The 57,206-nt window shown below is 46.9% G+C and carries 63 protein-coding genes (2 of these 63 cut by a window edge); 31 read left to right on the top strand and 32 right to left on the bottom strand.

From position 1 onward, the window contains the following. The 19 genes from HQQ92_RS20175 to hemC all read right to left on the bottom strand — a co-directional run. A protein-coding gene (locus HQQ92_RS20175; protein WP_105250446.1) for a type I secretion system permease/ATPase crosses the window boundary here: on the bottom strand, positions 1–1,199 show its 5' portion. The gene continues 979 nt to the left of window position 1, outside the view; only the first 1,199 of its 2,178 coding nucleotides appear in the window; it begins with the start codon at positions 1,197–1,199; the stop codon falls past the left edge of the window. 116 nt (positions 1,200–1,315) lie between these two features. Further along, entirely contained in the window at positions 1,316–5,416 is a 4,101-nt protein-coding gene (locus HQQ92_RS20170; RefSeq protein WP_173247973.1) for an Ig-like domain-containing protein, read from the bottom strand. After that, positions 5,407–5,781: an Ig-like domain-containing protein gene (locus HQQ92_RS20165; RefSeq protein ID WP_173247965.1), complete on the bottom strand. Its 375-nt coding sequence runs from the start codon at positions 5,779–5,781 to the stop codon at positions 5,407–5,409. Before HQQ92_RS20165 ends, HQQ92_RS20170 begins: the two co-directional genes overlap by 10 nt. Continuing rightward, on the bottom strand, positions 5,778–6,107 hold the full coding sequence (locus HQQ92_RS20160) for a cadherin-like domain-containing protein (RefSeq protein WP_173247971.1): 330 nt from the start codon (positions 6,105–6,107) through the stop codon (positions 5,778–5,780). The genes HQQ92_RS20165 and HQQ92_RS20160 overlap by 4 nt, the downstream gene beginning before the upstream one ends. Next, positions 6,058–6,756, bottom strand: a complete 699-nt coding sequence (locus tag HQQ92_RS20155) for a cadherin-like domain-containing protein (protein WP_173247963.1) — start codon at positions 6,754–6,756, stop codon at positions 6,058–6,060. The genes HQQ92_RS20160 and HQQ92_RS20155 overlap by 50 nt, the downstream gene beginning before the upstream one ends. Further along, a complete protein-coding gene (locus HQQ92_RS20150; protein WP_173247965.1) occupies positions 6,707–7,081 on the bottom strand; it encodes an Ig-like domain-containing protein in 375 nt (124 codons plus the stop codon). Before HQQ92_RS20150 ends, HQQ92_RS20155 begins: the two co-directional genes overlap by 50 nt. Beyond that, complete coding sequence (locus tag HQQ92_RS20145; protein WP_173247968.1) at positions 7,032–8,054, bottom strand: cadherin-like domain-containing protein; 1,023 nt, start codon at positions 8,052–8,054, stop codon at positions 7,032–7,034. Before HQQ92_RS20145 ends, HQQ92_RS20150 begins: the two co-directional genes overlap by 50 nt. Then, positions 8,005–8,379, bottom strand: coding sequence for an Ig-like domain-containing protein (locus tag HQQ92_RS20140; protein WP_173247965.1), 375 nt, complete (start codon positions 8,377–8,379; stop codon positions 8,005–8,007). The genes HQQ92_RS20145 and HQQ92_RS20140 overlap by 50 nt, the downstream gene beginning before the upstream one ends. Then, positions 8,330–8,704, bottom strand: a complete 375-nt coding sequence (locus HQQ92_RS20135; protein WP_173247965.1) for an Ig-like domain-containing protein — start codon at positions 8,702–8,704, stop codon at positions 8,330–8,332. The genes HQQ92_RS20140 and HQQ92_RS20135 overlap by 50 nt, the downstream gene beginning before the upstream one ends. Continuing rightward, positions 8,655–9,029: an Ig-like domain-containing protein gene (locus HQQ92_RS20130; RefSeq protein WP_173247966.1), complete on the bottom strand. Its 375-nt coding sequence runs from the start codon at positions 9,027–9,029 to the stop codon at positions 8,655–8,657. The genes HQQ92_RS20135 and HQQ92_RS20130 overlap by 50 nt, the downstream gene beginning before the upstream one ends. After that, a complete protein-coding gene (locus HQQ92_RS20125; RefSeq protein WP_173247965.1) occupies positions 8,980–9,354 on the bottom strand; it encodes an Ig-like domain-containing protein in 375 nt (124 codons plus the stop codon). Before HQQ92_RS20125 ends, HQQ92_RS20130 begins: the two co-directional genes overlap by 50 nt. Further along, positions 9,305–10,003: a cadherin-like domain-containing protein gene (locus HQQ92_RS20120; protein ID WP_173247963.1), complete on the bottom strand. Its 699-nt coding sequence runs from the start codon at positions 10,001–10,003 to the stop codon at positions 9,305–9,307. Before HQQ92_RS20120 ends, HQQ92_RS20125 begins: the two co-directional genes overlap by 50 nt. Then, positions 9,954–10,652 carry a cadherin-like domain-containing protein gene (locus tag HQQ92_RS20115; protein ID WP_173247963.1) on the bottom strand — a complete coding sequence of 233 codons (699 nt, stop codon included), beginning with the start codon at positions 10,650–10,652 and terminating at the stop codon, positions 9,954–9,956. The genes HQQ92_RS20120 and HQQ92_RS20115 overlap by 50 nt, the downstream gene beginning before the upstream one ends. Continuing rightward, positions 10,603–11,301: a cadherin-like domain-containing protein gene (locus HQQ92_RS20110; RefSeq protein ID WP_173247963.1), complete on the bottom strand. Its 699-nt coding sequence runs from the start codon at positions 11,299–11,301 to the stop codon at positions 10,603–10,605. Before HQQ92_RS20110 ends, HQQ92_RS20115 begins: the two co-directional genes overlap by 50 nt. After that, positions 11,252–13,000, bottom strand: coding sequence for a retention module-containing protein (locus tag HQQ92_RS20105; protein WP_173247961.1), 1,749 nt, complete (start codon positions 12,998–13,000; stop codon positions 11,252–11,254). Before HQQ92_RS20105 ends, HQQ92_RS20110 begins: the two co-directional genes overlap by 50 nt. A gap of 433 nt (positions 13,001–13,433) precedes the next feature. After that, complete coding sequence (locus tag HQQ92_RS20100; protein ID WP_173247958.1) at positions 13,434–14,600, bottom strand: heme biosynthesis HemY N-terminal domain-containing protein; 1,167 nt, start codon at positions 14,598–14,600, stop codon at positions 13,434–13,436. Next, positions 14,597–15,778 (bottom strand): uroporphyrinogen-III C-methyltransferase, encoded by a 1,182-nt coding sequence (locus HQQ92_RS20095; RefSeq protein ID WP_173247955.1) that lies wholly within the window; start codon positions 15,776–15,778, stop codon positions 14,597–14,599. Before HQQ92_RS20095 ends, HQQ92_RS20100 begins: the two co-directional genes overlap by 4 nt. A gap of 60 nt (positions 15,779–15,838) precedes the next feature. After that, positions 15,839–16,579: a uroporphyrinogen-III synthase gene (locus tag HQQ92_RS20090; protein WP_173247952.1), complete on the bottom strand. Its 741-nt coding sequence runs from the start codon at positions 16,577–16,579 to the stop codon at positions 15,839–15,841. A 4-nt stretch (positions 16,580–16,583) separates the two neighbouring features. Next, positions 16,584–17,516 (bottom strand): hydroxymethylbilane synthase, encoded by a 933-nt coding sequence (gene hemC / locus HQQ92_RS20085; RefSeq protein ID WP_113940849.1) that lies wholly within the window; start codon positions 17,514–17,516, stop codon positions 16,584–16,586. 202 nt (positions 17,517–17,718) lie between these two features. Here hemC and HQQ92_RS20080 point away from each other — a divergent pair, with 202 nt between their 5' ends. Beyond that, positions 17,719–20,130: a class I adenylate cyclase gene (locus HQQ92_RS20080; protein ID WP_105250440.1), complete on the top strand. Its 2,412-nt coding sequence runs from the start codon at positions 17,719–17,721 to the stop codon at positions 20,128–20,130. A gap of 83 nt (positions 20,131–20,213) precedes the next feature. On the opposite strand, the gene cyaY is transcribed toward HQQ92_RS20080, so the two are convergent. Next, positions 20,214–20,543, bottom strand: coding sequence for an iron donor protein CyaY (gene cyaY / locus HQQ92_RS20075; RefSeq protein ID WP_105250439.1), 330 nt, complete (start codon positions 20,541–20,543; stop codon positions 20,214–20,216). A 79-nt stretch (positions 20,544–20,622) separates the two neighbouring features. On the opposite strand from cyaY, the gene HQQ92_RS20070 reads away from it, so the two are divergent. The 7 genes from HQQ92_RS20070 to HQQ92_RS20040 all read left to right on the top strand — a co-directional run bounded on the left by HQQ92_RS20070 (position 20,623) and on the right by HQQ92_RS20040 (position 26,047). After that, on the top strand, positions 20,623–20,814 hold the full coding sequence (locus tag HQQ92_RS20070) for a lipoprotein (RefSeq protein ID WP_168825920.1): 192 nt from the start codon (positions 20,623–20,625) through the stop codon (positions 20,812–20,814). 57 nt (positions 20,815–20,871) lie between these two features. After that, positions 20,872–22,116, top strand: a complete 1,245-nt coding sequence (lysA, locus tag HQQ92_RS20065; protein WP_105250437.1) for a diaminopimelate decarboxylase — start codon at positions 20,872–20,874, stop codon at positions 22,114–22,116. Positions 22,117–22,192: 76 nt separating this feature from the next. After that, entirely contained in the window at positions 22,193–23,020 is an 828-nt protein-coding gene (gene dapF, locus HQQ92_RS20060; RefSeq protein ID WP_105250436.1) for a diaminopimelate epimerase, read from the top strand. Beyond that, on the top strand, positions 23,017–23,646 hold the full coding sequence (locus HQQ92_RS20055) for a DUF484 family protein (RefSeq protein ID WP_173247947.1): 630 nt from the start codon (positions 23,017–23,019) through the stop codon (positions 23,644–23,646). Before dapF ends, HQQ92_RS20055 begins: the two co-directional genes overlap by 4 nt. Before the next feature lie 57 nt (positions 23,647–23,703). Next, positions 23,704–24,624 carry a tyrosine recombinase XerC gene (gene xerC / locus HQQ92_RS20050; RefSeq protein ID WP_131523372.1) on the top strand — a complete coding sequence of 307 codons (921 nt, stop codon included), beginning with the start codon at positions 23,704–23,706 and terminating at the stop codon, positions 24,622–24,624. Next, positions 24,624–25,355: an HAD-IA family hydrolase gene (locus HQQ92_RS20045; RefSeq protein WP_173247944.1), complete on the top strand. Its 732-nt coding sequence runs from the start codon at positions 24,624–24,626 to the stop codon at positions 25,353–25,355. Before xerC ends, HQQ92_RS20045 begins: the two co-directional genes overlap by 1 nt. Before the next feature lie 113 nt (positions 25,356–25,468). After that, entirely contained in the window at positions 25,469–26,047 is a 579-nt protein-coding gene (locus HQQ92_RS20040) for a HupE/UreJ family protein (protein ID WP_105250432.1), read from the top strand. A gap of 29 nt (positions 26,048–26,076) precedes the next feature. Here the strand turns inward: HQQ92_RS20040 and HQQ92_RS20035 are convergent, their stop codons facing one another. The 9 genes from HQQ92_RS20035 to HQQ92_RS19995 all read right to left on the bottom strand — a co-directional run bounded on the left by HQQ92_RS20035 (position 26,077) and on the right by HQQ92_RS19995 (position 34,028). Continuing rightward, positions 26,077–26,580, bottom strand: coding sequence for a helix-turn-helix domain-containing protein (locus HQQ92_RS20035; RefSeq protein ID WP_105250431.1), 504 nt, complete (start codon positions 26,578–26,580; stop codon positions 26,077–26,079). A 132-nt stretch (positions 26,581–26,712) separates the two neighbouring features. Further along, positions 26,713–27,468 (bottom strand): iron-sulfur cluster repair di-iron protein, encoded by a 756-nt coding sequence (gene ric, locus HQQ92_RS20030; protein ID WP_173247940.1) that lies wholly within the window; start codon positions 27,466–27,468, stop codon positions 26,713–26,715. Positions 27,469–27,784: 316 nt separating this feature from the next. Continuing rightward, positions 27,785–29,866 (bottom strand): flagellar biosynthesis protein FlhA, encoded by a 2,082-nt coding sequence (gene flhA, locus HQQ92_RS20025; RefSeq protein WP_113940840.1) that lies wholly within the window; start codon positions 29,864–29,866, stop codon positions 27,785–27,787. A gap of 15 nt (positions 29,867–29,881) precedes the next feature. Beyond that, a complete protein-coding gene (gene flhB / locus HQQ92_RS20020) occupies positions 29,882–31,012 on the bottom strand; it encodes a flagellar biosynthesis protein FlhB (protein ID WP_173247937.1) in 1,131 nt (376 codons plus the stop codon). Next, positions 31,009–31,788, bottom strand: a complete 780-nt coding sequence (gene fliR / locus HQQ92_RS20015; RefSeq protein ID WP_168825895.1) for a flagellar biosynthetic protein FliR — start codon at positions 31,786–31,788, stop codon at positions 31,009–31,011. The genes flhB and fliR overlap by 4 nt, the downstream gene beginning before the upstream one ends. Before the next feature lies 1 nt (position 31,789). Then, positions 31,790–32,059: a flagellar biosynthetic protein FliQ gene (locus HQQ92_RS20010; RefSeq protein WP_006083412.1), complete on the bottom strand. Its 270-nt coding sequence runs from the start codon at positions 32,057–32,059 to the stop codon at positions 31,790–31,792. A 4-nt stretch (positions 32,060–32,063) separates the two neighbouring features. Next, positions 32,064–32,798, bottom strand: coding sequence for a flagellar type III secretion system pore protein FliP (fliP, locus tag HQQ92_RS20005; RefSeq protein ID WP_131523383.1), 735 nt, complete (start codon positions 32,796–32,798; stop codon positions 32,064–32,066). Beyond that, positions 32,795–33,154 (bottom strand): FliM/FliN family flagellar motor switch protein, encoded by a 360-nt coding sequence (locus tag HQQ92_RS20000; protein ID WP_131523384.1) that lies wholly within the window; start codon positions 33,152–33,154, stop codon positions 32,795–32,797. The genes fliP and HQQ92_RS20000 overlap by 4 nt, the downstream gene beginning before the upstream one ends. Further along, positions 33,147–34,028, bottom strand: coding sequence for a FliM/FliN family flagellar motor switch protein (locus tag HQQ92_RS19995; protein ID WP_113940836.1), 882 nt, complete (start codon positions 34,026–34,028; stop codon positions 33,147–33,149). The genes HQQ92_RS20000 and HQQ92_RS19995 overlap by 8 nt, the downstream gene beginning before the upstream one ends. A 1,038-nt stretch (positions 34,029–35,066) precedes the next feature. On the opposite strand from HQQ92_RS19995, the gene HQQ92_RS19990 reads away from it, so the two are divergent. Genes HQQ92_RS19990 through HQQ92_RS19960 form a run of 7 tightly spaced genes read left to right on the top strand, consistent with a single transcriptional unit; the run spans position 35,067 to position 41,876 of the window. After that, positions 35,067–36,377 (top strand): sigma-54 dependent transcriptional regulator, encoded by a 1,311-nt coding sequence (locus HQQ92_RS19990; protein ID WP_173247933.1) that lies wholly within the window; start codon positions 35,067–35,069, stop codon positions 36,375–36,377. Positions 36,378–36,405: 28 nt separating this feature from the next. Continuing rightward, positions 36,406–36,744, top strand: coding sequence for a flagellar hook-basal body complex protein FliE (fliE, locus tag HQQ92_RS19985; RefSeq protein WP_113940834.1), 339 nt, complete (start codon positions 36,406–36,408; stop codon positions 36,742–36,744). A gap of 12 nt (positions 36,745–36,756) precedes the next feature. Beyond that, entirely contained in the window at positions 36,757–38,433 is a 1,677-nt protein-coding gene (fliF, locus tag HQQ92_RS19980) for a flagellar basal-body MS-ring/collar protein FliF (RefSeq protein WP_173247930.1), read from the top strand. 16 nt (positions 38,434–38,449) lie between these two features. Then, positions 38,450–39,436, top strand: coding sequence for a flagellar motor switch protein FliG (locus HQQ92_RS19975; protein ID WP_049821660.1), 987 nt, complete (start codon positions 38,450–38,452; stop codon positions 39,434–39,436). Next, a complete protein-coding gene (gene fliH / locus HQQ92_RS19970) occupies positions 39,436–40,146 on the top strand; it encodes a flagellar assembly protein FliH (RefSeq protein WP_113940832.1) in 711 nt (236 codons plus the stop codon). Before HQQ92_RS19975 ends, fliH begins: the two co-directional genes overlap by 1 nt. Next, positions 40,124–41,473 carry a FliI/YscN family ATPase gene (locus HQQ92_RS19965; RefSeq protein ID WP_113940831.1) on the top strand — a complete coding sequence of 450 codons (1,350 nt, stop codon included), beginning with the start codon at positions 40,124–40,126 and terminating at the stop codon, positions 41,471–41,473. The genes fliH and HQQ92_RS19965 overlap by 23 nt, the downstream gene beginning before the upstream one ends. Further along, the gene (locus tag HQQ92_RS19960) at positions 41,451–41,876 is read left to right on the top strand and encodes a hypothetical protein (protein WP_173247927.1); all 426 of its coding nucleotides are present in this window, start codon (positions 41,451–41,453) and stop codon (positions 41,874–41,876) included. The genes HQQ92_RS19965 and HQQ92_RS19960 overlap by 23 nt, the downstream gene beginning before the upstream one ends. Before the next feature lie 85 nt (positions 41,877–41,961). On the opposite strand, the gene HQQ92_RS19955 is transcribed toward HQQ92_RS19960, so the two are convergent. The 3 genes from HQQ92_RS19955 to flgA form a co-directional block, all read right to left on the bottom strand. After that, complete coding sequence (locus HQQ92_RS19955; RefSeq protein ID WP_173247924.1) at positions 41,962–42,417, bottom strand: flagellar protein FlgN; 456 nt, start codon at positions 42,415–42,417, stop codon at positions 41,962–41,964. Further along, positions 42,410–42,691 (bottom strand): flagellar biosynthesis anti-sigma factor FlgM, encoded by a 282-nt coding sequence (gene flgM / locus HQQ92_RS19950; RefSeq protein ID WP_113940828.1) that lies wholly within the window; start codon positions 42,689–42,691, stop codon positions 42,410–42,412. Before flgM ends, HQQ92_RS19955 begins: the two co-directional genes overlap by 8 nt. 100 nt (positions 42,692–42,791) lie before the next feature. After that, a complete protein-coding gene (gene flgA / locus HQQ92_RS19945) occupies positions 42,792–43,529 on the bottom strand; it encodes a flagellar basal body P-ring formation chaperone FlgA (protein WP_131523391.1) in 738 nt (245 codons plus the stop codon). Between the two features lie 96 nt (positions 43,530–43,625). Between flgA and flgB the strand changes: the two genes are divergently transcribed. From flgB to fliD, 16 genes are all read left to right on the top strand, one after another. After that, positions 43,626–43,976, top strand: a complete 351-nt coding sequence (gene flgB / locus HQQ92_RS19940; RefSeq protein ID WP_113940826.1) for a flagellar basal body rod protein FlgB — start codon at positions 43,626–43,628, stop codon at positions 43,974–43,976. Between the two features lie 8 nt (positions 43,977–43,984). Then, positions 43,985–44,401 carry a flagellar basal body rod protein FlgC gene (gene flgC / locus HQQ92_RS19935; RefSeq protein ID WP_113940825.1) on the top strand — a complete coding sequence of 139 codons (417 nt, stop codon included), beginning with the start codon at positions 43,985–43,987 and terminating at the stop codon, positions 44,399–44,401. A 2-nt stretch (positions 44,402–44,403) separates the two neighbouring features. Then, positions 44,404–45,066, top strand: coding sequence for a flagellar hook assembly protein FlgD (locus HQQ92_RS19930; protein WP_113940824.1), 663 nt, complete (start codon positions 44,404–44,406; stop codon positions 45,064–45,066). Between the two features lie 22 nt (positions 45,067–45,088). Continuing rightward, entirely contained in the window at positions 45,089–46,291 is a 1,203-nt protein-coding gene (gene flgE / locus HQQ92_RS19925) for a flagellar hook protein FlgE (protein WP_113940823.1), read from the top strand. Between the two features lie 14 nt (positions 46,292–46,305). Further along, on the top strand, positions 46,306–47,040 hold the full coding sequence (locus tag HQQ92_RS19920) for a flagellar basal body rod protein FlgF (RefSeq protein WP_173247921.1): 735 nt from the start codon (positions 46,306–46,308) through the stop codon (positions 47,038–47,040). 11 nt (positions 47,041–47,051) lie between these two features. Next, the gene (flgG, locus tag HQQ92_RS19915; protein ID WP_006083393.1) at positions 47,052–47,837 is read left to right on the top strand and encodes a flagellar basal-body rod protein FlgG; all 786 of its coding nucleotides are present in this window, start codon (positions 47,052–47,054) and stop codon (positions 47,835–47,837) included. A gap of 10 nt (positions 47,838–47,847) precedes the next feature. Further along, positions 47,848–48,510: a flagellar basal body L-ring protein FlgH gene (gene flgH / locus HQQ92_RS19910; protein WP_113940821.1), complete on the top strand. Its 663-nt coding sequence runs from the start codon at positions 47,848–47,850 to the stop codon at positions 48,508–48,510. Positions 48,511–48,524: 14 nt separating this feature from the next. After that, entirely contained in the window at positions 48,525–49,637 is a 1,113-nt protein-coding gene (locus tag HQQ92_RS19905; protein WP_113940820.1) for a flagellar basal body P-ring protein FlgI, read from the top strand. Further along, positions 49,637–50,044 (top strand): rod-binding protein, encoded by a 408-nt coding sequence (locus HQQ92_RS19900; RefSeq protein ID WP_113940819.1) that lies wholly within the window; start codon positions 49,637–49,639, stop codon positions 50,042–50,044. The genes HQQ92_RS19905 and HQQ92_RS19900 overlap by 1 nt, the downstream gene beginning before the upstream one ends. Further along, positions 50,041–51,414 carry a flagellar hook-associated protein FlgK gene (flgK, locus tag HQQ92_RS19895; protein WP_113940818.1) on the top strand — a complete coding sequence of 458 codons (1,374 nt, stop codon included), beginning with the start codon at positions 50,041–50,043 and terminating at the stop codon, positions 51,412–51,414. The genes HQQ92_RS19900 and flgK overlap by 4 nt, the downstream gene beginning before the upstream one ends. An 11-nt stretch (positions 51,415–51,425) precedes the next feature. After that, a complete protein-coding gene (gene flgL, locus HQQ92_RS19890) occupies positions 51,426–52,343 on the top strand; it encodes a flagellar hook-associated protein FlgL (protein ID WP_173247918.1) in 918 nt (305 codons plus the stop codon). 12 nt (positions 52,344–52,355) lie between these two features. Beyond that, on the top strand, positions 52,356–53,369 hold the full coding sequence (locus tag HQQ92_RS19885) for a hypothetical protein (protein WP_168825875.1): 1,014 nt from the start codon (positions 52,356–52,358) through the stop codon (positions 53,367–53,369). A gap of 144 nt (positions 53,370–53,513) precedes the next feature. Next, positions 53,514–54,326 carry a flagellin gene (locus HQQ92_RS19880; RefSeq protein ID WP_006083386.1) on the top strand — a complete coding sequence of 271 codons (813 nt, stop codon included), beginning with the start codon at positions 53,514–53,516 and terminating at the stop codon, positions 54,324–54,326. 216 nt (positions 54,327–54,542) lie between these two features. Beyond that, the gene (locus HQQ92_RS19875) at positions 54,543–55,346 is read left to right on the top strand and encodes a flagellin (RefSeq protein ID WP_113940815.1); all 804 of its coding nucleotides are present in this window, start codon (positions 54,543–54,545) and stop codon (positions 55,344–55,346) included. A 220-nt stretch (positions 55,347–55,566) separates the two neighbouring features. Beyond that, positions 55,567–56,385, top strand: coding sequence for a flagellin (locus HQQ92_RS19870; RefSeq protein WP_113940814.1), 819 nt, complete (start codon positions 55,567–55,569; stop codon positions 56,383–56,385). A 302-nt stretch (positions 56,386–56,687) separates the two neighbouring features. Further along, positions 56,688–57,206, top strand: the 5' end (the start) of a protein-coding gene (gene fliD / locus HQQ92_RS19865) for a flagellar filament capping protein FliD (protein ID WP_131523397.1). The gene runs 828 nt beyond the window's last position; only the first 519 of its 1,347 coding nucleotides appear in the window; its start codon is at positions 56,688–56,690; its stop codon lies off the right edge, out of view.

Here is a 57,206-nt window from a genome sequence, read left to right as displayed (position 1 = left end):
TTCGCTACGTTCGATACTGAGTTGGAGAGCTTTTTTGACCTTAATTGCCAGTTTGCACTGTGGCCTATCATCTGTTGCCAGCTTTTTTGCACAATTCCTTCAGCACCATTAGCTTTAATTGACTCTAGCGCTGATAAGCTCTCGATTAAATGCCCATGTTTTAAGCTTGAAAATTTATTGCCTTCTTCGATTGCCGCTTTGAGTTTAGGTTGAATATAAAGCGTGAAGCCAATAATGATTATGCCGCCAATGACTGGAACTATAGCGAGATCACCAGCGACAATAAAAATAATAATTAAGAAAAATATCGCGAAAGGGAGATCGACTAAAGTTGTGATCGTTGCCGAAGTTAAAATTTCACGAATATTATCGAATTCACCTAACTGTTTCGCCATGCCGCCGATACTAGGAGAACGTTTTTCTAGCGGAATACCAATTGCTTTAGCAAATAAGCGTGATGAGACAATAATATCTACTTTTTTTCCTGCAACATCGATGAGGTAACTTCTAAGTTGCCGCATGATAAGATCGAACATATAAGCAATCGCCGCACCAATCGCTAAAACCCAAAGGGATTCAAAGGCGAGGTTTGGGACGACTTTGTCATACACATTCATAATAAATAACGGTGAAACTAAGGCGAATAAATTCACCAATACAGAAGCGATTAATGCATCACGATAAATGGGTGCTGAATCTTTGAGGGTTTGGACTAACCAGTGGGTTTTATTATCGTGTAGATAAACATCGAAGCCCATGTCGCCACGGTATTCTTGTTTGACTAAGAATAAATATCCCACATATAAGGCTTCGAGCGACTCAATTGTCAGTGTTTCTTCACCGCCCGTCTCGGGTAATTGAATAATTGCTTTATCTGATGCAACATCAAGTTCTCGCAATATACAGGCTTTTTTGTCTTTTAATAATAAAATACAGGGGAGCAATATAGGTGATACTTCGTTTAAGCCTTTTCGAGATAGCTTAGCCGCTAGACCCGCTCTTGAAGCCGCCTGAGGCAATAAGTCGGGTGATAACACGGTACCTGACAAGGGTAAACCTGCCGCAAGCGAATCGCTCGAGCACGGATTGCCAAAATGCTCAGTGAGTAACACTAAACAATCCAGCAAAGGATCCACTAACACTCTTTGTGAGGCTGAAATGGTCCATTGATCAATTTTTTCAGAAGCTGCAGCAGACACCTAATTACTTATCCTTTGGATTTTTATATGGTTATGGCAAGTATCGGTCATGATGGCCTATATTTCTATAGGCCATCCAATTAGTTATTAAAACTAAATTGTTCACAATTTTATTTCTAGAATAGTTCTGTAGTTTTCAATGGTTCATGCTTGAGCTCAGGGTCTACAACAATTGGCTGAGTATCAACAATTAACGGGCCATTACCATTGGTACCGAGTAAGCCATTAATAATACCAACATCGCTGGTCACACCATACTCTCTAGATAAATCCACTCCATCAAGAATAATCAACTGGGTTACCGAGTTTGGTCCGTTACCATCTGTATCAATGGTTATTGAAGTTGAGCCGTCATCAAAGCTAAAGCTTAAATAGTCATTTAGGTCGTTACTATTTACACCTTGGAGCAAGTCACTCAGATCCAATTTGTCCTCATTCACGTTAAAGTCTGTAATATGGTCTATACCCGTTTCTGCATAGCGCCATACGAAGGTGTCAGCGCCGCTATCACCACGCAGGACGTCATTACCAAGGCCTCCAATCAGAGTGTCGTTGCCGTCACCGCCGCGTAAGCCATCAATACCTTCGCCGCCAATCAGTAAGTCATCACCGCTACCACCGTAGACAAGTTGACTACCTTGATCACCATAGACTGTATCATCACCGCTACCAAGGTTAACAGTGTCAGTTTTTGGTTGCAGTGGCTGCAGCACATCAGCCATCAATGTACCTGCATCGGTGGTGATATCATCCTGAGCCATAAATTTGCTACTAAGGATCTCTGCCTGAGTGACTACAGGGTTATTTAGGTTTGGCAAAGAACTGCCTGTGTTCACAATATTGTTAGCAGTAGAAACACCAAGGTCGATGTAATCATTACTATTGCCAGCATTAATCAGCAGCTCAGTATCTTTAGCAATGTACTGAGTCTTGGATGATGAAGCGACAGTACCGTATCCTCCTAAATTAACGGCAAATTGAGCTGTATTATTGATCCAATCGGTCATGATGAATGAATCAACACTTTGACCACCGACAACATTGTTGGGGTGCAGAACGGTGACTTGGAAGTCCGCAGTGCTCTGCGCTGTGTCCTGATTACTGGTTTCAGTCGCCGTAGCCACCACAGTGATGGTGAAGTTGCCATGGCTAGTGACTTTAATCTGTAGGCTGGATTTATCCCAGTTGCTGATATCTACAGTGCCATCAACACCTACGGTAGCTTCGTTGCCCGCAGCATCTTTCAGCACTGCGCCTTCAGGTAAGCCTTGCAGCTTAAGATTCAGTGTTTCTGAAGTATCTGTATCTTTGAGCGACGACGAAATATTGCTGAGTTTAATAAACTCACCGCGATAGCCCATATTGTCTACCACTTTAAACGCTAAGTTATCCAACAAGGCACCGTATGAGTCCCCATTATCTCCTTCAAACTGCAAACGATATTTACCTGAGTGATCAATAGGTAAGGTGATCTTTTGATCTCTTAACCAATTAGCATTCGTTGGATCGAAATCGTATAGCGTTATGGCTTGAGCATTTAATGGGTTGCCTTGAGCATCTAGCGGAATAAGCTTAATCGTCAGTCCAGAGGTATTTACGCTACCTGAGCGGGCCGCAATATCAAATCCGAGTTCGTAGAATCGACCAGCATCCGCTTGAATATCGGTATATAAGGTTTTATCGCCACCATTGAACTCAATTTCCATGACTTTATTGCTATTGGAGCCACCAGAGACGTAGACACTTTCATAACCAATCTCAACTTGGCCACCTTTATTGCTGGTATGCCAAGTGCCGATAGTATTTAGGCCCTTAATGTCATTTGCCTTAACACCATCCCAACTGCCAGAGAATTTGGCATCTTCAAAGTTGATAGCAGCAACAGAGGTGTACCCATTAATTGTCAGGTTAGGTACATCTGCTACTGCTTTAACAGTGATATTCAATGTACTTGTGGCACCTGTATTAGTGGTGTAGGTGATTTCAGGCAATGAACCGCTCCAGTGATCTTTTGGATCAAAGCTGTATTCACCATTTGCCTTCAATTGCAGCTTGCCTTCAGGTAATTGATACCAAGCATTACCGGCATTATAGGTTGTGCCATTCACCTGGAAGCTGGTAATGGATAATGTGCTATCAACATCCGTATCATTTTCCAACACGTTACCATTAGCTAAGGCATCCTCAGAAATGGTTTTGCTATCTGCCTGAGTTACCGTTGGATCATCAACAGGCGTTACCTTGATGGTTAGCGTGTTTGTTGCTCCCGTATTGGTGGTGTAGGTAACCACTGGGACTTGACCATTCCAATCAGCGGCAGGTTTGAAGGTATAGCTACCATCTGCATTGAGAGTCAGTTCGCCCTCTGCCAAGGTGATTTTACTACCAGCGGCATGCTGAGCGGCATTGTTAGCAACAGTGAAATGGGTTACTGACGTATTTTTATTGCCATCATTATCCAGCACATTACCGATTACAGTAGTATCTTCAGGACCACTATCTTGATCTTGAGCCGCTTTCAGCGTATTTGCATTAACGGTATTTACATTAAGAGTCAGTAATGCACTGGATTTATCACCATCAGCATCTTGCATGGTGTACGTAAAGGTTTCCGTTGCATTAGCAGGAATCGCAGAGGCGTTGGCTGTTACTGTATAAGTGTAACTACCATTGGCGAAGATGATTAATGTGCCATATTGCCCTGGGATAATGGTTCCTAGGTTGCCAGAGGTACCTGAACCTGTTTGGTTGCCAGCTGCGGCACCAATTACCGTGATATCATCATCAGCACCAGCACTGATTATGTCATTAGCTAACACATTGCCAGTAGTTGAGGGTAATTCATAACCATTACCAGCTACTACACGAACAACTAGTTCATAGCTACTTGCATCATTTTCAGACGTTCTAATTTCAGTCACAACTTGATTAGTAATTGGATCTCTAAAACCAATTACCTGCAGAGTATAAATTGCCCCCTGATATTCAAAGGTTACATTCGTATTGCTGACTTTAATAATATCCTTTGATGCTTCAGGATCGTTGGTGTTAGGCGTTTCATTGTGTTCAAAGTTGACTTTAAGGGTCACTGGTGTGACTACCCCATAGGCATCAGTAACCGAGAAAGTGACATCCATGCTTGCTTTGGTAATTGCTCCTCCTGAAGAGACTGGGAAATTATAGTGGGTAAAAGTACCTAAAATGATATCTTGGTTTAATGAGAACTGACCATTTAATGCACTGTCATTATCAATAAAACCATAGCCAGATTGATAGGTATTAGTTGGATTTCCCCATCTGATCTGATCTAAACCACTGTCATTATCCGTCCCACCACCATTAGGACTAGTTGTACCATCGAACCTGGTTACGCTTGTGCCATTTGTCCATGATGTCCAATTTGCCACAACGCCAGATACGATAAAACTATCCACGATAACATCGACACTGCCTGTATCGTTTTTGGCATTAGGGACATCATCAACAATCTTCACATCAAGGCTGCCATTTGCTTGGCTACCATCCTGATCCACAACGGTTACAGCAAAGCTATCTAAATAACTAGTGTTAGTTGCAGGGGGAGAGTCATTGTCGACATTATTATTTAAGGTGTAGCTGTAGCTGATGGAGCCACCGCTTGCATCGCCTGTGAAACCAGTCAGTGTTAAGACACCATAAGGAGTTGTAATATTTACCGCAGTATTGGGGCTTAGTGCCAGTAATGCCGCCAAATTAAAGCTTTGTCCTTTGATGGTGATAGAGGCTAATCCATCAACAGAGGTAAAACTAAAGTTACCAGTCTGAGTCAGCGCATTGCTATTAGGCGCTGAACCCGTTGAAAGGTTAGCTTCGTTAACTGTTAGCTCACCATCTTGGACGTTGAGACCACCTAAAGAAACTCCGTCATTATCTGGCGTGACCGTGATAGTCAAGGTCGAGGTGTCCGTGCTGACGCCGTCGGTGACGGTGTAGGTGACAACCGGGAAGTTGCCGTTCCAGTTGGCGGCGGGCTCAAAGCTGTAGGTGCCGTTGGCATTGACCGTCAGGGTGCCTTGGCCGGCGATCACGTAGGCGGTGCCCAGGGTGAACGGACCGGTTTGTCCGGCGACGCTGAAGCTCTGAATGCTGAGCGGGCCATCGACACTGGTGGTGCCGGTGAGCAAGGAGCCATTGGTGACGCCACTGTCCTCAGCCACGGTCAGGGGTTTCATCGGCATCGGTGAAGCCATCGGTGACAGGGGTCACACCGATGTTCAAGGTCGAAGTGTCCGTGCTGACGCCGTCGGTGACGGTGTAGGTGACAACCGGGGAAGTTGCCGTTCCAGTTGGCGGCGGGCTCAAAGCTGTAGGTGCCGTTGGCATTGACCGTCAGGGTGCCTTGGCCGGCGATCACGTAGGCGGTGCCCAGGGTGAACGGACCGGTTTGTCCGGCGACGCTGAAGCTCTGAATGCTGAGCGGGCCATCGACACTGGTGGTGCCGGTGAGCAAGGAGCCATTGGTGACGCCACTGTCCTCAGCCACGGTCAGGGTTTCATCGGCATCGGTGAAGCCATCGGTGACAGGGGTCACACCGATGTTCAAGGTCGAAGTGTCCGTGCTGACGCCGTCGGTGACGGTGTAGGTGACAACCCGGGGAAGTTGCCGTTCCAGTTGGCGGCGGGCTCAAAGCTGTAGGTGCCGTTGGCATTGACCGTCAGGGTGCCTTGGCCGGCGATCACGTAGGCGGTGCCCAGGGTGAACGGACCGGTTTGTCCGGCGACGCTGAAGCTCTGAATGCTGAGCGGGCCATCGACACTGGTGGTGCCGGTGAGCAAGGAGCCATTGGTGACGCCACTGTCCTCAGCCACGGTCAGGGTTTCATCGGCATCGGTGAAGCCATCGGTGACAGGGGTCACACCGATGTTCAAGGTCGAAGTGTCCGTGCTGACGCCGTCGGTGACGGTGTAGGTGACAACCGGGGAAGTTGCCGTTCCAGTTGGCGGCGGGCTCAAAGCTGTAGGTGCCGTTGGCATTGACCGTCAGGGTGCCTTGGCCGGCGATCACGTAGGCGGTGCCCAGGGTGAACGGACCGGTTTGTCCGGCGACGCTGAAGCTCTGAATGCTGAGCGGGCCATCGACACTGGTGGTGCCGGTGAGCAAGGAGCCATTGGTGACGCCACTGTCCTCAGCCACGGTCAGGGTTTCATCGGCATCGGTGAAGCCATCGGTGACAGGGGTCACACCGATGTTCAAGGTCGAAGTGTCCGTGCTGACGCCGTCGGTGACGGTGTAGGTGACAACCGGGAAGTTGCCGTTCCAGTTGGCGGCGGGCTCAAAGCTGTAGGTGCCGTTGGCATTGACCGTCAGGGTGCCTTGGCCGGCGATCACGTAGGCGGTGCCCAGGGTGAACGGACCGGTTTGTCCGGCGACGCTGAAGCTCTGAATGCTGAGCGGGCCATCGACACTGGTGGTGCCGGTGAGCAAGGAGCCATTGGTGACGCCACTGTCCTCAGCCACGGTCAGGGTTTCATCGGCATCGGTGAAGCCATCGGTGACAGGGGTCACACCGATGTTCAAGGTCGAAGTGTCCGTGCTGACGCCGTCGGTGACGGTGTAGGTGACAACCGGGGAAGTTGCCGTTCCAGTTGGCGGCGGGCTCAAAGCTGTAGGTGCCGTTGGCATTGACCGTCAGGGTGCCTTGGCCGGCGATCACGTAGGCGGTGCCCAGGGTGAACGGACCGGTTTGTCCGGCGACGCTGAAGCTCTGAATGCTGAGCGGGCCATCGACACTGGTGGTGCCGGTGAGCAAGGAGCCATTGGTGACGCCACTGTCCTCAGCCACGGTCAGGGTTTCATCGGCATCGGTGAAGCCATCGGTGACAGGGGTCACACCGATGTTCAAGGTCGAAGTGTCCGTGCTGACGCCGTCGGTGACGGTGTAGGTGACAACCGGGGAAGTTGCCGTTCCAGTTGGCGGCGGGCTCAAAGCTGTAGGTGCCGCTGGCATTGACCGTCAGGGTGCCTTGGCCGGCGATCACGTAGGCGGTGCCCAGGGTGAACGGACCGGTTTGTCCGGCGACGCTGAAGCTCTGAATGCTGAGCGGGCCATCGACACTGGTGGTGCCGGTGAGCAAGGAGCCATTGGTGACGCCACTGTCTTCAGCCACGGTCAGGGTTTCATCGGCATCGGTGAAGCCATCGGTGACAGGGGTCACACCGATGTTCAAGGTCGAGGTGTCCGTGCTGACGCCGTCGGTGACGGTGTAGGTGACAACCGGGAAGTTGCCGTTCCAGTTGGCGGCGGGCTCAAAGCTGTAGGTGCCGTTGGCATTGACCGTCAGGGTGCCTTGGCCGGCGATCACGTAGGCGGTGCCCAGGGTGAACGGACCGGTTTGTCCGGCGACGCTGAAGCTCTGAATGCTGAGCGGGCCATCGACACTGGTGGTGCCGGTGAGCAAGGAGCCATTGGTGACGCCACTGTCCTCAGCCACGGTCAGGGTTTCATCGGCATCGGTGAAGCCATCGGTGACAGGGGTCACACCGATGTTCAAGGTCGAAGTGTCCGTGCTGACGCCGTCGGTGACGGTGTAGGTGACAACCGGGAAGTTGCCGTTCCAGTTGGCGGCGGGCTCAAAGCTGTAGGTGCCGTTGGCATTGACCGTCAGGGTGCCTTGGCCGGCGATCACGTAGGCGGTGCCTGTGGTGAACGGACCGGTTTGTCCGGCGACGCTGAAGCTCTGAATGCTGAGCGGGCCATCGACACTGGTGGTGCCGGTGAGCAAGGAGCCATTGGTGACGCCACTGTCCTCAGCCACGGTCAGGGTTTCATCGGCATCGGTGAAGCCATCGGTGACAGGGGTCACACCGATGTTCAAGGTCGAAGTGTCCGTGCTGACGCCGTCGGTGACGGTGTAGGTGACAACCGGGGAAGTTGCCGTTCCAGTTGGCGGCGGGCTCAAAGCTGTAGGTGCCGTTGGCATTGACCGTCAGGGTGCCTTGGCCGGCGATCACGTAGGCGGTGCCCAGGGTGAACGGACCGGTTTGTCCGGCGACGCTGAAGCTCTGAATGCTGAGCGGGCCATCGACACTGGTGGTGCCGGTGAGCAAGGAGCCATTGGTGACGCCACTGTCCTCAGCCACGGTCAGGGTTTCATCGGCATCGGTGAAGCCATCGGTGACAGGGGTCACACCGATGTTCAAGGTCGAAGTGTCCGTGCTGACGCCGTCGGTGACGGTGTAGGTGACAACCGGGGAAGTTGCCGTTCCAGTTGGCGGCGGGCTCAAAGCTGTAGGTGCCGTTGGCATTGACCGTCAGGGTGCCTTGGCCGGCGATCACGTAGGCGGTGCCCAGGGTGAACGGACCGGTTTGTCCGGCGACGCTGAAGCTCTGAATGCTGAGCGGGCCATCGACACTGGTGGTGCCGGTGAGCAAGGAGCCATTGGTGACGCCACTGTCTTCAGCCACGGTCAGGGTTTCATCGGCATCGGTGAAGCCATCGGTGACAGGGGTCACACCGATGTTCAAGGTCGAAGTGTCCGTGCTGACGCCGTCGGTGACGGTGTAGGTGACAACCGGGGAAGTTGCCGTTCCAGTTGGCGGCGGGCTCAAAGCTGTAGGTGCCGCTGGCATTGACCGTCAGGGTGCCTTGGCCGGCGATCACGTAGGCGGTGCCCAGGGTGAACGGACCGGTTTGTCCGGCGACGCTGAAGCTCTGAATGCTGAGCGGGCCATCGACACTGGTGGTGCCGGTGAGCAAGGAGCCATTGGTGACGCCACTGTCCTCAGCCACGGTCAGGGTTTCATCGGCATCGGTGAAGCCATCGGTGACAGGGGTCACACCGATGTTCAAGGTCGAAGTGTCCGTGCTGACGCCGTCGGTGACGGTGTAGGTGACAACCGGGGAAGTTGCCGTTCCAGTTGGCGGCGGGCTCAAAGCTGTAGGTGCCGTTGGCATTGACCGTCAGGGTGCCTTGGCCGGCGATCACGTAGGCGGTGCCCAGGGTGAACGGACCGGTTTGTCCGGCGACGCTGAAGCTCTGAATGCTGAGCGGGCCATCGACACTGGTGGTGCCGGTGAGCAAGGAGCCATTGGTGACGCCACTGTCTTCAGCCACGGTCAGGGTTTCATCGGCATCGGTGAAGCCATCGGTGACAGGGGTCACACCGATGTTCAAGGTCGAAGTGTCCGTGCTGACGCCGTCGGTGACGGTGTAGGTGACAACCGGGGAAGTTGCCGTTCCAGTTGGCGGCGGGCTCAAAGCTGTAGGTGCCGTTGGCATTGACCGTCAGGGTGCCTTGGCCGGCGATCACGTAGGCGGTGCCCAGGGTGAACGGACCGGTTTGTCCGGCGACGCTGAAGCTCTGAATGCTGAGCGGGCCATCGACACTGGTGGTGCCGGTGAGCAAGGAGCCATTGGTGACGCCACTGTCCTCAGCCACGGTCAGGGTTTCATCGGCATCGGTGAAGCCATCGGTGACAGGGGTCACACCGATGTTCAAGGTCGAAGTGTCCGTGCTGACGCCGTCGGTGACGGTGTAGGTGACAACCGGGAAGTTGCCGTTCCAGTTGGCGGCGGGCTCAAAGCTGTAGGTGCCGTTGGCATTGACCGTCAGGGTGCCTTGGCCGGCGATCACGTAGGCGGTGCCCAGGGTGAACGGACCGGTTTGTCCGGCGACGCTGAAGCTCTGAATGCTGAGCGGGCCATCGACACTGGTGGTGCCGGTGAGCAAGGAGCCATTGGTGACGCCACTGTCCTCAGCCACGGTCAGGGTTTCATCGGCATCGGTGAAGCCATCGGTGACAGGGGTCACACCGATGTTCAAGGTCGAAGTGTCCGTGCTGACGCCGTCGGTGACGGTGTAGGTGACAACCGGGGAAGTTGCCGTTCCAGTTGGCGGCGGGCTCAAAGCTGTAGGTGCCGTTGGCATTGACCGTCAGGGTGCCTTGGCCGGCGATCACGTAGGCGGTGCCCAGGGTGAACGGACCGGTTTGTCCGGCGACGCTGAAGCTCTGAATGCTGAGCGGGCCATCGACACTGGTGGTGCCGGTGAGCAAGGAGCCATTGGTGACGCCACTGTCCTCAGCCACGGTCAGGGTTTCATCGGCATCGGTGAAGCCATCGGTGACAGGGGTCACACCGATGTTCAAGGTCGAAGTGTCCGTGCTGACGCCGTCGGTGACGGTGTAGGTGACAACCGGGAAGTTGCCGTTCCAGTTGGCGGCGGGCTCAAAGCTGTAGGTGCCGTTGGCATTGACCGTCAGGGTGCCTTGGCCGGCGATCACGTAGGCGGTGCCCAGGGTGAACGGACCGGTTTGTCCGGCGACGCTGAAGCTCTGAATGCTGAGCGGGCCATCGACACTGGTGGTGCCGGTGAGCAAGGAGCCATTGGTGACGCCACTGTCCTCAGCCACGGTCAGGGTTTCATCGGCATCGGTGAAGCCATCGGTGACAGGGGTCACACCGATGTTCAAGGTCGAAGTGTCCGTGCTGACGCCGTCGGTGACGGTGTAGGTGACAACCGGGGAAGTTGCCGTTCCAGTTGGCGGCGGGCTCAAAGCTGTAGGTGCCGTTGGCATTGACCGTCAGGGTGCCTTGGCCGGCGATCACGTAGGCGGTGCCCAGGGTGAACGGACCGGTTTGTCCGGCGACGCTGAAGCTCTGAATGCTGAGCGGGCCATCGACACTGGTGGTGCCGGTGAGCAAGGAGCCATTGGTGACGCCACTGTCTTCAGCCACGGTCAGGGTTTCATCGGCATCGGTGAAGCCATCGGTGACAGGGGTCACACCGATGTTCAAGGTCGAGGTGTCCGTGCTGACGCCGTCGGTGACGGTGTAGGTGACAACCGGGAAGTTGCCGTTCCAGTTGGCGGCGGGCTCAAAGCTGTAGGTGCCGTTGGCATTGACCGTCAGGGTGCCTTGGCCGGCGATCACGTAGGCGGTGCCCAGGGTGAACGGACCGGTTTGTCCGGCGACGCTGAAGCTCTGAATGCTGAGCGGGCCATCGACACTGGTGGTGCCGGTGAGCAAGGAGCCATTGGTGACGCCACTGTCCTCAGCCACGGTCAGGGTTTCATCGGCATCGGTGAAGCCATCGGTGACAGGGGTCACACCGATGTTCAAGGTCGAAGTGTCCGTGCTGACGCCGTCGGTGACGGTGTAGGTGACAACCGGGGAAGTTGCCGTTCCAGTTGGCGGCGGGCTCAAAGCTGTAGGTGCCGTTGGCATTGACCGTCAGGGTGCCTTGGCCGGCGATCACGTAGGCGGTGCCCAGGGTGAACGGACCGGTTTGTCCGGCGACGCTGAAGCTCTGAATGCTGAGCGGGCCATCGACACTGGTGGTGCCGGTGAGCAAGGAGCCATTGGTGACGCCACTGTCCTCAGCCACGGTCAGGGTTTCATCGGCATCGGTGAAGCCATCGGTGACAGGGGTCACACCGATGTTCAAGGTCGAAGTGTCCGTGCTGACGCCGTCGGTGACGGTGTAGGTGACAACCGGGAAGTTGCCGTTCCAGTTGGCGGCGGGCTCAAAGCTGTAGGTGCCGTTGGCATTGACCGTCAGGGTGCCTTGGCCGGCGATCACGTAGGCGGTGCCCAGGGTGAACGGACCGGTTTGTCCGGCGACGCTGAAGCTCTGAATGCTGAGCGGGCCATCGACACTGGTGGTGCCGGTGAGCAAGGAGCCATTGGTGACGCCACTGTCTTCAGCCACGGTCAGGGTTTCATCGGCATCGGTGAAGCCATCGGTGACAGGGGTCACATTAATGGTTAATGTGGCCGTTGAACCAGTGTTAGTGGTGTAGGTAATTACAGGTACTTGGCCATTCCAGTTTGCATTCGGCGTGAAGGTGTAAGAGCCATCGGCATTGATGACTAAGTTGCCGCCTTCTAGGGAAACGGTGGTGCCGGCGGTAACAGTATCGCCGTTCACGGTGAAGCTGACAACGGAAAGGGTGCTGTCGATATCGGAATCATTATCAAGCACATTGCCAGTTGCTGCAGTGTCTTCTTCAACTGTGGCGCTGTCATTTGCAAGGATGGAAGGATCATCGACAGGGCTGATATTAATGGTTAGCGTTGCAGTTGAGCCCGTGTTGGTTGTGTAGGTAATGACAGGTACTTGGCCATTCCAGTTTTCATTCGGCGTGAAGGTGTAAGAACCATCGATATTTAAAATTAAAACACCACCTTCGAGAGTCACTTCTGTGCCTGCTGCGTAGGTGGTGCCGCTGATTTCGAAGCTCACAACACTTAGAGTTGAATCCACATCAATGTCGTTATCGAGCACATTGCCAGTCGCTACAGTATCTTCATTGGAAGTGTTGCTGTCATTAGCAAGTGCTGAAGGTGAGTCTGCTGCAATGGTGAATTGTGGAATATTAACCGTCGTTCCAGTCAGTGCTTGGCCGCTTGTTGAGTAGCCTGAAGCTGCAATGGTTTCTGTGCCGCTACGGGCTAGAGTGACATAGCCCGAGTTACCATCACTGCCTGGTGTGTTACCTGCTGCGGTTTCTGGTAGGTTCTGAGTTGGGTCTTCACCGGATGCAATAAGATCTTGTAATGCTTGAATTTCATCTAGGGCTGCTTCGTTAGCCGTGCCAGAGGCTGCTGCAGTAGTTTCGCTGGGCGCGACTTCATTTGATAGCTTAGTGCCATCATCGAAGGTAATTTCATAGGTTGCGTTTTCGCCAATATGGAGCACAGCACCTTTAGGGAGTTGTTCGCCATCCTTAGCGGGTTGATTTGAACCATCAACTTCGACATTGATTTGCCCTTTTACTAACTTAAGCAAACCTTTCTTTGATGTAATTACCGATCCCATAGTAAGCTCCCAACAGCCAAAGTGTGTTAATCCATAGACGCACAAGTCCAACAAATATGTCGCACTGTGATACAAGTGGTGGAATTTTAGCTAACGAAACGACTTAAGTCAATTTTTTGACGCGCTTGTGTCGCCTGTTCTTATGCGGTTTTACGGATCTTAATACGCAAAAGTGACAATTTTTAGACCTGTAACTAGATGTAGTAGCTATATCTATAAAAAGGGCCGTATTTAGTACTTTTTAACTCTAAGATTAAGCATAGTTATAAGAAATTAATCTGGATTGGGAGAGTGGTTTTTACGGAAAAGAAGCGACACGATCTAGTTTTTAACATTTTTGGCAAGTTAAGTGGGTTTTAATATGCCAGCATTGGCAAGTGCCGTGATCTTTCGTTACTCAAATCACGGCGACTAGGTTGCAGGCATTGTAGAACTACAGATTAACCGCCTGACGATAACTTTGATTTGCGTTACCTTGTTCGCCTAACTGTTCTTGAATCCGCGCAAGCGCCAACCAAGAGGCTTTTGTGGGTTCGAGTCGGCAAACATTTTGCCAGCAGGTTCTGGCTTCTTTCATATCCCGTGTTTGCTGATAAAGTTTAGCTAAGCACATCTGGTAGTCGGCATTATTCTCATGGGTGATTTCATGCTTGAGTAACTGCTTACGGATTTCCGTATCTTGGGCTGTCGTTATTTCTGGAATGACTTCTAAAAGTGCAGATTCAGGAGCAGTGCGTAATTTTTTCGAGAGTAGCTTCAGCGCTTGCTCTTTGCGATTAAAGCGGCATAAACCCACAGCATAAATCGCCAAAAACTCAGACTGATTGCGCTCACTACGAGATAACCACTGCCAGCATTGTTCTAAGGCTTCTTCGCCTTTAATGGTTGCGGCTTTGAGTAAAGCGCAGTGAGTGATTACATTGAGTTCATTTAGCTGGGTGTCATCTTGGATCTGGCGTTTCTTCAAAATAGGTAATAATAGCTTGAGCGCATCCCAATCCTCTTGCGCTCGATATAACTCGAGGGCGAGTTTGAGTACCGGTGCTTTGCTCTTACTTGTGGGGGCTAATTTATCGAGCTCGGCGCGGGCTAAAGCTAACTCTCCTTGTTTTAACAGATATCGAGTACGCGTGGTTGCGACGGCATTCGCGGCCAGCGGTTGTGTTGCTGCACGGTCAAGATATTGATCACGCTCTGCTATTTTCTGTTGGTACTGGGCAGCACGAGCTGCTGCAAGTAAATTAAGTGCAGGGAGTTCGCCATTATCGGCGCCTTTTATCATAGCGCGTTCTGCTGCTGGCCAATCTTCTTCTGCCAGAGCCAGTGCACCCATTAAGGTATGCTTTTTCGCGGAGCGACGGCGCCAGTGGCGAGGAATAAAACGGCTACGCAGCATGAGATTAATGGCGCTAATCACCAACCATTCTAGTACTTGGAACATGGCATAAAATACAATTAAGGCAATGATCCCAAAGACTAAACTGGTCTCAATCTGGTAGTCACCTGCCGCAATGTATACATAACCTGTGTTGCCCACCAACCAAGGGCTAATGCAGAACCCTATTAGTATTATCCCTAAGAAAATTAATATCTTGATCATAATGGCACATCCTCTGATGAGGTCAGCTCACCATAGCTTGTCAGCTGTAATAGCAGAGGTTTTGCGGCAAAGGATTTCAGAGTAATAGGATCAAGTTCTAATGTCGCCAATTTATCGATTTTGGCGATGGCTTCAGCAGTGCTGTGATCTTGAGTATCGAAATAGGTTTGAATCCACTTACGCACCATCATTAATGATTGGTGATAAGCGGCCCTGTCGTAGCGGTATAACGCAAGTTGAGATTGCAGCAGTTTATGACGAATGTTTTCAACCAGATACCACTGTTGCTCAGGAGCGAGTAAAGCGGGTGCATCGGCTGTTCTATGGCGTATGGTGATAAAGTCTTGGGTTAACGCTTTCCACGTCTTCCCTAAGTTGCTCTGCCAGTCATTTAAATCGCCAGTAATGTTTGTATCTTCAGGGGCATCGGTTTCTGCATCGGTGCGATTAAGGGGTAGTTTATCGAGTTGCTCAATTAAGGCATCGAGGGCTAATACACTACCATCAATATCTGTGGTTTTAATACTTGCAGTCGCGGCGATATCTTTTGCCAGAGCCTTACGAATAGGTAGCAAAGCGGGATTGTTCATGGCGGCGATGGTTTCATCCGCCGACTTTAATAGATCGGTGGCGGTGCGGGGATCTTTTTCTAACCAAAGTTTACGGCCCGCCATGTTTACTAGATATTCGGCTTCTGACGCCATCCAATGCGTTGGACTGCGCTGGGCAAGTTTATTGATCCTGTCCTGCAGTTGATTTTGGTCTTCTGCCAATTTTGTTAATTCTTGATAGGTCTTAGCATCATTCAGTTGTTGCTGTTCAAGCTGGCCAATACGTTGGTTGGGTTGTAGCAGGGCTTGCTGTAATTGATCCTGCAGGGCGATATTTTTCGCATCCTGCGCTAGCAGTTGCTGTTGCATCTGTTGGTACAGCATAAAACCACCGCCAAGGGTGCAAGCGGTTAAACCCAGCGCTAATAACACCCCAAAGCGAATCGCCCATGAACTTCTATTGGGTACTGCTGTTTGACTCGAGGTGTTTGAAGGTGTGGCTTTGGCTGTTTGGGATTCAGTTGATGGCGCTGACGTTACGGGCGTGTCATCAGTCGTTATTGATGGTTCAATCATAGAGGTAGCCTGTGATTCAGGGCTCTTTGCGTCGTGCTTGTTGTTATCCATTTAACAGTCCTTGAAAACATGCTACTGCCGAAATTCGAGTTAAATCGGGCTAAATAGCGCTTAGAGTTTAAGGGCGTTTAGCACGGCTTTGCTGTTGGCGGCATTGGCATTGGTGACTTGGGTTATACCAAAGGCGTGAGCTTGAGCTTCTACTCGGTTACTTGGGACTATGATATGACATGAGCGCAGCCATGCAAATAACTCTTTTGGCACTAGATTAAGCAGGTTATCCAGTACTTCACCGCTGGTGACAACAATAGTGTCTATGCCAAACTCTTGCCATTGTTGTGCTAACTGTTGACCATCGAGTGGTGGACAAGCCCGTTGATATACTTCCCAATAGCGCACTGTTGCCCCGCGCTCAGCCAGTTGTTCAGCTAAGGCTTCACGGCCGCCAACGCCACGTATGATCTTAATCTGCTTACCTTTAATATCTTGCAAAGGCGCGAGCGTGAGTAGACCTTCGGTCTGCTGACAATCATCTGGGGCTTCGAGGGCTTCAATGCCGAGTTGATTTAATGCTTCCCAAGTCGCATGACCTACGGCGAAATATTGAGCTTGAGGCCAGCCTTTTATTCGAGAATGAGCGGTTGTTAAGGCATAGTCGGCAAAGCTGACTGCATTGGCGCTGATACAGATAATCATATCGGCGTGTGCCAGTGGGTGCGAGTTATTCGTTGTGATGGGCGGCGTTGCTTCGACACACAGTAGAGGTGTAACCCAATGGCTAATGCCTTGTTGATTCAAGGCATCGATCATGGACTGATTGCGCCCTTCTGGGCGCGTCAGTAAGACTTTCATCGACTTAGGCTTTAGCGTAAACAGCGTCGAGTATGCTTTTTGCGCCTTTGCTCAATAGCTCTTCGGCAAGGGCAACCCCTAATTGCGTGGCGTCGGTTTTTGGACCTGTGATCACGCCTTCGATGATTTCACTACCATCAGGGTTACCGACTAGGCCGCGTAATGTCATCTCATCACCATTGATTTCGGCAAATGCGCCAATCGGCACTTGGCATCCACCTTCTAGGCGCGTGTTCATTGCGCGCTCGGCAATCACACGGTAGCGCGTTTCTAAATGTTCTAATGGTGCCAGTAGAGCCTTAACGCGTGCGTCATTGGTGCGACATTCGATACCTACTGCGCCTTGGCCGTTGGCGGGCAAGGATTCTTCGGCAGAGATAAAGCTAGCAATCCGCTCAGACAATTTCAGGCGAATTAAGCCAGCAGCGGCAAGAATAATGGCATCGTATTCGCCGTTATCAAGTTTAGCTAAACGAGTGCCTACGTTACCGCGTAAATCTTTGATAATAAGGTCAGGGCGTGATGCGCGCAGTTGGCATTGACGACGTAGGCTCGAGGTGCCCACAGTTGCGCCTAATGGTAATTCGCTGATCGTTTTATATAAATTTGATACAAAGGCATCGCGGGGATCTTCGCGCTCGCAAATGACTTCAAGGCCTAAGCCTTCGGGGAAGTCGACGGGTACGTCTTTCATCGAGTGCACCGCGATATCGGCAAGATCGTCTAACATGGCGACTTCAAGCTCTTTGACGAACAAACCTTTACCGCCCACTTTGGCTAGCGGCGTATCTAAGATAACATCGCCCTTAGTGCTCATTGGCAGCAATTCCACCACAATACCGGGGTGAATGCGTTCTAATTCGGCTTTAACAAATTCAGCTTGCCACATGGCCAGCGGACTCTTGCGGGTTGCGATACGTATGCGGTTCTCAGACATGCCTAGTTTCCATCAAAGATCTTAGTTGCGCCAATGCTAACATTGGCAAATCGTTTATGTAAGGAAGCCGTATCGATTCTTTGAAGTTGGCGATGTTCTAGATACCGCGAAAGTGTGACGGGCTTCACGTTTAGTTGCTCGAGTTTGTAAAAGTGTTAACATGAGCACATTTCCCATAAGTGCTTAAGTGTTGTGTTTTTGAATGGATCGGCAAATACAGTTTCCTGATATAGCAGAAAGACTTAATAAGGTACGTATTGCACGCGCCCTAGCTTTGCTATCGCCGTTACAAAAACACTTATTCCATTTGATCCCTTTTTTAATTCACCAGAACGGTGTTCAGTATCCTGGCTATCATGCCGCCAATACGCCCTGTGGAATCAACGAGTATCAGGTTGGTGAGACTGAGTCCCAGGCCTGCGATGTGTTCTCGCTGCCTTTTACTACTCAAGAAGCGGATATCAATGCCTTTGAAGGCGTTTATGCGATGGGGAGTACTGGCAGTTTTGGCCAAAATGCCAAGAGCGATGTTGATGTTTGGTTAGTACATAGGGCTGATCTGTGTGCTGAGGATTTGGCGCTAATCAAGATTAAAGCGACTCGATTGACTGCTTGGTTTGCCGAGTATCAGTTTGAGGTGAATTTTTACTTAGTTCATCCGCAGCAGTTTTGTGGCGGTAAAGCCGTTCGTGGATGTCAATCAGCGATGGCCCATGAACATAGCGGTAGTATGCAACATTGGTTATTACTTGAAGAGTTTTATCGCAGCCAAATTCGTTTGGCGGGTAAAACGATTGCATGGTGGCCTGACGCTAAACTCAATCCTGCGCTCTTGTCCCTAGGCGATGTACATGAATTACCTGCGAGTGAGTACTTTGGTGCTTCGTTATGGCAGCTCTACAAGGGCTTAGAAAAGCCCCATAAGGCACTGATTAAAGTATTGCTACTCGAGGCTTATGCCAGTGATTATCCCCATTCAACTCTGCTTTGTGATCACTTATGGCAGAAAACGCTCGCCGGTGATTTTTCGACTTCGAATGATGCCTATTACTCTATCTATGAGATTATCGAAACCTATTTACTTAAGCAGAATGATACTCGCCGACTAGAGATAGTGCGGCGCTGCTTCTATTTAAAATGTGGCGTGCACTTGAGTCGAACTCAAGAGGGCAAAGATTGGCGTTATCCTAAATTGCAAAAGCTGGTGCAGGATTGGCAATGGCCAGATAGTCTGATTAGCACTTTAGACAATTGTGAACATTGGCATAGTGGCCAGCTCAATTGGTTTAACGAGCAACTGAATGAACTGTTATTAGCGAGCTACCAAACCTTATTACGCTTCGCATCGACACATGAGTTAAATGAAGGCTTGCGGATCGAAGATTTGGGAATGCTGACTCGCAAGTTGCATACCTATTTTAGTCAAGATGAAGACCAAATCGCTAAGCTGAATCTGCTGTGGAGTGCTTCAGTCGCTGAGTCCGAAGTGACTATGGTCTCAAGCTCCCGCGAGCGTCAATATTATCTGTATCGACAAGGGCCTCAGCCACAAAATTTGTTAGGCGAGTCGGCAATATGTAAGGGGAAAACCCCTTCAGCCTTAATGATTTGGGCATGTTTAAATGGGATCTCGACGCCGAGTACTCAATGGCATGAATATGGTCAGAGTAAGGCAAAGTCGAAACGGCTTACCGAAGCTTCAAAGCGGTTACTGAATTTTATCGACCACGATTGGCGTGTATCTAAACGTGACTTATGCCAGCCATGGCATTTTCGTAAGCTGATTTTCGTGCTCAATCTGGATTGCGATCCCACCATTGAATGGCAAGGACAGGAAATGATGGTCGATGTGATGAATGCGAACGTGTTCTCACTCGGGCGTAAAAAAGCCAATATGCTTGGTGCGTTAGATGCGATTTGCTTGAATAGTTGGGGTGAATGGCAGTGTCATCGCTTCGAAGGCGATACCGCGGTATTGCAAGCTTTAGCCTTTGTAACGCCGGGGCTAAGACGGGCCAGTTTACCTGTGGATATGGATGTGATCAGCTGTTCACAGAAGTTACGCCCACAGCTTAAATTAGCAGTGAAAAATCTACTAAAACAAACCATGCGTTTGTGCCAACAAGTGCAGCAATCCAGCACCTTAGTGCAGCCACTGCAGATAAGTCGTACTCGCTATGGGATCTTTTTTAATCCTTTAGGTATGGCTTATCAGGACTTGAGCGATGCCAAGTCATTTTATCAACAGTTATCCCGCAGTCATCTTGTACTATTGCCGCGGCCTGAATTAGGTGACGATCCCTTTTCGAGTATGCCGAAAGTGGTGCAAAACTATGCGGCTAAAGGCGCGATTCAGTATTTTCTACGCCAACGGGTCGATAACTTGGATGTATTTATCCTCGATGAGGAAAATCAACTAAGCCATTACGTGCAGGCGGGATCAAACATGGCCGAGTTGGTAAATAAAGTGAGCCATCACTATGTGTTCGATGAGCATTATGCTTCACGGGCCCGGTTTAATATTCCGCAATTTTTCCATTTAGTGCGGGTAGCCGGAGAGTTAACGGTGGCGCCTTTCGGTATCGATGTTAGCGATCAAGACACTGAGTTTTAGCTGGTTTTTAACATAAATAATGGGAGCCAAGGCTCCCATTATTGTTTTGTACTATTACGGTTTTGCACTACGACAGGCTTAGATTAAAAGCTAAGCTTAATGCCGCCTTGGCGCTCGATAGACTCTTGCACGAATGGCATAAACTCGCCGCCATTTCGTCCGTCCATCCATTTACCTTCAACAAAACCAAAGTGATATCCACCAAAGCGTGTGGCGACCCAAATCTCATGCAAAGGTTCTTGCTTGTTGATCACTATCTTAGAGCCATCAACAAATTCTAATTGCAATACGTTGCCACTGGCATCGATATCAAGATCGGCATCTTGCTCATCAATCGCAGTTTCAATCGCATTTTCTATGGCTTGGAACATGTCATCGGCGAGCTGGTGAAATTCTGTATCTGTCATGGCCATGCATTTCTGTCCTTTGCTTTCGTCAAGATGGGTGCGATTATAAGGCCATTAGTCACCAGATGCACAGATGTTGAGAAAAATGAGACTGTTTTTATTGTTATTGCTTGGTAGCCTATTCATTACTGCGTGCGGCCAGAAGGGCCCCCTCTATCGATCTCCGGCCACAGAGGTGAATCAGCCTAAAAAGGTTGAGGCGTCTAAACCTGAGCCTGAAGTAGAAGAGATTAAAACCGAAATTCGAGCCATCGAAGTACAAAAAACACAACAATAATAGCAGCTATAACTATCATCACTATCGCAGCGATAAAGCGCAGTAAGGAATCAGACATTGGATCACTTTCTCTACCAACAAAATGCCCTGCACGCCGAAGGCTGCCAGGTCGCCGACTTAGCTCAAACCTATGGCACGCCGCTGTATATCTATTCCCGCGCCACGCTAGAGCGCCATTGGCATGCCTTTAATAATGCCGTGGCAGATCATCCACATTTGATTTGCTATGCAGTAAAAGCTAATTCGAACTTGGCCGTACTGAATGTGTTGGCACGTTTAGGCAGTGGTTTTGATATCGTTTCGGGTGGTGAGTTAGCAAGAGTGATTGAAGCGGGCGGCGATCCCGCTAAAGTGGTGTTCTCTGGCGTGGGTAAAACTGCGGCCGAAATGGAACAGGCACTTAATCTGGGCATTTATTGCTTTAACGTCGAGTCGAGCGCCGAGCTTGAGCAGTTAAATTTGGCCGCAGGTCGTTTAGGTAAAGTGGCGCCAGTTTCCTTGCGAATCAATCCCGATGTGGATGCGGGTACTCACCCCTATATTTCGACTGGTCTTAAAGAAAATAAATTCGGTATCGCTATGGATGAGGCCGAAACCGTCTTCGCCCGTGCCCATGCTTTACCACATTTAAAAGTGAAAGGTGTCGATTGTCATATCGGTTCGCAATTGACCGAAATTCAACCTTTCCTTGATGCAATGGATCGTATGCTAGCGTTGATCGATCGTCTGGCTGAACAAGGTATTGTCATTGAGCATTTTGATGTGGGTGGCGGTTTAGGTGTGACCTATGATGCTGAAACTCCGCCGCATCCTGATGTGTATGCCGCCGCCATATTAGCGCGTATGGGCGACCGTCAACTGAAGCTGATCTTCGAACCGGGCCGTGCGATTGCCGCTAATGCGGGGATTTTTGTTACTCAGGTGCTGTATCTGAAAGAAAACAGCGACAAGCGTTTTGCGATTGTCGATGGCGCGATGAATGACTTAATTCGCCCAGCACTTTACAGCGCATGGCAAAATATTATCCCAGTCGTGCCAAGGGACTCTGAGGCCTATGAGTTTGATATTGTTGGTCCAGTGTGCGAAACCGGTGACTTTTTAGGTAAAGATCGCAAGCTGGCTTTAGTGGCTGGGGATTTACTTGCTGTGCGTTCGAGTGGTGCCTATGGTTTTGCGATGGCCTCTAACTACAACACGCGTCCTCGTGCGGCCGAAGTCATGGTCGATGGTGAGCACGCTTTCTTAGTGCGTGAGCGAGAAAAATTGTCTCAGCTCTGGCAAGGTGAGCAACTCCTGCCGTAAACTAGAAAAATTATATTGATTCAGGCGCTTGGTTTCATACTTAATGAGCGGCGCCTCGGCTTAAAGGATAAGTATCTTGATCCAATTCACTAAGATGCACGGACTGGGTAACGATTTTATGGTGGTCGATGGGGTCACGCAGAACGTGTTCTTTTCGCCTGAGCAGATCCGCCGTTTAGCCGACCGTAACTTTGGCATAGGTTTCGATCAATTACTGTTGGTTGAGCCGCCCTATGATCCCGATTTAGATTTTCATTATCGCATCTTCAATGCCGATGGTACTGAAGTCGAACAATGCGGTAATGGCGCCCGCTGTTTTGCCCGCTTTGTACGCAATAAAGGATTGACCAATAAGAGTAAAATCCGTGTTAGCACTTCATCAGGTAAGATGACTCTGCGTTTAGAGCGAGATGGCACCGTTACCGTGAATATGGGCGTGCCTATTCTTGAACCAAGTCTAATCCCCTTTAAAGCCAAGAAAGCCGAAAAAACCTATTTACTGCAAACACCACTGCAAACCTTTTTATGTGGCGCGGCTTCTATGGGCAATCCCCATTGTGTGCTCGACGTTGAAGATGTGGCGAGCGCCGCTGTTGCTGAAATTGGTGCCATGCTCACTAAGCATGAGCGCTTTCCCCGTGGTGTGAATGTGGGATTTATGCAAGTAGTGGATTCGGGCCACATTAAGCTGCGGGTGTATGAACGTGGCGCGGCCGAAACTTTGGCCTGTGGCACTGGCGCGTGTGCGGCCGTGGTTGTAGGCCAAGTGCAAGGGAAGCTCGGCCAGCAAGTGCGGGTGGATTTACCCGGCGGTACTTTAACCATCAACTGGGAAGGCGAGGGGAAACCTTTGTGGATGACGGGTCCAGCGCAGCATGTTTACGATGGACAAATTCAGTTATGACAGAGCCCTTGATGCCGCAGACGAATGTGCCCTTTGATGAGTTGATTATTCGCGAGTATCTGCTTGATAATCCTGATTTTTTCAATCGCTATCCCGAGCTATTGCTGGCAATGCGTCTGCCCCACCTGGAGCGCGGCGCCATCTCTTTGGTGGAACGTCGTCAAGAAATGCTACGCCAGCGAGTCAGCCAGTTGGAAGAAGAGATCACCAGTCTGTTAACGATGGCGGCGCGCAACGAGAAAATTTACCAATTCAATACTGAGTTATCCTTCCAACTACTGAATTGTGCCGATCTAGTGTCACTCAAAGAAATCTTAGCCGACAGTTTAAAATTACAGTTTAATTTCAGTCATGTGCGTTTGATCAGCGTTCTCGATGCCGATATGAAGGCAATATGGGATCAAAGGCTGCATAAAGGTCACTATTTTGGTCGGCTAACGGAACAAGAAGCCAAACGGTTATTTGGTAGCGAAGTGGGCTCGGTGGCACTGACTAAATTGTCGGAAGACAACCCAGTGATTTTTGCCATTGCTAGTCAAGATGTCACCCATTTTCATCCTGATATGGATAACATGCTGCTGGAACAGTTGCGGCGTTTACTGGCGCATATGCTTGCAAAGCTGTAACGGTCGTTGAGCTATAGTGCTCACCCAAAGCTTAGCAAAACCCACGAGGAAACCGATATGAGTACGCAAACAGGCGAAGTGTCGGCATTAAATACTCAATGGTTACAAACCTTTGAACGTTATCTGAGTACCGAGCGACAGTTGTCTGCCCATACAGTACGGAATTACCTTTACGAGCTTAATCGCGGTAGCGATCTCTTGCCCGAAGGCGTGCATTTACTCAATGTGAGCCGCGAGCATTGGCAGCAAGTGTTAGCCAAATTGCACCGCAAAGGTTTAAGCCCGCGATCGCTTTCTCTGTGTTTATCGGCGGTAAAACAATGGGGTGAATTTTTGCTGCGCGAAGGCGTGATTGAGCTTAATCCCGCCAAAGGCTTAAGTGCCCCCAAACAAACCAAGCCTCTGCCGAAGAATATCGATGTCGATGCCATCAGTCATTTGCTGGACATTGAAGGTACAGATCCGCTGAGTCTGCGTGATAAAGCCATGATGGAATTGTTTTATTCCAGTGGGTTACGTTTAGCGGAACTTGCCGCGCTCAATTTATCCAGTGTGCAATACGATTTGAAAGAAGTGCGAGTCTTAGGTAAAGGCAATAAGGAGCGTATCGTCCCTGTCGGTCGTTTAGCGATTACTGCGCTGCAGAATTGGCTCAATTGCCGAAAGCAGATCCCCTGTGAAGATAACGCCTTATTTGTGACTGAAAAAGGCAAGCGACTTTCCCATCGCAGTATTCAGGCGCGCATGGCTAAATGGGGTCAAGAGCAGGCATTATCGGTGCGAGTACATCCTCATAAGCTGCGTCATTCCTTTGCCACTCACATGTTAGAAGCGAGCGCCGATCTGCGGGCGGTGCAAGAATTATTGGGTCATGCGAACCTAGCGACCACGCAAATTTATACCAGTTTGGATTTCCAACACTTAGCTAAGGTGTATGATAACGCCCATCCTAGAGCGAAAAAAACACAGGATAAATAATGCGTTGCTATCTTAGACCTCAACATATTCAAGCGATCAGTTTCGATCTCGACGATACCCTGTACGACAATCTGCCGCATATTTTAAATGCCGAAGCTGAGCTGGCGACGTTTCTGTTGCAGACTTATCCATTGTCGCAGGCGTGGCAACCCCATGATTGGCGCAGGCTAAAGCTGCAACTTTTGCAGCAAAATCGCGAACTTGCCCACGATACTAGCGCAGCCCGTTTGGCAACGCTTCGCCAAGGTCTAATACAATTAGGGTATTCGGCGACTGAAGCCGAACGCGGCGCCGAGCAAGGATTAGCATGCTTTTATTTTTACCGCAGTCATTTCCAAGTGTCTGACGAAGTGCTCTTATTACTCAAGCGCTTATCGCAGCATTTTAGATTAGTCGGGATCACCAATGGCAATGTGGACGCCGAGCGAATTGGTTTAGGGGAAATTTTCGAGTTTGTGTTGCATCCAGGTAATGGCGTGCATATGAAACCCGCTAAAGACATGTTCGAATTGGCCTGCTCGCGATTAAACATTGCACCGCAATATTTACTGCATGTTGGCGACAGTATGAATGCCGACGTTCGTGGTGCTCGATTGGCGGGGTGTCAGTCTGTGTGGCTAAATCCCAGTTTTGGTCGAGTCGATTCCTTACCGATAGCCGCCTTGTTGCCCCATTTAGAAATAGCCTCCCTCGACGCTTTGATAAAAGTATTGGCTATCGACGCAAACTAGCTTAGCGTGCATTTTTAATCTGTATCTTTGGGTGATTGAGATCAAGGTTTGCCAGCCAAATTTGCACTAAAGTTAAGTTTTATATCACTAAAGTCACTGACTAAGGCTATTTTATGGCGCGTATCGGGTTGTTATTACTGCTCACTTTATGTTGGATCGCGCCGGTATCGGCCCATGAGATCCATTCAGGTGGCGGTTTCATGTCGGGTTTTAATCATCCCGTATTGGGCTTCGATCACTTGCTGGCTATGTTGAGTGTGGGCATGTTGAGCACCCAGCTCGGTGGCCGCGCGATTTGGACTGTCCCCTTAGCATTTGTCACCTTTATGTTAGTGGGCGGGATTTTAGGCTTATACGCCATTGCCGTTCCCTTCGTTGAAATTGGTATCGCCCTTTCTGTATTGTTGCTCGGCCTTGCCATCGCTTTTGATCGCCAAATCCCATTGCTATTCGCCATGGCCTTTGTGGGCGTATTCGCGATTTTCCACGGGCATGCCCACGGCGCAGAAATGCCGGAATTGGCTAGCCCAGTCCTGTATGCCCTAGGATTTTTATTTGGTACAGCAGTCATCCATTTAGGCGGAGTAATGATAGGCCTTGGAATGCAGCGGATGACAGGGCAACGCAATTTAATGCGCGTTACTGGCGTAGCGATTGCGGCCATGGGCGGCTATCTATTAGCAGGTTTTTAACGTAATAACAGGATGTTAGATTTACTGGATTAACGTGCCTTGAGTTGCTTCATGCAAAGATGGGCGCGGCGTAGCAGTAGATTGACTTGCCGACGGCTCGCGTGCATGTCGGCATCTCCCACCCTAAAATAACTCCCAGTGTAAGGATCGCTGCCTACGTAGATAGGTTTTAGCTGCTCAGGCGCCAGCGGTACGCGGATACGAATCAGCTTTTTATTCATAATTTCAATAATCTGCACATCTGAAATCGCTAAAAGATTGTGACTAGTGCGACTCGGGTCATCGAGTATTTCCCAAAATTCTTGTAGAACAGGAAGCGGGTTGGGAATGCCTTCAATACTGAAATGGCCACGTTCTTCGCGTACCCCTAGGATGATTTCGCCACCCAAAGTATTGGCAAAAGAGCTATAAGTCGCCCAAATGTCTTCGGGTAATTGACCTTGGCCATCGCGGCCACCTGCGAGTTTAAATTCTACTTGGGCCGATTCGTGCAAATTGGCAATATCATCGAGTGCAAATGATTGAAATGTCATGGCAGCTTATCCGTCAGCGACACATGACTTGTTGTAGCACGTCAACAATTGAAAGGCCAGACTTAGGTCTGGCCTCAAGGTTAAGCGGAAAATCTGTAATTTGGAGCCGCTACGGGATAAACATTTAATCAATTATTGAGTCAGACCCAATGCCTTAGGAAAAAGAATATTGTTTTCTAAGTGAATATGCTGATGTAAGTCCGCCTCAAATTCCGCCAGAGTGGCATAACAAACACGCCATGTAGTGCACGCATATTCAGGTGGTGTGAAGTCGTTAGTGAGCTCGTGTAATTTTTGTAAAATCAAACCGACTTCTTCATGCTCATGTTGCATCGCATTGATGGGGTTGCCAATATGACCAAAGCAAGCCTCAACCTGCTCTCCATGACTCATGGCGCGGATCGCCGGAAACAGTATTTTTTCTTCCTTCATTAAATGCGGCATTAAGTCTTCAACTAAGGCTCGTACCCATCCCGCAAAGGGAACGATTTCGGCATAGTGCTCACCGTGAGCGCGAATCATTTTCTCGGAATACTCGACCAATAAAGGGGCTTGTTCGCGCACGTATTGATGGTGCGTTGATTCTATATATTCGATAAGTTGATCTAAGGGTAATTGATTTAATTCATCTTCTTTGCCACCAGTAAGTGTTGCGGCATTCAGCGCAGCAACCACTTTTGCGGGATCTACATCTGCACGCTCACAGGCGACCGCCAGTGATTTACCCCCGCCACAACAAAAATCGATACCAAATTGACTAAACACATGTGTGCGGCGAAAGTCTTCTGCCACTAGCTCACCAATTTTTCGTTCTAGCCAATGATTGTGTTGAGAATTAAGCCCATGGGGTGGGAGTTGTGCATCTTTTGAGACAGAAGTAGCAGACATGAGTAGCTCCAGAGCAGCAATAAAGTTACATTCATATTATTTGCAGCTTTGGTTTGTGGCAACTAATCCTGACTAAAATACTCAGGATTTGCCGATGATGTCACAGTTAGACGAGCGAAATATCTCTTAAGGAGTAGAAGGGTATTGCTTTGATTGGAAATGAGATTGGAGCTGTGAGTTATCAATATTCTATAGGAGGTATGCAGTTGTGGTTTGCTGAGAGGCTTAGTTTGTTGTGATGAGCGATGCAGTTAAGTTAGAGAGAGGTGTGTTGCACCTCTCTCAGCGGGTCTTGCTAAGCTACTGTGAGTAATGATTACCCGAGTTGTCCCGCAATCATAAGTTCTTTTGTTTCAGGGACTTCATTATAGGATAAAACATGAAGTCCACGGGCGAATGCTAATGCATAACGCGCGAGGAAAGGCCTGAGTTGTGGAGAAACAAGTAGGATAGGGTTATAGCCTTTCTCTTTTGTCTCCGCGAGTAATTGGGGCATTCTTTGTTGTAGCTGCGCCAGTAGATTAGGTTCGATAGGGAAACTATCCAATGCAACTCGGCCCTGTTGCTGCGATTGATTTAACGCTGTCATTAAGGTTTGTTCTAATTCTGCGGTCAGCGTAAGTACATTCAACTGCGGACTGCTGCCTGCGATTTGATGCAAAATACTATTGCGTAAAGCGCAGCGCACATCGGCGGCGAGTAGAACGGGATCTTTGGTTTGCTCGCTGCATTCCAGCAAGGTCGTTGCTATGGTGCGTATGTCTTTTAGCGGCACTTGCTCTTTGAGTAACAAGCGGAAAACTTTGAGTAACTGAATGGGGGTTAAACAGGTACTGAGTGATTCCGCCAGTTTGGGGGCTTGCTTACTGAGCCTGTCAGTTAATTGCATAATATCATCATGTTGCAATAATTCAGGCAGTGATTCGCGCAATAACTTACTGACATGAGTGGCAATGATTGTCGCATTATCGACGACCGAATAACCTAAATTGAGTGCTTTGGCTTTTAGTTCAGGCGTAATCCAAATCGCATCCATTTGGTAAGCGGGTTCCTTAGTTAAAATCCCATCAATTTTGCCGTACACAGGACCACTTTTTATTGCTAACAGTAGATCAGGCTCTAATTCGGCGATAGCCACTTGAGTGCCCATAAAGTTAATTTGGTATGCATGTGGTGCTAAGGCTAGATTGTCGCGCACTCTCACTTCCGATAGCAGAAATCCGATTTGTTCTGAAAGGGTACGTCTGATCCCTGTTAGGCGTTTTTGTAATTCTGCTCCTTTGGTTTTTTCGACGAGATGAACCAGTCTATAGCCTAATCGTACTTCGATGATGTCGGTAAAAGGCAGGGATTCCCAGCTTGGCGCTGAAGGTTCTGTCAGGCTAGTTTCTATGAGTTCTTCAGTTTTCTCTTCAGTAAAGGAGGCCTTATTCTGGTTTTGTTTCCACGCCGCAAAGCCTAGTAATATTGCAAAAGATAAAAATACCAGTGCTGGCATTCCCGGGGTGATACCGAGAATCGCCATCACAATGGCTGCAGTGGCTAAGGTTCTCGGGTTAGCCAGTAACTGTCGACTCAATTGGGTCGGCATTTCTTCTGCGTCGGATACCCTAGTCACAATAATTGCGGCAGCAGTGGCGAGTAGTAATGATGGAATTTGTGCAACTAGGCCATCACCAATGGTTAATAACGCATAGGTTTTAAAGGCTTCTGTTGTACTCAGATCATGCATAAAGATGCCTATGCTGATCCCGCCAATAATGTTGATGGCTAAGATCAAGAGTCCTGCGATGGCATCTCCTCTCACAAATTTTGAGGCTCCATCCATGGAACCATAAAAGTCTGCTTCTCTGGCGACATCTTGGCGACGTAGGCTGGCTTGTTCGTGTGTGAGTGTGCCAGCATTGAGATCGGCATCGATCGCCATCTGTTTACCTGGTAGGGCATCCAATGTGAATCTCGCCGATACCTCAGAGATCCGCTCGCCACCCTTAGTGATTACAACAAAGTTAATAATCATTAGAATTAAGAAGATAACAGCACCGACGACATAGTTTCCGCCAATAACGACTTCACCGAAGGCTTGGATCACTTTACCCGCAGCATCGCCTCCTTCATGACCTTCAATGAGTACTACGCGCGTTGATGCAACGTTTAAGGTCAAACGCATTAAGGTCGCAAGGAGCAATAAGGTTGGGAATACAGAAAACTCTAATGGTCGCCGGATCGAGACGCTCACCAGCAGCACCATGACGGCAAGGACTATGTTAAATGTAAACAAAATGTCCAGTAGCCATGCAGGCAGCGGTAAAATCACCATCGCCAGAATAGCGAGCAGCATGACTGGAATGCCGATATAGCTGTAATTTCCTGAAAAGGTGCGAGAAAGCCAATTCATAGGTTAAGCAATCCTTTAATCGTGACGTAAATTAGGGGGAATAAAAAAATGTGGTAAAGGCTCAGGTTTCTGCTGTAAGCCCTTACGAGATGCTTTTATTTGCATGACATAACTTAATACGTGCGCTATGGCGATAAAAAGGGCACTGGGTATTTGTTGATCGACTTGCGTTGAATGATAAATAGCCCGCGTGAGCGGTGGGATATCAATAATTTCAATATCATGTTTTTTAGCGAGTTCTCGCATATAGAGGGCGAGTTCTTCGGTGCCTTTAGTGATGACGTAAGGCGCATCCGCTAAGTCAGGATTGTATTTTAATGCCACTGCATAGTGAGTAGGATTAACCAAGAGAACATCCGCTTTTGGAATGGTGGTATCTGCCCGAGAGCGAGCCATTCGTTGCTGTATTTGGCGGATTTTAGCTTTAATCTCTGGCTTACCTTCTTGCTGGGTATGCTCGTCTTTGACCTCTTGGCGTGACATACGTAATTCTTTGCTGTTATGCCAATATTGGTAAGGCACATCAATAAAGGCGATCACGAGCAGCCCAGTACCAAGATAAAACATGCCTTGCGACAGTAGATTGATGCCATCACGAACCGCTTTATCAATAGGGCGTTGATTGTAGCTAAGTAGTTCTTGTAAGTGACCATTCAAGAAAACCAACATAATTCCGATCAGTAACACAATTTTTAGGCATGACTTGAGTAACTCAACAAGAGATTGAGCGGAAAATATTCTTCCGACACCGGCAAGAGGATCGATTCGACTGTACTTAAAATTAGCATTTCCAAAATTAAATATCGGCCCCCCAGGTAAGGCTCCTGCAACTGCGGCCAACAGAGCAACCATGATGAATAGTGGGCCTAAGATGCTTAGCATTTCGACTAGGCTGGCGCCAAGATGGCGCATCATGATGTCTGGTTGCTCTAACTCTGCTCGGGTGAGCAGCATATTGTATTTAGCTAATCCACTGACTCTCGTCGCAAACCAATCCGCATTACTGGTCAGCATGGCAGAGCAACCAACGACCAGTGCTGCGGAGGCAAGATCTTTAGATCGTGGAACTTGGCCTTCTTCTCTCGCTTTACGCTTTTTCTGCGGTGTAGCTTTTTCTGTTTTATCTTGTTGGGGTGTTTTACTCATGAGATCCCTCCGATAAATTGGTACATGGCAGTTAATGCGTCTAAGCACAGATCACTGTAACGAGTTGGAATGCCGCTTAACGAAAGGAAGACGCAAATCAAGCCCATCAACAAGGTCATGGGAAACCCGAGCGAGAAGATGTTTAATGACGGCGCAGCGCGGCTTAATACACCAAAAGTGATGTTAACCATTAACATAGCGAGTACTGCGGGTATGGCGAGCATCAGCGATGCAGCAAATAGCCAGCCCATTCGACTAACCAATCCCATTAGCGGTAAGTCAAAAATCCCATTTCCAATTGGCCATAAACGAAAGCTATCAACAATGATGTTGAGCCCGACTAAATGACCGTCAAGAGCCAGAAAAATCAATGTACCAAAGATTTGTAACCATTCACTGAGAATGGGGTTGGTGTCGCCATTAGCAGGATCGTTCATCACCGCCATCGCTAGACCCATCTGCATCGACATAATAGTGCCAAGCATGGTCATCACATGGATTAAAATGGTTAAAAATAGCGCGAGCATGAATCCAATCAGTAGTTGCTCTATGGCTAAAAATAATGATCCAAGCGAGAGCGCATCGACAGCGGGAACGGGTGGCAGCATAGGTGCAATAAGCGCTGCAATACTTAAGGCAAGAAAAATTCTTACTGTTGCAGGCACATAGGAATTACCTAACAAGGGCATTATCATAAATGCCCCCATGATCCGGCAGAATGGCCACCAAAGGCTGCCGATTAACATGCTGAGTTCGGTTGAGGTGAGGGAAAGCATATCAACCGATAATATGAGGAATATTCATAAACAGCCTGTCAAATAAATCACTTAGCTGTTGTATGAGCCAATGGCCTGAAAACAGAACCATAAGTAGAGTAATGATAAGCCTTGGCAGAAAACTCAAGGTTTGTTCATTGACCTGTGTCGCAGCCTGAAATACCGCAACGATTAAGCCTAAAATGAGTCCCGGTGTCACCAACACAGAAACCATGATGATGACGAGAAACATTGAGTCAGCAAAGAGCGAGGTCAGTTCATTGATGTCCATCTAGCTACCCAAAACTTGCGGTTAAGGTGCTTACCGTCATAGCCCAACCATCGACTAATACAAAAACCATCAGTTTAAATGGGAGAGAAATAATTAACGGTGACAACATCATCATCCCCATAGACATGAGGACACTTGCGACAACCAAGTCGATAACTAAGAAAGGTAAGAAAAGTAAGAAGCCAATTTGGAAAGCTGTTTTGAGTTCACTCAGTACAAATGCGGGCATAAGGACAAAAAAGGGGACTTCCTCTGCTGCTTTCATGTGTGTGGGTTCGTTAGCTATTTTCAGCATTTGCTCAAGATCAGTTTCTCTTGTCTGCGCCAGCATAAATCGAGTTAAAGGGATTTTGGCTATTGAGACAGCCTCCATCAATTCGATCTTACCTTGGTCATAGGGCAAATAAGCTTCCTTATAAATTTTGTCTCCCACTGGGCGCATAATAAAGATAGTGAGTACTAATGCTATCCCAACAAGCACTCGGTTAGGGGGACTTTGTTGTAGTCCGAGAGCTTGTCGGAGAATGGCTAATACAATGATAATACGAGTAAAACTGGTTAGCATCATCAGCATGATGGGCAAGAAACTAATGGCCGTCATGAGCGCTAAAATTTCGAGTTTAATGTTAACTGCTTGACTGTCTTGAGCGCTATCCAGTGTGAATAAGGTCAGTCCTTCCGATGCGAGGGCTTGGGGAGCAAACAATAGAATCGCCAGTAACAATACCCGAACTATCATTCGTTACTTGTCCCATCGAGAGTAATGCTCTCTATTTCCAGCAAACGTACGCCATATCTTCCTGCCACTTCTACGACTTCGCCTCTTCCTAATAGTGCACCATTTACTCTGATATCCAGCGGCTCACCTACCATACGGTCGAGTGCGATAACATCACCTTCTCCCATACGATTTAGTTCGCCTAAAGACATTTCAGCACTGGCCAGTTCGAGAGTAACTTGAACAGGAAGTTGTTGAAAAAAATTATTATTTTTCAATTTACGGTTATGGGTGTCCGGCTTTGAAAATGCTCTCTCAGAGAAAATATCGTCCTCTAATAGAAAATCATCATCCGATAAAATAGATTGTTCAGCCAATGTCATGCTCCTCATGCTGATAAATATCTTGGGTCAATTTCGCTACCATCTGTCCTTCATGACTATGCACAGAGGCATGAAATAGCGGTGTGTTTCCGATTGATAACAAGGTTTTTGGATAGAGATTAATAGGTAAAATATCCCCAGTTTTTAATTGGCTGAGTGATTGCACCGGGATGCTATGTTGCCCTAATGTCAGCTGCATTTTTATGGGGAGACTTTTTAGCCAGACGGCTAGTTTTGCGGGTAAATCCGCAGATACTTCAGATTTCTTCGGCTGTTCGGCCAGATGCCCCAGTAAATGCTCAGTTAAGCAAAAGAGCATTGGAGGGGTTAGTGGGCCATTGGTAAAATTGAACGACCATACTGCCGATACTGCGAGTGGCATATGGCCTTTTATGAGCTCAACTTCAAGATTATTGGTTTCGATCGTGCTATTAGGTAGCTCCTCCACTACGGAAAGTAGCAACTTTTTGGCTAACCTAAATTCAGATTGGCTGGGGTTTCTCAAAGGAGAACTTAATGGTGTTGAGGTATTACCGTAATAATTACTCGCCAATTGATCGAGCGTGCAGCGATCAATTCTCCAATAACCGAGGGTATTTTGATGATGTTTTAATACAAACCATGAATAGCAATGTTCTGGAACGACAGGTGTTCTAGGTTCTGTTAACGTTGACCCCGAAACAGCGGGATGACCCTGTCTTAGTAGCGGAGATAGGATATTATTTATGGCATCGATAAGTGGACGATGTAGCTTTTCTAGCTGTTGCAATAATCGCGTTCTCGCTAGCTTTTCTTGAACTAGCATAATAGGTCTAATTATTTCATTGGAATTTGATTTTATAAGCCTAGCTTTCGCCGTCGTCTTCATTGTTCTTCCTATTAAACGTGTTTTTACTACTAGAATGCTGCTTGGCTACCTCCGTGATTCAGTTGGCGCATAAAAAACATACACAAACAGAGTGCCTAAATATTTATTTCTTTATCGTTAAGGATTAATGAATTTCTTAAAACAGTTAAGCGTTGAACTTTAGGTTCGACTCTGTTTTAAACGACGAGGATGATAAGTTAATAAGGCTTAAGTATTCAATAATAATTATAAGAAATGCTGAAATATATGTGAATAGAATTGTAGGGTAAAGTTGGTTGTGAACAAAATGTTTGTTTTGAGATTGTGTAAGAAGATATTAATGCTTTAGATTTTGCATTTTCGCGTCAATAAAAAGGCGGTTAGATATTATTTTGACATTTGTCGATATTTTGGCGGGCAATATTTATGTCAGCATTTACATATTGATTATTAATGATGATATTGTGTTGCAAATCTGTTTGTCTTTGATTTTAATTGTTTTTTGTGCGCTATGGTTTGTGGTTTATTTAATATTAAACATTGGTGGTTAAATTTTGTCACTATTTTAAAAGTATCGATGGTGCATTTTTATCATTGTCATATATTATTTTACAAATATATTTGGTATAAGTCAGTCCTAAGTTATATGCATCACTTTTTTGCGGTTTTTCTTTTAGACCTTTCATGGTTGATAGCAATTGATTCATATAATTCGGTGATACCTTAAACTTTGTTGCTGGTCACATTTCTTATCGATGATTGCACTAGAACACGTTTTAACCTTATTTAGTTGAGGGCATATCCTTAGCCATTGTCAATGTGGATACTCATTGTGTGTAGTTCTCTATCGCTGGCTTTGATATTACATGCGGAAATATATCTTCCGCATTTGGCTTCCGCATTTGTTTTTACTGTTCTTAATGGCTTGAGTTATTTATTGCTCATTCATCTAGATGGATAAGTAAGTAGTAATAGATTTTATATACACTCAAACACAAAGACTTATAGGTCTAAATTAAGGTGTTATTTAATGTACTGTAAACGAAAGGGAGTTAGTGAGTGGGTGGCCTAAGTATACGGATTGAAGGGTTAAACATATCTGCGGAACTTGCATGCAAAATAACACAGGAGGATTTTTATCTGTGGAGTGATGCAATGGAATTACCTTGGCTCACTATCGTTAACTTATCGGATTGTAGTCCTTGTGATGTGAAGTCCTATCTTGCCCGTTTTCCTGGCCGTAATATCGTCGCCTTATTAGCACCAGAGCAAGGTGAGTTGGCAGCCGCAGCAATGCGAGCTGGCGTACAGGATTATCTATTAATTCCCGTAGAAACTGAGCAGTTACTTGCCTCAATTCAACGATTACACCGTTTAGAGTTACCTGATTCTAGTTTGGTTGTCGCGGCTTCTGTTAGTCGACAATTGTTGATGTTGGCCCATCGCGCCGCAACCACTGAGGCCAGTGTTTTATTATTGGGTGAAAGTGGTACTGGTAAAGAACCGCTTGCTCGTTATATTCATCGCCACTCCTCCCGTTCACATAAGCCTTTCGTTGCGATTAACTGCGCTGCCATCCCTGAAAGTATTCTAGAGTCCGTTCTCTTTGGGCATGTCAAAGGTGCCTTCACTGGTGCCATTTGTGATAAGGCAGGAAAATTTGAGCAGGCCAATGGCGGTACTTTATTACTCGATGAAATTGGTGAAATGCCCTTGCCGTTACAGGCGAAGTTACTTCGAGTGCTACAGGAGCGTGAAGTCGAAAGACTTGGTGGCCAGCATGTTATACCACTGGATATCAGAGTCATTGCCTCTACCAATCGCGACTTAAGACAAGCCGTGGAGTTTGGACATTTTAGGGAGGACTTGTTCTATCGATTAGATGTTTTACCTCTGAAAATTAAGCCTTTAAGAGAACGAAAGGCTGACATCCTGCCTCTAGCTGAACATTTCTTAAATTTATATGGCCAATCTGATTGCTCAAGTCGCTGTTATTTCAGTGAGCACGCAAGGCAAGTGCTCGTGACCTATGATTGGCCCGGAAATGTAAGAGAGCTAGAGAATTGTATTCAACGTGCATTAGTGATGCGTAGAGGTCAGGCGATTCAAGTTGCGGAACTCGGGTTAAACATTCAAGAAGAGATGCTTGAGTTGGAGCCTTTAGGCGCCTCAGATGGGCTTAAAGCGTCAAAACAGCAGGCAGAGTTTCAATATATTATTGATGTACTTAAACGTTTTAATGGGCAACGCACATTAAGTGCAGAGGCGCTAGGGATGACGACTAGAGCCTTAAGATATCGCCTCGTCCAAATGCGTGAAGCGGGTATTGATATTGAAATGTTATTAGAGCAAGCGGGTCGAGCAGCTTAGAGCAATCAAAAAGTAATAGGAATGGAATATGTCTAATGGAGCGATTGTTAGCTCAAATATGTTAATGGAAACCTTAAACATTCATCGTGAAGTGGCTAAAGGGGCGATCAACATCACTTCAAACCCTGCCGATAATGGTATGGCTTATGGGTCATTCACTGACTTGATTAAGAGTAAAGTTTCTGCCGTTAACCAAGATCAGAACCAATCCTCTATGGCGATGGCGGCTGTCGATAGTGGAAAAAGCGATGATCTCGTCGGTGCTATGGTGGCTTCGCAAAAAGCCAGTTTGTCATTTGCGACTATGCTCCAAATTCGTAATCGTCTTGTGCAAGCATTTGACGATGTAATGAAGATGCCTATTTAAGGAATTGTGTGAATGTCTACCACTTTTGTTCAATCAGGTCAGGATATTACCGGGACTGAATCTTCGTCAGGATTCATTGCTGGCATGACCCAAAAATGGCATCGTTTTAACCGTGGTGATCGTCAGGTTATCGCCTTAGCTTTACTTGCGGTGGTTGTCGCCAGTGTCATAGTGTTGATGTTATGGACTGCTACTGCAGGGTATCGACCTTTATATGGCAGCCAAGAAAATGTCGATACTTCTCAAGTGTTAAATGTCTTGGATGCAGAAGGCATTGATTATCGCCTCGAGGCTAATACTGGGGCAGTCCTCGTTGCAGAAGAGCAAGTCGGTAATGCGCGTATGCTTTTGGCCGCAAAAGGGGTAAAAGCGAAAGTACCTTCGGGTATGGAGGCACTCGACAATACCGCGCTCGGTACGAGCCAATTTATGGAACAAGCTAAGTATCGCCATAGTTTAGAAGGTGAATTAGCTCGCACTATCATGTCGTTAAAGTCGGTCCGTGCCGCAAGAGTTCATTTGGCGATACCTAAACAAACTTTGTTTATCCGTCAGGAGCCTGAACTGCCGACGGCTTCCGTCATGCTGCAGCTAGACCCGAATACTCGACTCTCTGAAACACAAGTTGAGGCTATTGTTAATTTGGTTGCTGGCAGTGTGACTGGACTAACGGCCAGTAATATCAAAGTTGTCGATCAAGATGGTCGATATTTAAGTGAGAACATTTCAGGCAATCAAGACCTTAGCCAGTCTAGAAACAAGCAGTTACAGTACACGCGTGAACTTGAGAATAGCTTAGTGGCTAATGCCGCCTCTATGCTCGAGCCTGTGCTTGGTCAAGATAATTTCCAAGTGCGGGTGACTGCAAAAGTAAACTTCAATCAGGTGGAAGAAACTAAGGAGTCACTCGATCCGCAAAATGTCGTGACTCAAGAGCGTACGAGTGTCGATGATTCAAGTAATACTATTGCCGCGGGAATTCCCGGAGCTTTAAGTAATAAGCCACCCCAAGCAGGCAAAGAGGCGACGAATGATAAGACCCGTAATTTGAAGCAGGAAGAAAGTCGTCAATATGACGTTGGTCGTTCTGTGCGTCATGTTCGTTATCAACAAATGCAGCTCGAAAACCTCTCAGTTTCAGTGCTTATTAATAGTGCTACGGGTCAAGGAGCATTTAATGAAGAGGCTCAACTGGTTAAGTTTGGCAATATGGTCAAGGATGCCATCGGCTTTTCGGCGGCGAGAGGTGACAGTTTTACCATCAATGCCTTTGAGTTTACCCCAACTGTTACAGCGGAATTTACGCCGTCACCTTGGTGGCAATCAGAAAATTACCAAGCTTATTTACGCTACATCATAGGGGGCATCCTTGGCTTTGGACTTATTTTGTTCGTATTAAGGCCGCTGGTTAAGCACTTGACCCGAACCGCTCAAATTACTGCGCCTAGAATTGAGCCCGTTGCATTAAGTGCCGCTTCCGCTGCAGCACTCGATGGGTATTCCGCCGATACTTTACCAAATCAAGCCCATCAGTTACCGAGTGCTGACTGGCTAGGCAGTCAAGGTTTACCCGAGCCCGGCTCACCTTTGACCGTTAAAATGGAGCATTTAGCCTTGCTCGCAAACAAAGAACCCGCGCGTGTTGCAGAAGTGATAGCTCATTGGATAGGCGATAAAGACGGTGAATAATTCAATCGAAATTAAGATGGACAATTACGCCCAAGCGGCCATGTTATTACTGAGTATGGGAGAAGAAGGTGCTGCCATGGTCATGGCGCATTTGGATCGTAACGATGTGCAACACTTAAGCCATAAAATGGCGCGGTTATCGAGTATTACCCAGCAAGAAGCCGAGGCTGTACTCAGCCGTTTTTTTCAACGCTATAAAGAACAATCGGGTATCGCCAGAGCCTCACGGTCCTATTTACAAAAGACACTCGATATCGCTTTGGGAGACAGAGTCTCTAAAAGTCTTATCGATAGCATTTATGGTGATGAGATTAAAGTGCTCGTTAAGCGTCTCGAATGGGTTGACCCCCAATTACTTGCCCGTGAAATCACCCATGAGCACTGCCAGTTGCAAGCGGTATTGTTGGGATTATTACCACCAGAAAGTGCCGCTAAAATCTTAAAAATGTTGCCTAGTGATAGCCAAGATGAGGTGCTTGTTCGTATTGCGCAACTTGGCGAATTAGACCGCAACGTTGTTGAGGAACTGCGGGAGCTGGTTGAGCGCTGTATGTTGATGGCAATGGAGAAAAGTCACACGCAAGTGGCGGGTGTCAAACAGGTTGCCGATATCCTCAATCGCTTCGAAGGTGACAGAGAACAGCTGATGGAAATGATCAAACTCCATGATAAGCAGATGGCGATTGATGTCACCGATAACATGTTTGACTTCATTATTCTTGGGCGACAAAAGCAAGAAACGTTGCAGACCTTATTAGGACAAGTACCTTCTGAAACCTTATCGTTAGCATTAAAAGGCATTGATTTTGAATTAAAAGATGCCTTGCTCAATGCCTTGCCTAAACGTATGTCGTCAGCGATTGAAACACAAATAGAAGCGTTAGGTGGTGTACCTGTTAGCCGAGCGAGTGGGGCGCGTAAAGAGATAATGGAACTGGCGAAGCAATTAATGCAAGAAGGTGAAATTGAATTGCAGCTATTTGAAGAACAGGTCGTTGTTTAATGGAAAACAAGCATTCTCGTTGGCGTCTAAATACCAATCTCGCTCGTCGTTATCGTTTTCCTGCATTACACGATGCGGTTGAATCAAATTCCGATGCGGGCAGTGATTTTCAAAGTTACCAACAAGCATTCGATGAGGGTTATGACGAAGGTGTTATTCAAGGTAAGAGTGCGGGTTATGAGGCTGGCATAGAAGAAGGACGCATTGCTGGACATGCAGCTGGTTTCCATCAAGGTCGGTTAGATGGGCAGTCAGCGGGTAGAGCATCCATCGATGAGCAGCTCAACAGTTTACTTGTACCGCTAGGTGCCTTGAGAGAACTACTCGAAGACGGTCATGCAAAGCAGGTTCGTGAACAGCAAAATTTGATCCTTGAATTAGTACGCCGAGTGTCACAACAAGTGATTCGCTGCGAGCTAACCCTGCAGCCACAACAAATACTTAAACTCGTTGAAGAAACCTTGAGTGCGTTGCCCGATGATCAAGCGGATATCAAAATCCATTTAGAGCCGAGTGCCGTGACTAAATTAAAAGAGCTCTCGGAAGATAAAATCCGTGGCTGGAATCTCATCGCTGATAGCAGTATTTCAGCGGGCAGTTGTCGAATTGTGAGTGATAAATCCGATGCAGATGCTTCAGTCGAGACACGACTCGATGCTTGCATGAAGCAGGTTGAAACCAAGTTGAATGAGGCTGAGATTGGAGTCTGATGTATTTCATGACGATTGGCCTCAGGTTCCAGTTGCAAGGGTTTATGGACGTCTCATTCGAGTCAATGGTCTATTGCTTGAGGCTGTTGGCTGTCAGCTTGGCATGGGGGATCGTTGCCAGATTGAAGGGCGAAATGGTCGTTTAATTGAGGCTGAAGTCGTTGGCTTTCATCGGGACGTATTGTGCCTTATGCCGATTGAGCCTACACAGGGCTTGATGCCAGGTGCCAGAGTGCTGCCTATTACGGATGAGCAAACAATTGCTATTGGTGATGGTTTGCTTGGCAGGGTGCTTGATGGACTTGGACAACCACTCGACTTATTGGGTGATTTAACCGGTGTTTCACAAGTCCCGCAATCTCACACGAGTTACAACCCTTTGCTGCGCCAGCCTATTCGGCAGCCGCTAGATGTCGGTATTCGCGCCATCAATAGTTTGTTGCCCATTGGTAGAGGCCAGCGACTCGGGCTCTTTGCGGGCTCTGGTGTGGGTAAGAGTGTGTTATTAGGCATGATGACTCGTTTTACTGAAGCAGATGTCGTGGTGGTTGGCTTAATTGGTGAGCGTGGCCGTGAGGTCAGGGAGTTTATTGAAGAAACACTCGGTGAAGAAGGGCGTAAACGGGCTGTGATTATTGCAGCCCCTGCAGATACCACACCGCTGATGCGATTACGTGCAATGCGGTTATCTCACTCCATTGCCTGTGCTTTTAGAGATCAAGGTAAGCAAGTGTTGCTATTAGTCGACTCATTGACTCGTTATGCTCAGGCACAGCGTGAAATCGCCTTGAGTTTAGGTGAGCCTCCAGCAACCAAAGGCTATCCGCCATCGGCGTTTGCACAGTTACCTAGACTGGTGGAAATGGCGGGCAATGGTGAACATCCGACGGGAACGCTAACCGCGTTTTATACCGTATTGGCCGAGGGTGATGATCAGCAGGATCCTGTTGCAGATGCAGCGAGAGCTATTTTAGATGGCCATATAGTGCTAAGTCGTAAATTGGCCGAGCAAGGACATTTCCCTGCGATTGATCTTAATGCGTCAGTGAGCCGCTTAGCCATGCACATAGCGACCTCTAGCAGTATTGAACAGAGTCAGATCTTTAGACATCTTTTGAGTCGTTACAATGAGGTCAGAGACTTATTACCTTTAGGTGGCTACCAAGCGGGCCAAGATCCTGAAATGGATCTTGCTGTGCGAGTGTATCCAGAAATGGCACGATTTTTACGCCAGACTACACACAGTAAAGTTAATTTGGCTGAAAGTTTAGTGCAATTGGAACAGTTGATGGGAGTTATGGGATATGAGCCAGCGTCATCTCTCTAAGTTACGTGTTCAAGCTGAAAAGAAATTAGCGCAGTTAGGGCAAAAACGCGATGATTCCAGCCTAAGCGTCCAACTAAATCAACAACAAAATCAAGCCTTAGCCCAAATGATATTGACTTATCGTGGTGCGAAAGAGGGCTCAAATGTTTTGCTCTGGCAAAATTCCGCAAGTATGGCGCAAGTGTTAGAGCCTATGCGGGTGAAGTTAGCTCAAAAGGAGGTCTTTCTACAACAGGAACAGCTGCGTATTGATCGCCTATGGCGTAAGCAATTAGGGCGTCAGCAAGGTTTGAAGTGGCTTGAAAAACAAACACGTATACAAGAACAAGCACAAGTGGCACGTCGTGAACAGGCTGTTGTTGATGATATGGCGGGTTTCTATTACAAGAATAAAGGCCAATAAGCGCTGTGTCATTACAGCTGAGAGCCACCTTTTAAACTATGTCCCATTAGCGAGGGCTTTGGTAACTCTCAATAATTCAGTTTGATTAGCGTTTGGTACCGTAATCAATTTCATGGTGTTGGCCATCTTGATTCAGGATACGGTTAATCGTTTCTTGCTGTATTACGAGCAATCTGCCGTTGGTTTCATTGGCTGTTTGGCTATCTTTAACTAACAGCTGCAAGTTGTCCCATGACATTTTTATTTGCGGTCTTAGGTGATCAGGTAGCGCCGTGATTAAGCGTCTCATGCCACTATTGTCACTATTAAAACCTAGTGTCGCGAGATTTTCGCTTCGCTGTTTGGCTCTCAAAGCCAACTTGTTACACAGTGCAGTTTGACGCTCGTTATGGGCTAAGAGCGCATCATTATCCCTGCGTTGCATTAATTCACGTTGGTGCTTAAGCATTGATTTTAATTGACTATATCCCTCAAGATCTTGACGAATATCGCGAATTAAACTTTGAACAAGTTCGCGCTTATTTACTTGACTATTATCCATGCTGTATCAATATCTTATCTGCAATTTTATCTAAGCTCAGCTCAAAGCTGCCATTACTTAAAGCCTGACGTATAGCAGCAACTTTATCTGTGTCAACGTCGGAGATGGTATGTAACTCTTTCTGGGTTTGTTCTAACAATTGCCAGTCGTGACTAATATCTTGTCGTGTTGGCGTTGATAGATTTTCTGATTCAACGGGCTTTCTGGGCGTATTAGCGCTCTTACTCGTGCTGAACTCAGTGCTCAAGGCACTGCTAATTTTATTAATTTCCATAGATGTTCATCGTCATAAATGGCTAGATATTAGATATAGGCGACCTAAATAGGATAAATCTAAAATAAATTTTTAAATTTATCCTCAGGTGACCTGAATGTTAAAAACGGGTTTCAACTCTCCCCTTAGCTATGGGGTAGGCGGTAATGATTTTCCCTGAACTACTATTCCTCACTCTAATGGCATCACCTTGTTTACCCGCATCCATAGCAATCCCAATCATATTGGCATAAAAGGTGGCACTGACTGCTTCAATAATCACTTCATCTCCTATGCTCACGAGTTCTGGTGCACTTAAATTGCTTGCTCTTATGGGTTTGTTTTTGATTATTTTTCTGGCAACCGCTTGCCCTAAAATGTGTTTTTCATCAGTAATAATGTCTTGATCTGACGCAGTTAAGGGCAACATTTGCCATTGTAGATTTTCTGATGTGACAACTTCATCTCTCTTAAGCGTTTTGTTGGCAACAGGAATGTAGGCGCTGAGAGCAACCTTGGCACGAACATAGAGTGACCAGCCTTCAGAGGCACAGCTTATTTTTCGTTGGATCCGACCGAATGGGAGCCCTTTAGCAGCCTCGACTTGGAGCGCCGTGCTACACGTTTTTAGCTTGGCTGTGCTGGAAGGAATGTGCAGTGTGATTTTTTTGCTGACTTTTTTTATCTCTTGCGATTGTTGCCACTTAGCTATCTCTGCGGCTACGGAGTTTGTCATTTGCTGAGATATTTGTTCTGTCGCCGTGATCTTCCCTTTCGCGTGCACATTGAGCGGAAGTAACCCTATGCTCAGTAAGAAAGTGAGGGAAAAGAACTTTCCGTATATCAATAGCGATTTCATTTAACCAACTGTTTTATATGAATAAGTATATTGGCATGCTAATTGTAAGCTGCTCGACCATCTAAATTAATTACGCATACAGTACTAGGAGTTGAGATGGCGATCAACCTTGATAAAGCATTAGGAATACATCCTCAGACACTCGATTTTAGAGTGGAGAGAAGCAAGGTATTAGCGAGTAATTTAATCAATGCCGAAACTCCGGGGTACAAAGCGAGGGATTTGGATTTCAAAGCGGCCATGAAGCAAGTTGAAGCAGGTATGCAGATGAATCAAGAGTACAGCCTCGCTTATCGCATGCCTTATCAAAATTCTGCCGATGATAATACCGTGGAACTCGGTAAGGAACAGGCAAGATATTCACAGAATGCGATGGATTATCAAACGAGTTTGACATTTTTAAACATGAAAATAGCCGGTCTAAAGTCTGCTATTGAAGGTCGTTAGGAGCCTGTATGTCATTTGGCGATATTTATCAAATAGCGGGTGCTGGCATGAATGCTCAGACCATACGTTTAAATACGGTCGCGAGTAACTTAGCTAACGCTGGAACTGCCGCCGAAAACCCTGAGTCGGCCTATCGAGCATTAAAACCCGTATTTGCGACTATTTACGATGCGACTCAACAAGGTGCGATTGGTGCTTCGATTGAAGTGAGCGACATAGTCCAAGCGGATGCCCCATTGGATATGCGTTATGAGCCGAATCATCCCTTTGCCAATGAACAAGGTTATGTTGCCTACTCTAATGTGAACACGATTGAAGAAATGGCTGACATGATGGCGGCAAGTCGTTCATTTGAAACCAGTGTTGAAATCATGAATCGTGCGCGTTCTATGCAGCAAGGTTTATTGCAACTAGGGAATAAATAGCAATGGAATTGGCTCGCTCTGGTAACAACTCGATTCAGAATCCTGCAGGTGCATTAGCGGCTCCAGGGAATGATGCTGCGTCATTAAAGAATGAATTTATGACCTTAATGATCGCGCAAATCAAGAATCAAGATCCCACTAAACCGCTTAACAGTGCTGAGTATATCTCTCAATTAGCGCAGTTTTCGCAGGTCGAAAGCTTAGAGGGAATGCGGAAGAATCAATCAAGCCAAATGGTCATGATGGAAAATTTGGGCATAGTACAGTCGGCATCTTTGATTGGTAAGAATGCCATGGTGCCTGTGTCTGAGTTTCAGCTCGATGGTGAAGCGGTTGAAGGCAAAGTGTATTTAGAGAATGCAGCTGAAGGCTTAGATCTTGAAATTATCGATGCACAAGGTCAGGTCGTTAGCACTATTCAACTCGGTGCTCAGGATGTTGGTGATGTTCGGTTCTCTATCGATCCTGCTGAGCTGGGGTTGTCTGCAGGCCAATATGAAATCAAAGCTAAGGCGACACTAGGTGAAAATAGTTTAGTTGCGCCAACGTATATTAAGGCACCGATCGAGAGAATCCATTTCTCCAGTGCATCCGGCATGATGATGGCTGAAATGGGCCATGGTGTTGGGGTTGTTTCTGTGCTCAATATTTCTGAAGTTTCGTAAATTATTTTTATAGGATATTAAGATGTCATTTAACATAGCTTTAAGTGGTTTACAGGCGACGACTCAAGATCTCAACACTATCAGTAATAACATTGCTAACGCATCGACGAGTGGGTTTCGCGGTGGCCGTAGTGAATTTGCATCCATTTATAATGGTGGTCAGGCGGGTGGCGTTGGCGTGATGTCAACGAGCCAAAACTTCTCTAAAGGTGGCAGCTTAACTTATACCGGTCGTCAGCTTGATATGGGGATCCAAGGCGAAGGCTTTTTTGTTCTCAAGGGGAATGATGGCGGTGCCATGTATGCTAGAGCAGGGATGTTCCATAAGGACAATCAAGGCTTTATAACCGATCCAGTCGGTAATCGTTTACAGGGATATTCTGTGAATGCGACGGGAAGATTGCAAACTGGCAATGCAGGTGATTTACAGGTACAAACGGCTTCTTTAGCGGCCAAAGCCACAACGAATGTCAGCATGGTTTCAAATCTCGATGCGAGAGTCGATGTTATTCCTCCAGCGGTCCCAGCCGTGCCATTTGATCCTAAAAATATTGATAGTTATCACTCTATTGGTACCACCAGTGTCTACGACTCTTTGGGTACTGAGCATGTGGTGACTCAGTATTATGTAAAAACAGCGCCGAATGAGTGGACGGTTAATTACACTCTGGATGGGACTCTTCTGCCAGACCAAACAACATTAAAATTTGATTCAAAAGGCATTTTAGATCCAACTACGACAAAGGATACCTTCGACCTTACATTGGGTAATGGGGCATCACCGCTTAAATTTGATATCAATTTTGATAAAAGCACTCAGTATGCCGCCAAATATAACAACTCCAGCTTATCTCAAGACGGTTACACCTCGGGTGAATTGAAAGGTGTGCGTCTGGATGACAATGGCATGTTGTATGGCACTTATACTAACGGCCAAGATCAATTACAGGGTCAGGTCGTCCTCGCAAACTTTAGTAATCCCAATGGTTTATCTGCCGTGAGTAACAATGCTTGGGTGGCTACAAATACCGCTGGGCAAGCGATTATGGGGGCGCCATCTACAGGCACTATGGGCACTGTTACGGGGGGGTATTTAGAGGGCTCGAATGTGGATACGACCGCTGAAATGGTTAACCTCATGTCGGCACAACGTAATTATCAATCTAACGCCAAAGTTCTCGATGTGAACTCGACTATGCAACAAGCATTACTTAATGCCATTTAAGAAGAGACACTGACATGGAGAAGATGCTTTATACCGCCGCCAGTGGTGCAGTTCGTATTCTTGAGGCGCAAAGTATTCGCGCGAATAACTTGGCTAACGCTGAAACTGCAGGATTTAAAGCCGACCTTGAGCGCGTTAATGCCGTGCCTTTAGCTGTTCAAGGTAATAGTTTGAACACAAGGGTTATGGCACAGACTGAGAGTAGTGGTTTTAGCCAGCAAAGTGGGGTGATCAATCCTACGGGCCGTTCATTGGATTTAGCGATCCGCGATCGTGGCTTGTTCAGTGTGGCTGTTGACGGTGTTGAAGCATACACCCGTTCAGGTGCAATTGAGACCAATGCCGAGGGGCAACTGACTATCGATGGCCGACCTGTATTAGGCGTTGATGGGCTGATAGCGCTGCCTGAGCATAAAGATGTCTTTGTGGGTGAAGACGGCACCGTCAGTGTTTTACCCTCTGAAGGCGGGATCATTGAGGAGGTGGGCCGATTAAAGCTAGTGAATCCTGACTTTGCCTTAATGCAAAAGGGGCAAGATGGGTTGCTCTATCGTCGTGATGGCCAAGCAGTGCCACAAGATGAAGGTGTGTTAGTGGATAGTGGCTTCCTTGAGTCGAGTAACGTGCAGGCCGTGTCAGAGCTTATTGCATCTATGGATTTGAGTCGTCAATTTGAGATTCAAGTTAAGTTAATGAAAAGTGCAGAAAAGCTGGCCGAGGCTGGTAATCGTCTGCTGGGCAATGTTTAAGGATTATTGGTATGCAATCAGCGTTATGGGTAAGTAAAACCGGCCTAACAGCACAAGATACGAAAATGACTGCGATTGCCAACAACTTGGCAAACGTGAATACCACAGGTTTTAAGCGTGACCGTGTTGCGTTTAATGATCTGTTTTATCAGGTTCAACGTCAGCCAGGTGGACAGGTTGATGCACTGAATAATCTGCCATCGGGTCTGCAATTAGGTGCAGGAACGAGAGTCGTTGGTACTCAAAAAATATTCACTACTGGGGATATGCAAAATACCAGTCAGCAGTTGGATCTAGCGATCGAAGGTCATGGTTTTTTCCAAGTAGAAGAGCCAAATGGCGATCTTGCTTATACCCGTGACGGTCAGTTTTATCGCAGCAGCGAAGGCATGATGGTCACGTCACAAGGTTTACCTTTAGTGCCCAATATCGTGATCCCTGAAGATGCGCTAACCGTTACCATTGCTAACGATGGTGTAGTCACAGCGAAAATGGCGGGTGAAGCTGAACCTCAAGATTTAGGTCAAATCACGCTTGTTAACTTTACTAATCCAGCAGGGTTAGAAGCTCGAGGTGACAACCTTTACCGTGAAACGGCGGCATCGGGTGTGGCGGTTGAAGGTGTGGCGGGTGATCAAGCTTTAGGTGCTTTAAGACAGGGTGCGCTAGAGGGCGCAAACGTCAACGTGGTGGAAGAAATGGTCGAAATGATTTCCACGCAGAGAGCATATGAGATGAATGCCAAAGTTGTGTCAGCCTCAGACGATATGCTCAAGTTCCTCAATCAATCGGTTTAGAGAGGCAATCATGCGTTGGTTATGGTTTTTATGGTTTGCACTGTTATCGGGTTGTATGTCGCATATTCCAGATAAGGAGACTAAACCTGGCACTAAAGAGTGGGCACCGCCTGAGATTGACTACAGCCTGCCAGATGCAAAGGATGGCAGTCTTTATCGTCCCGGTTTTATGTTGACGCTTTTTAAGGATAAACGTGCTTTCCGTGAGGGCGATATTTTAACCGTCGCGTTAGATGAAAAAACCTATTCGAGTAAGAAAGCGGATACCAAGACCAACAAAGAACAAGATATGGGTATGGGGCTTGCGGGCAATATTGGTGATAAAACGGCCAATGCTGACGGTAAAACCTCTTTTTCGAGAGGGTTTAATGGTGCAGGCTCAAGTACACAGCAAAACCAGTTATCAGGTTCAATCACTGTAACTGTTTCTAAGGTTTTACCTAATGGTACCTTGTTGATACGTGGTGAAAAATGGCTGCGATTGAATCAGGGCGATGAGTATTTACGCTTACTTGGCATTATACGTGCTGATGATATAGGTAATGACAATACGATATCGTCGCAACGTATTGCCGATGCCCGAATTATCTATGGTGGTCAAGGTGCCATTGCCGACAGTAATGCTATGGGATGGGCTTCTCGCTATTTCAATAGTCCATGGTTCCCGCTCTAGCAAAGGATATTTTGATGCTACGTTGTTTATTATTGTTACTTTTGGCTACTGGTACACTGCAAGCGGAAGAGCAAAGCCGCTACTTGATGGATATTGTCGATGTGCAAGGTCTGCGTGATAACCAACTCGTGGGTTATGGCTTAGTCGTCGGATTAAATGGAACGGGTGACCGCTCTCAAGTTAAATTTACCAGTCAATCTGTCGTCAATATGCTTAAACAGTTTGGTGTACAGATTGATGATAAAACCGATCCTAAGTTAAAGAACGTCGCCGCTGTTGCTGTGCATGCGACTATTACTTCTCTGGCGAGCCCAGGACAATCCTTAGATGTGACGGTTTCATCCCTTGGTGATGCAAAAAGTCTTCAGGGCGGAACCTTATTAATGACGCCTCTTAGGGCTGTCGATGGTGAGGTTTACGCGGTAGCGCAGGGCAACTTAGTGGTTGGCGGTATTTCTGCCGCCGGTCGTAATGGATCATCTGTGACTGTGAATGTGCCAACTGTTGGCACTATCCCCAATGGTGCCTTACTTGAGGCACCAATCAAAAGTAACTTTAGTGATAATGAAGACATCATATTAAACCTTAAGGATCCTAACTTTAAAACCGCCCGAAATATCGAACGGGCTGTGAATGAACTATTTGGACCCGATGTTGCACGTGCGCAAGATCATGCCAAGGTTCTGATACACGCGCCTAAGTCGAATCGAGAGCGTGTGACTTTTATGTCAATGCTTGAAGAACTCAAGATTGACCAAGGCCGACGTTCACCTCGAATCGTGTTTAATAGTCGTACTGGCACTGTGGTATTAGGGGGAGATGTTGTGGTTCGTAAAGCCGCTGTGAGCCATGGCAATCTGACAGTGACTATTGTTGAACGGGAAAACGTGAGCCAGCCTAATGGCGCTTATCTTGGTAATGCCGCAGGGGAAACCGTGGTGACTAATGATAGCCAAGTATTAGTCGAGCAAGGTAACAAACGTATGTTTGTTTGGCCCGAGGGCACGGCAATTGAAGAAATCGTGCGTGCCGTAAATAGCTTAGGTGCGACACCAATGGACTTGATGGCAATTTTAGAAGCTTTGGCGGAAGCGGGCTCTTTAGAAGCTGATTTGGTGGTAATTTAATGAAAGTTGAAAATACGGGCGGTTACTTAAATAAGCTGAATGCTGATGATTTGATTAAGGCGAATGGCGAGCAAGGTGCACTTAAATTAGTCAGTCAACAATTTGAGGCGCAGTTCCTGCAAACGGTACTTAAGCAAATGCGCTCAGCCACCGACGCTATGGCCGATGAAGATAATCCTTTAACCTCCAAAAGCAATAATGGCCTTTATCAAGATTTACATGATGCGGAATTGGCCAGTCGTTTAAGCCAAGTCAATGGTATGGGCTTGGCTGACGTGATGACTAAGCAGCTATCACGTTCATTTCAGTCTGAGAAAGATCCGGTCGCCTTTGATCCTCAACAGATGACAACAACAGCGATGCAGCCTGCACTTATTATGCGGCCCGTTGTGAAGGATTTTAAATGAGCATGTTGAACATTGGTAAGTCTGGCTTATTGGCAAGCATGGCCGCATTGAATGCAACCTCAAATAACGTTGCTAATGCTATGGTTGCAGGCTATTCACGTCAGCAGGTGATGTTAAGTTCGGTTGGTGGCGGTGCTTATGGCTCCGGCGCGGGCGTGTTTGTTGATGGTGTTAGACGGATCTCTGATCAATACGAAGTCGCGCAGTTATGGCAAACAACGAGTGCTGTTGGTTTTTCTAAAGTGCAAAGTAGTTATTTGCGTCAGGCTGAACAAGTATTTGGTGCCGAAGGGAATAATATCTCAAAAGGCCTAGATCAATTATTCGCCGCCCTTAATTCATCTATGGAACAACCTAATCTCATTGCCTATCGACAAGGTGTACTTAATGAGGCTAAGGCCGTTGCCCAAAGAGTGAATGCAATCAACGACAATATTGATTCGCAACGTAATCAGATCAATGGACAGCTTGGTTCATCCGTTAAAGAGATCAACTCACAACTTAATATTATTGCCAGTTTCAACCGCGACATTCAGGCAGCGAGTGTAACAGGAACGATTCCCCCTGCACTGCAAGATAGTCGAGATGCTGCAATTGATGACTTAGCGGCGATTTTAGATATTCGGGTTGTTGAAGATAGCCAAGGCATGGTCAATATCTCGCTGGCCCGAGGTGAGCCGCTATTGACGGGAAATACTGCCGCTAAGTTAACGAGTAATCCCGATCCCACCAATCCTAAGAACGATTTGGTGACTATCCAATTTGGTGCTAGCCAGTTTAATGTTGATGAAACCGCTGGTGGCAGTTTAGGTGCCTTGCTTACGTACCGTGATGTGCAGCTCGCAGATTCGCAACAGTACATAGATGAATTAGCGGTCATGTTAGCGACAGAGTTTAATTCTATTCTTGCTTCTGGCACTGACTTAAATGGTGCGACACCGTCACAGGATTTATTTACTTATCAAGCTAATAACCCAGGAGGAAGCTTATCTCTAACGGCCGGTTTTACGCCTGATAAACTTGCCTTTGGTAAAGATGGCACCCAAGGCGATAACGCAAATTTAAAAGCTTTAGTACAGCTAGCGAATAAAGAGCTGAGTTTTACTAGCCTTGGCAGTAATACAAGCTTAGCGGAATCCTTTTCCAGTAAGGTTGGCCAGTTAGGTTCTGCTTCTCGCCAAGCGATTTCATTTGCTAAAACCAGTGTAGATTTGCAAAAAGATGCGCAGTCCCAATGGGCGAGTACCAGTGGTGTAAATCCCGATGAAGAAGGGATTAATTTGATCATCTATCAGCAGTCATATATGGCGAATGCGAAGGTGATTTCCACCGCAGATCAACTGTTTCAAACTATGCTTAGTAGCTTTTAAGGACTTTATTCATGCGTGTAACAATGCAAAATTTATACACTAACAATTTAAACAGTTTGCAGAACACGACCTATGATGTGGCACGTTTGAATCAAATGCTCTCTAAAGGTGTTTCAATACTATCGCCTTCGGATGATCCTATTGGTGTTGTTCGGGTAATGGATAACCAACGTGATTTAGCACTAGTACAGCAATATGTTAAAAATATCGATTCCTTAAGTACCAATATGAGCCGTGCTGAAACATATTTATCCAGCATGGTTGAGACGCAGCAGCGGATGAAAGAAATCAGTATTGCGACTAATAGCTCGAATCTCTCGAAAGAGGATAGAGCATCCTATGCTTCTGAAATGGAAGAACTCTTAAAGGGGTTAGTGGATAATATTAACGCCACTGATGAGTCGGGTAATTACCTGTTCTCGGGTAACGCGATTGAGAAAGCTGCGGTAGTTAAGGATACTGCTGGGCGATACGTCTACCAAGGTGATGCTAGCGAGAGAACGGTACAAACATCTAGCTCTTCATGGACTACGGCTAATATCACCGCCGAAAAAGTCTTGTTCTCCAATGCTGGTCAAGATATTTTGAATCAAGCAATGGACTACATTAACGTATTAAATGATCCAAGCTTATCACCAAGCGATCCTGCTTTTAGTGCGGCCGCGAGTGGAATACAAACAGCGTTAAGTGAAACCTTAGATAGCATAGGTGCTGCTATTACCGATTTCGGTGGCAAGCAAAATAATCTCGCGTTAGTTAAAAGCTCCCATGAAGAAATGGTGTTGTTTAGTAAACAAGTGATAGGTGAAACGCAGGAGCTCGATTATGCCGCTGCCACTGCCGAGTTCAATGTCAAATTAACCGCATTAAAAATTACCCAGCAAACTTTTGTACAGATAAGCCAGCTGTCCCTTTTCAATCATATGTAGGTAATGAGTTAAATGATCAAAGGGATAGGTGAGTCACTTAGTCAGTTACGCCAAAGTCAGACGGTAACGTCTCATTATGTTGCTCCGATATCAGGTGTGCCCCGCAGTGCACCGAAAGCGAGGCCCATACCTAAGCATAGATTGGAAGCCTATGGACGTTGGGCTAAGGTGACTCAAGAGCAACATAATATTAGTGCATCGCAAGTGGTGTTACAGAGCTTGATTTCTGCCAAGAGTATCCTAGGTCAACTGAACAAACAGCTACAAACCTGCTTGTTCAGTAAAAACACAGTTGTTGAAGATGCATTACATAAAGCGGAGGAGTGTCGAAGACAATTAATCGAGATTAGGCCTTATTACCAAGGAAAGCGTTTACTCGATCATCACTTGAATTTGATTTCAGCATCCCAGCCTGCGGCATTACATTTTTTTAGGTTCCGACGAGTCGATCTCACATCACCTAAGAACCGCGATGAGCGGATTACGCTTTTTACTGAGAAGCAAACATTGCATTTGCTTTTGCCTGCCAATAAAAATCGCTTAGAGCTACAAGATATCATAGAGCCTGTTTTAGCTTCGATAGGGATAAGTATTGACCGCTTATCGACCAATGACACAGTGTTTACTGCACAGCATGAGACTTGGATGAAGCTCAATGGGGGGATTTTAATGGTGGGCGAAGGGCAAAGATTGCCAGCGGGTGAGCCGAGGAATATACCATTAGAAGAGAAATTTAGTTGGCAGGATCCCCGTGAATGGAATTTTACGGATACTGAAAAGTTAAAAATGACATTGGCTAAAGTGTCAAAGGTAGATAAAAAAGTCACAGTGCAAATTGATGATATTAAAGCATCCCACCGTTTACTACTGGTGAAGGTTAAGCAATTGACCGCATCTAGTCAGCCCAAATTTGAACTCCAACATTTGCATAAATTTATGCAACCCTATCCTTTTGCCTATCAAGTGACATCTTTGATGGCGCAGGGAAATACGAACCGCGAACAGGTTAGTGCTCTGCTGCTCTAATTTTTGAAGCGAACCCTAAGTGTGATTATTTAATTTTTGAAAATAAGCTATTTGGCTTCAGTGAAGAGCTTTTCATGTCGCCTTAATGAGTTATGCCTGGATTCAGGCCTAACCAAAACAATCGTTATTTTCTGGAGAACTACTATGTTAGGTGTTCATACTAATTACGCTTCAATCGTTGCGCAGGGTGCTGTAAATAAAAGCAATAACCTTTTAACTAATGCTATGGAGCGTTTGTCGACTGGTTTACGTATTAATAGTGCATCTGATGATGCTGCTGGTCTGCAAATTGCTAACCGCATGAGCGCTAACGTAAAAGGTATGGAAACGGCTTCACGCAATATTTCTGATGCGACCTCTATGCTACAAACCGCTGATGGTGCGTTAGAAGAATTAACGACCATTGCTAATCGCCAGAAAGAATTGGCTACTCAAGCCTCTAACGGCGTTAACTCTGCGGCTGATTTAACGGCATTAAATGATGAGTTCACGCAATTGAACGCCGAAATAACGCGTATTGTAGAAAATACCACTTATGCTGGTAATAAATTATTCGATACTGGTGTATTGACCTCAGGTACTGGTGTGAAATTTCAAATTGGCGCCGGAACAACGGAGACAATGGATGTTAAATTAGGCGCAATTCCTAAAACTGTCGCAGGTACTTTAACAGGTGGTACCGCCAATGCTGCGATTGCCCTTGTGGATACCTTCTTAGCCGCTGTGGGTACTGAGCGTTCTACCTTAGGTGCCAACATTAACCGTCTTGGCCATACTGCCGCTAACTTAGCGAGCGTTACCGAAAACACTAAAGCCGCTGCAGGGCGTATTATGGATGCCGACTTTGCGGTTGAATCTGCCAATATGACCCGCAATCAATTATTAGTTCAAGCAGGTACAACGGTACTGTCTTCAGCTAACCAAAATACGGGTTTAGTGATGGGGTTACTGCGCTAATGTTATTCAATTAGTCAGTGTTAGTTTTAATGCCAGTAAGCTTAGCTTGCTGGCATTTTTTTATGGTGTGCATGCCATTTCAGTCTAGTTTTTACAGTGCTATACACTCTATTTTTTAAATATCGATTTTAGTTGTGGGCTTGTGTAGTCGCTTTAGTTAGTTATGCCTGAACTCAGGTCTAACCCAAATGCTCGTTATTTAATGGAGAACTACATATGTTAGGTGTTCACACTAATTACGCTTCAATTGTTGCTCAAGGTGCTGTTAACAAAAGCAATAACCTATTGACTAATGCAATGGAGCGTTTATCGACAGGTTTACGTATCAATAGCGCATCTGATGATGCTGCTGGTTTGCAAATTGCTAACCGCATGAGCGCTAACGTTAAAGGTATGGAAACCGCTTCACGTAATATTTCTGATGCGACCTCTATGCTACAAACCGCTGATGGTGCGTTAGAAGAATTAACGACCATTGCTAATCGCCAGAAAGAACTCGCCACTCAAGCGGCAAACGGTGTGAACTCTGCTGATGATTTAACGGCTCTGAATGATGAGTTTACTCAATTAAACACCGAAATTACCCGTATTCTCGATAATACAACTTATGCCGGTAATAACTTATTCACCAAGTTGGAGGCTGGTGTTACCTTCCAAATTGGTGCCGGAACGGGTGAAAAATTGGTTGTTACAACAACAGCCATAGATGATGCTGCGCTGGCTGCTGGTGATTTAACTACTGGCGCGAATGCGGCAATTGCCCTTGTTGATACTTTTATCGCAGCAGTCGGTACAGAACGTTCTACACTAGGCGCCAACATTAACCGTCTTGGACATACTGCAGCTAACCTTGCCAGTGTGACTGAAAATACCAAAGCTGCCGCTGGACGTATTATGGATGCCGATTTCGCGGTTGAATCTGCCAATATGACCCGCAATCAATTATTAGTTCAAGCGGGTACAACGGTACTGTCTTCTGCTAACCAAAATACAGGTTTAGTGATGGGGCTACTGCGTTAATTACGCCGAGTTGAGTTAGTTTTAAGTGCCAGTAAGCTTAGCTTGCTGGCATTTTTTATGGCGTTTTGTGGATGCCATTTAAGTCTGTTTTTATAGAGGTGCTCCCATCTATTTTTAAATAAGTTTTAGTTTTGCGCTGTTGCTGTCGCCTTACTTAGTTATGGAGCTATACCGGGATTCAGGCATAGCCAAGATAACTGTTTTTTCTAGGAGAGCTGATATGTTAGGTGTTCACACTAATTACGCGTCAATTGTTGCACAAGGTGCTGTTAATAAAAGTAATAATCTATTAACTAATGCTATGGAGCGTCTGTCGACGGGTTTACGTATCAATAGCGCATCTGATGATGCAGCGGGTTTGCAAATTGCTAACCGCATGAGCGCTAACGTAAAGGGCATGGAAACGGCTTCACGCAATATTTCTGATGCGACCTCTATGCTGCAAACCGCAGATGGTGCGTTAGAAGAATTAACGACTATTGCTAACCGCCAGAAAGAATTGGCGACTCAAGCATCAAACGGCGTTAACTCTACAGCAGATTTAAAAGCGTTGGATGATGAATTTAAGCAATTAAATGCAGAAATTACCCGGATTGTAGAAAATACAACCTATGCGGGTAATAACTTATTTAAAGATGCTACTGATGGTGTACTCGTCAAAGGTGTGACCTTTCAGATTGGCTCGGATGGAGCAGAGCAAATGTCAGTTACCTTAGGTGCTATTGATAAGACAGTTACTGGTGATTTGTTGACTTCTGCAGCCGCCAATACGGCTATCGGGGCTGTTGATACCTTCTTGGCTAAAGTGGGGACAGAACGTTCAACCTTAGGTGCCAACATTAACCGTCTTGGCCATACTGCGGCTAACCTTGCCAGCGTAACTGAAAATACTAAAGCCGCTGCCGGCCGTATTATGGATGCCGATTTCGCGGTTGAATCTGCCAATATGACACGTAATCAATTATTAGTTCAGGCGGGTACAACGGTACTGTCTTCAGCTAACCAGAACACGGGTTTAGTCATGGGTCTATTGCGTTAATGCTATTGGGCAAGTGATGTCATTGGTCACGGCTAAAATGCCAGTTAGTTGCGCTGACTGGCATTTTTATTTTAGCCACGGTTTATGTATTGGTCGGTAGTCGCTAAACCCGAGATTGAAACCTATAAGGTTCATGTTTTAGTGGGTAATTTTCGATAACACAAAGTGGAAGATGGTTTTCCTGTTTAAGTGTTCATGCGGAAGTATTTAGCTGTGTTTGGGCCAGTTAATTATTTAATTTTCTTTAAAAACAGTAACTTGTTTTTGGCATGCGTTTTGCTCTAGAACGAGTGGAGGTAGTCATGATTTCAGGTATGAATGCAGCACAATTTGCTCAGCAACTGATTGGCGCAGACCGCGCAGGTAAAGATACGCTTTACAAAGGCAAGCTAACTGCCAGCAAAACACAGTTAGATGCCTATACATTGCTCGAAAATAATATGAAGAAGATGGCCACTAAGCTGAGTGAAATGGGTGGCGATGCAGCTAAAGGCAAAATTGCTACGGTTACGGGCGAGAATGCGACCGCGACAGTTAAATCTGATGCTCCAAAGGGCAACTATGATTTGAGCGTGCATAAACTTGCGCAAGCGCATCAACTGACTAAAGCCTATTCCTCTGAAAGTGAATTGTTGCCAACGTCGGGCATTATCAGTATTCAAGTCGGTAGTGATCCGACTAAGCGCATGGAAATTGATTTGGCAACGGTTAATGGCGGTGCGGCTATTTCTGTGTCTCAGTTACGCGATGTGATCAATAAACAAGTGGGTAATCCTGGTGTACAAGCGTCATTAGTGCGCACAGGTAACCAAATCGAATTT

It is taken from the genome of Shewanella sp. DC2-4 (assembly GCF_013248875.1).
GTDB lineage: Bacteria > Pseudomonadota > Gammaproteobacteria > Enterobacterales > Shewanellaceae > Shewanella > Shewanella oncorhynchi.
The sequence above is the reverse complement of the archived record's forward strand: the minus strand, read 5'-3'. Positions and strand labels throughout refer to the sequence as shown.

Excerpts from the sequence above, each read along its gene's own strand:
- HQQ92_RS20055 (WP_173247947.1), top strand. The coding sequence starts at position 23,017 with ATGACAGAGCCCTTGATGCCGCAGACGAATGTGCCCTTTGATGAGTTG.
- HQQ92_RS19870 (WP_113940814.1), top strand. The coding sequence starts at position 55,567 with ATGTTAGGTGTTCACACTAATTACGCGTCAATTGTTGCACAAGGTGCT.
- HQQ92_RS20040 (WP_105250432.1), top strand. The coding sequence starts at position 25,469 with ATGGCGCGTATCGGGTTGTTATTACTGCTCACTTTATGTTGGATCGCG.
- HQQ92_RS20170 (WP_173247973.1), bottom strand. The coding sequence starts at position 5,416 with ATGCCGATGAAACCCCTGACCGTGGCTGAGGACAGTGGCGTCACCAAT.
- flgG (WP_006083393.1), top strand. The coding sequence starts at position 47,052 with ATGCAATCAGCGTTATGGGTAAGTAAAACCGGCCTAACAGCACAAGAT.
- HQQ92_RS20090 (WP_173247952.1), bottom strand. The coding sequence starts at position 16,579 with ATGAAAGTCTTACTGACGCGCCCAGAAGGGCGCAATCAGTCCATGATC.
- fliF (WP_173247930.1), top strand. The coding sequence starts at position 36,757 with ATGTCTACCACTTTTGTTCAATCAGGTCAGGATATTACCGGGACTGAA.
- HQQ92_RS19900 (WP_113940819.1), top strand. The coding sequence starts at position 49,637 with ATGAAAGTTGAAAATACGGGCGGTTACTTAAATAAGCTGAATGCTGAT.
- flgB (WP_113940826.1), top strand. The coding sequence starts at position 43,626 with ATGGCGATCAACCTTGATAAAGCATTAGGAATACATCCTCAGACACTC.
- HQQ92_RS20070 (WP_168825920.1), top strand. The coding sequence starts at position 20,623 with ATGAGACTGTTTTTATTGTTATTGCTTGGTAGCCTATTCATTACTGCG.
- HQQ92_RS19885 (WP_168825875.1), top strand. The coding sequence starts at position 52,356 with ATGATCAAAGGGATAGGTGAGTCACTTAGTCAGTTACGCCAAAGTCAG.
- fliE (WP_113940834.1), top strand. The coding sequence starts at position 36,406 with ATGTCTAATGGAGCGATTGTTAGCTCAAATATGTTAATGGAAACCTTA.
- HQQ92_RS20100 (WP_173247958.1), bottom strand. The coding sequence starts at position 14,600 with ATGATCAAGATATTAATTTTCTTAGGGATAATACTAATAGGGTTCTGC.
- HQQ92_RS20010 (WP_006083412.1), bottom strand. The coding sequence starts at position 32,059 with ATGGACATCAATGAACTGACCTCGCTCTTTGCTGACTCAATGTTTCTC.
- HQQ92_RS19995 (WP_113940836.1), bottom strand. The coding sequence starts at position 34,028 with ATGAAGACGACGGCGAAAGCTAGGCTTATAAAATCAAATTCCAATGAA.
- HQQ92_RS20105 (WP_173247961.1), bottom strand. The coding sequence starts at position 13,000 with ATGGGATCGGTAATTACATCAAAGAAAGGTTTGCTTAAGTTAGTAAAA.
- fliH (WP_113940832.1), top strand. The coding sequence starts at position 39,436 with ATGGAAAACAAGCATTCTCGTTGGCGTCTAAATACCAATCTCGCTCGT.
- fliP (WP_131523383.1), bottom strand. The coding sequence starts at position 32,798 with ATGATAGTTCGGGTATTGTTACTGGCGATTCTATTGTTTGCTCCCCAA.
- HQQ92_RS19875 (WP_113940815.1), top strand. The coding sequence starts at position 54,543 with ATGTTAGGTGTTCACACTAATTACGCTTCAATTGTTGCTCAAGGTGCT.
- ric (WP_173247940.1), bottom strand. The coding sequence starts at position 27,468 with ATGTCTGCTACTTCTGTCTCAAAAGATGCACAACTCCCACCCCATGGG.
- HQQ92_RS20080 (WP_105250440.1), top strand. The coding sequence starts at position 17,719 with ATGGATCGGCAAATACAGTTTCCTGATATAGCAGAAAGACTTAATAAG.
- hemC (WP_113940849.1), bottom strand. The coding sequence starts at position 17,516 with ATGTCTGAGAACCGCATACGTATCGCAACCCGCAAGAGTCCGCTGGCC.
- HQQ92_RS20095 (WP_173247955.1), bottom strand. The coding sequence starts at position 15,778 with ATGGATAACAACAAGCACGACGCAAAGAGCCCTGAATCACAGGCTACC.
- HQQ92_RS19955 (WP_173247924.1), bottom strand. The coding sequence starts at position 42,417 with ATGGATAATAGTCAAGTAAATAAGCGCGAACTTGTTCAAAGTTTAATT.
- HQQ92_RS19975 (WP_049821660.1), top strand. The coding sequence starts at position 38,450 with ATGGACAATTACGCCCAAGCGGCCATGTTATTACTGAGTATGGGAGAA.
- flgE (WP_113940823.1), top strand. The coding sequence starts at position 45,089 with ATGTCATTTAACATAGCTTTAAGTGGTTTACAGGCGACGACTCAAGAT.
- flgK (WP_113940818.1), top strand. The coding sequence starts at position 50,041 with ATGAGCATGTTGAACATTGGTAAGTCTGGCTTATTGGCAAGCATGGCC.
- HQQ92_RS20035 (WP_105250431.1), bottom strand. The coding sequence starts at position 26,580 with ATGACATTTCAATCATTTGCACTCGATGATATTGCCAATTTGCACGAA.
- cyaY (WP_105250439.1), bottom strand. The coding sequence starts at position 20,543 with ATGGCCATGACAGATACAGAATTTCACCAGCTCGCCGATGACATGTTC.
- flgL (WP_173247918.1), top strand. The coding sequence starts at position 51,426 with ATGCGTGTAACAATGCAAAATTTATACACTAACAATTTAAACAGTTTG.
- fliR (WP_168825895.1), bottom strand. The coding sequence starts at position 31,788 with ATGCTTTCCCTCACCTCAACCGAACTCAGCATGTTAATCGGCAGCCTT.
- HQQ92_RS20045 (WP_173247944.1), top strand. The coding sequence starts at position 24,624 with ATGCGTTGCTATCTTAGACCTCAACATATTCAAGCGATCAGTTTCGAT.
- HQQ92_RS19920 (WP_173247921.1), top strand. The coding sequence starts at position 46,306 with ATGGAGAAGATGCTTTATACCGCCGCCAGTGGTGCAGTTCGTATTCTT.
- HQQ92_RS19880 (WP_006083386.1), top strand. The coding sequence starts at position 53,514 with ATGTTAGGTGTTCATACTAATTACGCTTCAATCGTTGCGCAGGGTGCT.
- HQQ92_RS19905 (WP_113940820.1), top strand. The coding sequence starts at position 48,525 with ATGCTACGTTGTTTATTATTGTTACTTTTGGCTACTGGTACACTGCAA.
- HQQ92_RS19930 (WP_113940824.1), top strand. The coding sequence starts at position 44,404 with ATGGAATTGGCTCGCTCTGGTAACAACTCGATTCAGAATCCTGCAGGT.
- xerC (WP_131523372.1), top strand. The coding sequence starts at position 23,704 with ATGAGTACGCAAACAGGCGAAGTGTCGGCATTAAATACTCAATGGTTA.
- HQQ92_RS19965 (WP_113940831.1), top strand. The coding sequence starts at position 40,124 with ATGAGGCTGAGATTGGAGTCTGATGTATTTCATGACGATTGGCCTCAG.
- HQQ92_RS19960 (WP_173247927.1), top strand. The coding sequence starts at position 41,451 with ATGAGCCAGCGTCATCTCTCTAAGTTACGTGTTCAAGCTGAAAAGAAA.
- flgM (WP_113940828.1), bottom strand. The coding sequence starts at position 42,691 with ATGGAAATTAATAAAATTAGCAGTGCCTTGAGCACTGAGTTCAGCACG.
- flgC (WP_113940825.1), top strand. The coding sequence starts at position 43,985 with ATGTCATTTGGCGATATTTATCAAATAGCGGGTGCTGGCATGAATGCT.
- flgH (WP_113940821.1), top strand. The coding sequence starts at position 47,848 with ATGCGTTGGTTATGGTTTTTATGGTTTGCACTGTTATCGGGTTGTATG.
- flhA (WP_113940840.1), bottom strand. The coding sequence starts at position 29,866 with ATGAATTGGCTTTCTCGCACCTTTTCAGGAAATTACAGCTATATCGGC.
- flgA (WP_131523391.1), bottom strand. The coding sequence starts at position 43,529 with ATGAAATCGCTATTGATATACGGAAAGTTCTTTTCCCTCACTTTCTTA.
- flhB (WP_173247937.1), bottom strand. The coding sequence starts at position 31,012 with ATGAGTAAAACACCCCAACAAGATAAAACAGAAAAAGCTACACCGCAG.